The organism is Micromonospora sp. URMC 107, from assembly GCF_051386315.1.
GTDB lineage: Bacteria > Actinomycetota > Actinomycetes > Mycobacteriales > Micromonosporaceae > Micromonospora.
Genome location: NZ_JBPQTK010000040.1, coordinates 1 through 43,293 on the forward strand (window position 1 = coordinate 1; position 43,293 = coordinate 43,293).

Sequence of the window (43,293 nt, forward strand, 5' to 3'; positions counted from 1 at the left end):
GCGTGGCCGCGCACCTGCCGCCCGCCGTGGCCCGCGCCTGGCGTGGCCGCGCACCTGCCGCCCGCCGTGGCCCGCGCGGTGCCCGCCCGGTCGGCCGCGGTGGCCCCGCACCACCCCGAGCCCCGTCCGCGACGACCCCTGTCCGGGACGCGGGCCGACCGCCGGTGTTCCCTTCGGACGCGACGCCCGGCAGAATCCTCGCATGGGGGAGAACGGATGGCGCTGGAGCGATGCCTGGATCTTCGTCTCGGTGGTGATCGCCAGCGGTGCGGGACGGCACCGCCGCGCGGCGTCCAGCCGCCGCCCCGAGGGGGTCCGCCTCGCCGACGTGCTCTCCACCGCCGACCACCTCAACCAGGCGATCCCCGAACGGCACGAGGTGGAGGCCGCGGTCCGTCGCCTCGTCGGGGCCGGGCTGGTCAGCGTCAGCGACGGCTGGTTCCGGATCACCGCCGACGGTGAGCGCCTCTGGCGCACGCGCCCGAGCGCCGGGCTGGCCACCACGGTCGACACCGTGCAGGGCGTACTGGCCCGGCGGCACGCCCCGGTCAGCGCGGAGTGGCACCTGGACGAGGCCGACCACGCCGCCGCCGTCCAGGAGTACGTGGTGCGGTCGATCCCGGCGCCCCGGCGTTCCCCCGAGAACCGGTCCCGCCGGGACTGACCGGCCGCCGGCGCGGCGGGCGGATCACGCGGGCGCTCAGCGGACCGGGTGGCCCGCCCCGCGCAGCGCGTCCTTGACCTCGGCGACGGTCAGCTCGCCGAAGTGGAAGACGCTGGCGGCGAGCACCGCGTCCGCGCCGGCACCGATCGCCGGCGGGAAGTGTGCCACCTGGCCCGCGCCGCCGCTGGCCACCACCGGCACGTCGACCACCCGGCGCACGGCGCCGATGAGTTCGAGGTCGAAACCGGCCTTGGTGCCGTCGGCGTCCATCGAGTTCAGCAGGATCTCCCCCGCGCCCAGCTCGGCGCCGCGGCGGGCCCACTCGACCGCGTCCAGCCCGGTGCCGCGCCGGCCGCCGTGGGTGGTCACCTCGAACCCGCTGGGCGTGCCGCCGCCGGGCGCGCGCCGCACGTCCAGCGAGAGCACCAGCACCTGCCGGCCGAACCGGTCGGCGATCTCGGCGATCAGCTCCGGACGGGCGATCGCGGCGGTGTTCACCCCGACCTTGTCCGCGCCGGCGCGCAGCAGGGTGTCGACGTCGGCGACCTGCCGGACGCCACCGCCGACGGTCAGCGGGATGAAGACCGACTCCGCCGTGCGGCGGACCACGTCGAGCATGGTGCCCCGGTCGCTGGAGGAGGCGGTGACGTCGAGGAAGGTCAGCTCGTCCGCGCCGGCCCGGTCGTACGCCGCCGCCAGCTCCACCGGGTCGCCGGCGTCGCGCAGGTCGAGGAAGTTGACCCCCTTGACCACCCGACCGGCGTCCACGTCGAGACACGGGATGACCCGCACCGCCACCGTCATGCCGCGAGCCTATCCTTCCCGGCGCCGGCGGTGACCGGCCGGTGAGGCCGGCCACCGCGTCGAGGGGCCATGACGCCGGCAACGGCGCCCTCGCTCAGACCCGGACGAGCATCTTGCCCAGGTTCTCGCCGCGCAGCAGGCCGAGGAACGCCTCCGGGGCGTTCTCGATGCCGTCGACGACGGTCTCGTCGTACGAGACCTTCCCGTCGCGCAGCCAGCCGGCCATCTCGCGCACGAACTCGTCGCGCAGGTGGTTGTGGTCGCCGACCAGGAAACCGCGCAGGGTGAGCCGCTTGCCGATGAGCAGCGCCAGGTTGCGCGGCGCGGCCGGCGGCTCGGTGGCGTTGTACTGCGCGATCATGCCGCAGATCGCGGCCCGGCCGTGCACCTTCATCGCGGAGATCGCCGCCTCCAGGTGGTCGCCGCCGACGTTGTCGAAGTAGACGTCGACGCCGCCGGGGGCGGCGGCCTTCAGCGAGTCGCGCACCGGGCCGTCGTGGTAGTCGAACGCGGCGTCGAAGCCGAGCGCCCGCAGCCGCTCGACCTTGGCCGCCGAGCCCGCGCTGCCGACCACGTGCGCCGCGCCCCGGAGCTTGGCGATCTGGCCGACCAGGCTGCCCACCGCGCCGGCGGCGGCGGAGACGAAGACGGTCTCCCCCGGCTGCATCCCGGCGACCTCCAGCAGCCCGGCGTACGCGGTCAGCCCGGTCATGCCGAGCACGCTCAGGTAGGCGGTGACCGGGGCGAGGTCGGGATCGACCTTCCGGACGGCCTTCGCGTCCAGCAGCGCGTACTCGCGCCAGCCGAGGCCGTGCAGCACGGTGTCGCCGGGCCGGACGCCCTCGGCCTCGCTGGCCACGACCTCACCGACCGCCCCGCCGTCCAGCGGCGCGTCGAGCGCGAACGGCGGCACGTACGACTTGACGTCGTTCATCCGCCCCCGCATGTACGGGTCGACCGACACGTACCGGTTGCGGACCACGACCTGACCCGGACCCGGGGTGGGCACCTCGGTCTCCACCAGCCGGAAGTTCTCGGCGGTCGGCCAGCCCTCCGGGCGGGAGGCGAGGTGGACCTCCCGGCTGCGGGTGCTCACAGCGCCTCGCGGACGGTCAGCGCCACCTCGACGTTGCCGCGCGTCGCGTTCGAGTAGGGGCAGACCTGGTGCGCCTGCGCGACCAGGTCCTCGGCGGCGGCGCGCGCGACGGCCGGCAGGTCGACCACCAGGGCGACGGTCAGCCCGAAACCGCCGCCGCCGTTGGCGCCGATGCCCACCTCGGCCTCCACGACCGAGCCGGAGACATCGGCCTTCGCCTTGCGGGCGACCAGGCGCAGCGCCGAGTGGAAGCAGGCGGCGTAGCCGGCCGCGAAGAGCTGCTCGGGGTTGGCGGCGCCGCCGGCGCCACCCATCTCCTTCGGCACGGCGAGCCCCAGGTCGACGGTGCCGTCGGAGGTGCGGACGTGGCCGTCCCGACCGTCCCCGGTGGCCCGGGCGGACGCGGTGTAGAGCACCTGCATGGTGGTCACTGCTCCTTCTGTCGGTGGATCGTCTCGGTGACCCGGGTGAGGGTGTCGCGCAGGGCGACCAGCTCCGCCTCGGTGAGGCCCGTGGCGCGGGCGACCCGCAGCGGCACCTCGCCCATCCGGTCGCGCAGGGCCCGCCCGTCGCCGGTCAGGCCCACCTCCACCCGCCGCTCGTCGCGCGCCGACCGGGTCCGGACGACCAGCCCCGCCCCCTCCAGCCGCTTGAGCAGCGGGGAGAGCGTGCCGGAGTCCAGCCGCAGGGCGGCGCCGAGCTCGGAGACCGTGGGGGCGTCGTCGTCGCGCTCCCAGAGCACCATCAGCACCAGGTACTGCGGATAGGTCAGGCCGAACTCGTCGAGCACGGGCCGGTAGACGTCGGTGAGGGCGCGCGACGCGGCGTAGAGCGCGAAGCACACCTGCCGGCGCAGCACCAGGTCGTCGGTCACCGGGGAACCGTAACGCGCAATTAGATTGTGCACAACCCATCGGGGCGCGCGGTGACCGGCGCCACCCGCCGCGCGGGCTCAGCGGTCGCCGAGATACGCCTCCAGCTCCACCTCGACCAGGTGCTCCGGGTCGAGCAGGCCGGCCACCACCACCATGGTGGCCGCCGGGCGGACCGCGCCGAAGACCACGTTGTGCGCCCGGCCCACCTCGTCGGCGTACGTCCGGTCGGTGACGTACATCCGGGTCCGCACCACGTCCCCGGGCTCCGCGCCCACCTCGGCGAGCGCGTCCAGCCCGATCCGCAGGGCCTGGGCGGTCTGCGCCGCGGCGTCGCCGACGTGGGTGACCACGCCGTCGACGGTGGAGGTGCAGCCGGCCGTCCAGGCCAGGTCACCGGCCCGCACGACCCGGCAGTAGCCGTACAGCGACTCCCACGGGCCGCCCGAGCCGAGCCGCGTGACGGTCACGCCGCGGCCAGGGTTTCCAGCGCCTGCGCCACGGTGAAGGCGCCCGCGTAGAGCGCCTTGCCGGCGATCACGCCCTCCACCCCGATCGGCTCTAGGGTGGCCAGCGCCCGCAGGTCGTCCAGGGTGGAGACCCCACCGGAGGCGATCACCGGGGCGTCGGTGCGGGCGCAGACCTCGCGCAGCAGGTCCAGGTTCGGCCCGCGCATGGTGCCGTCCTTGGTGATGTCGGTGACGACGTAGCGCGCCGCGCCCGCCTTGTCCAGCCGCTCCAGTACCTCGAAGAGGTCGCCGCCGTCGCGCGTCCAGCCCCGGGCCGAGAGGGTACGGCCCCGCACGTCCAGCCCGATCGCCACCCGGTCGCCGAACTCGCCGCACACCCGGTCGCACCAGACGGGATCCTCCAGGGCGGCGGTGCCGATGTTCACCCGGGCGGCCCCGGTGCCGAGCGCCGCCCGCAACGACTCGTCGTCGCGGATGCCGCCGGACAGCTCCACCTTCACGTCGAGCTGCCGCACCACCTCGGCGAGCAGGTGCGCGTTGGAACCGCGGCCGAACGCGGCGTCGAGGTCGACCAGGTGGATCCACTCGGCGCCGTCCCGCTGCCAGGCCAGCGCGGCCTCCAACGGGTCGCCGTACGTCGTCTCGCTGCCGGCGGCGCCCTGCACGAGTCGGACGGCCTGGCCGTCGGCGACGTCCACGGCGGGCAACAGGGTGAGGCTCACGGTATTTCTCCTCGAAGTCAGGTGCGACGGTCCAGGGCGATCACCACGATCGCCGGCAGTACGAGCAGCAACAGCACGACCAGCGCGATCCGCAGCGCGAGATCGTCGACGAACGACCAGATCAGGACCATCGCCACCAGGGTCAGCAGCACGATGGCGGCCCGCTCGCCGCGGCTGTGCCGGGGCAGCCGGCCCGTCCGCCCCCGGCGCAGCGACGGCGTCATCCGGCGGACCAGCGCCCGCCGCCGCGCCCGCCGGGCCGCCCGCCGCTCGCGGACGACCCGCTCCCGGGCCGCCTCGGCCTCCCGGGCCGCCCGGCGCCGGGCCCGCTCCTTGCTCACGACGTGCCCCGCCGACGGGGCGGCCGGCCGAGCGACCGTGGGCGGGCGGACGGGCGGTTGGCGGGCCGGAGCGGACCCGCCCCGCCGGACAGGCGCTCAGTCACCGGTGGGGAGCGTGGCGAGCCAGTTGCGCAGCAGCGCGGCACCGGTGTCGGCGGACTTCTCCGGGTGGAACTGCGCGGCGCAGAGCGAACCCCGCTCCACGGCCGCCACGAAGTCCGTCTCGTGGTGGGCGGTGGTGACCGTGGCGCCTACCTCCGCCAGCGCGCCCGGCTCCCCGACCCCGTACGAGTGCACGAAGTAGAACCGGCTGTCGGTGGGAAGGCCGGCGAAGAGCACCGACCCCGCCGGCGCCGCGACCGTGTTCCAGCCCATGTGCGGCAGCCGGGCGGCGGCCAGCCTGGTCACCCCGCCGGGGAGCAGCCCGAGCCCCTTGGTCACCACGCCGTGCTCGTCGCCGTGCTCGAAGAGGACCTGCATGCCCACGCAGATGCCCAGCACCGGGCGGCCGGCCTCGACGCGCTCGGCGATCACCGGGCCGGCGCCGAGGGCCTCGATCCCGGCCATGCAGGCGGCGAACGCGCCCACGCCCGGCACCACCAGGCCGTCGGCCTCGGCGGCGGCGGTCAGGTCGTCGGTCACCGTCACGTCCGCGCCCGCGCGGGCCAGGGCCCGCTCGGCCGAGCGAAGGTTGCCCGACCCGTAGTCGAGCACCACCACGCGGCTCATGCCGTCACCACCCTCCGGTCGGCGGCGGCGCGACGCCGCCGCGCGCTCCGCCCGCTCACGCGCTCTCCCCCGGCAGCAGCCAGAGCACCCCGGCGGCCGTGGCCAGGGCGGCGAGCAGCGCGGTGACGACCACCGCGCCGCGCGGGGCGCCCTGCCTGTGCAGCGACCACGCCCCGCCGACCAGCACGCCGGCCAGGATCAGCAGCAACGACGGCAGCACCCCACCCATCAGATTCGCCTTCCGTTCGCGACCGCGGGACTCCGCTGCGCTGCGTTCCTCACGCTCACAGAGCCCTTCCCGTTCGCGACCGCGGGACTCCGCTGCGCTGCGTTCCTCACGCTCACAGAGCCCTTCTCGTTCGCGACTGCGGGACTCCGCTGCGCTGCGTTCCTCGCGCTCACAGAGCCCTTCTCGTTCGCGACTGCGGGACTCCGCTCCGCTGCGTTCCTCACGCTCACAGGGCCCCCTTCGTGCTGGGGATGGCGCCCGCCGCGCGGGGGTCGATCGCCGTGGCCTCGCGCAGCGCGCGGGACACCGCCTTGAACTGGGCCTCCACCACGTGGTGCGCGTCCGGGTGGCCGCCGGGTCGGGCCGCCCGCAGCACGTCCACGTGCAGGGTGATCCGGGCCGCCTGGCCGAAGGACTCCCAGATGTGCCGGGTCATGCTGGTCGGGTAGACCGGCCCGATGTACGGCGCCAGCGCCGGCTCGTCGTGCACCACGTACGGGCGGCCGGAGAGGTCGACGGCGGCCCGGACGAGGACCTCGTCCATCGGGACGGTGGCCGAGCCGTACCGCCGGATGCCGGCCTTGTCCCCCAGCGCCTGGTCGAACGCGGCGCCCAGGGCGAGCGCGGTGTCCTCCATCGTGTGGTGGGCGTCGATCTCCAGGTCGCCCACGGTGCGCACGGTCAGGTCGAAGCCGCCGTGCCGGGCGATCTGGTGCAGCATGTGGTCGTAGAAGCCGACCCCGGTGCCGATCTCGGCCCGGCCGGCACCGTCGAGGTCGATCTCGACGAGGACCTTGGTCTCCTTGGTGATCCGCTCCACCCGGGCGGTCCGGCTCATTGCTTGCCTTTCGGTCGCGACTGCGGGGCTCGCAAGCTCACTCCTCGCGCTCCCACTAGATCTTCTCCATGGCGGCGAGGAAGGCGTCGGTCTCGGCGGGGGTGCCGGCGGTGACCCGCAGCCAGCCCGGCAGGCCGACGTCGCGCACCAGCACGCCGGCGTCGAGCAGGGTGCGCCAGGCGACGGCCTGGTCGTCCCCGACCTCGAACAGCACGAAGTTGGCGTCGCTGTCGGCCACCCGCAGCCCCCGGTCGCGCAGCCGCGCCACGATGCGGTCGCGCTGCTCGGAGATCGCCGCCACCGTGCCGAGCAGGGCGTCGCGGTGCGCCAGCGCCGCCCGGGCCGCGGCCTGGGTGAGCGCCGAGAGGTGGTACGGCAGCCGGACCAGCTGCACCGCCGCCACCACCGCCGGGTCGGCGGCCAGGTAGCCGAGCCGGCCACCGGCGAAGCCGAACGCCTTGCTCATCGTCCGGGTCACCACCAGCCGCGGATGCCCGGGCAGCACCGCCAGCGCGCTGACCGTGCCGGGGCGGGCGAACTCGGCGTACGCCTCGTCGACGACCACCATGCCCGGCGCGACGTCCAGCACCGCGGCGACCACCGCCGGGTCGAGGGCGGTGCCGGTGGGGTTGTTCGGTGAGCAGAGGAAGACCACGTCCGGGGCGTGCTCGCGCACCTGCGCGACCGCCTCGTCGGCGGTCAGCCCGTAGTCGACGCCGCGGCGGGCCGGCACCCACCGGGTGCCGGTGCCGAGCGCCAGGAGCGGGTGCATCGAGTACGCGGGGGTGAAGCCGAGCGCGCTGCGCCCCGGCCCGCCGAACGCCTGGAGCAGCTGCTGCTGGATCTCGTTGGAGCCGTTCGCCGCCCACACGTGGTCGACGGTGAGCCCGTGGCCGAGATAGCCGGCCAGGTCGGCGCGCAGCGCCACGGCGTCGCGGTCCGGGTAGCGGTTGAGGTCGCGCAGCTCCGCCGCGAGGGCCTTGCCGATCGCGTCCACCACCGGCTCGGGCACCGGGTAGGAGTTCTCGTTGGTGTTCAGCCGCACGGGCACGTCGAGCTGCGGCGCCCCGTACGGCGACAGCCCGCGCAGGTCGTCGCGGATCGGCAGGTCGTCGAGCCCGCTCACGCCGCCACCCCGTTCCGCCCGGTGACGGCCCCAGGCCGTCGAGGGTCGGGTCTGCCGCCGCGCCCGCTCACCCCAGCTCCCCCGGGAAGCGCACCTGGACCGCCCGGCCGTGCGCCGGCAGGTCCTCCACGGTGGCCAGGGTGACCACGTGCGGGGCCACCTCGCGCAGCGCCTGCTGGGAGTAGTCGACCAGGTGGATGCCGCGCAGGAAGGACTGCACCGACAGCCCGGACGAGTGCCGGGCGCAGCCACCGGTGGGCAGTACGTGGTTGGAGCCGGCGCAGTAGTCGCCCAGCGACACCGGCGACCAGGCGCCGACGAAGATCGCCCCGGCGTTGCGCACCCGCATCGCCCACTCGCGCGCGTCGCGGGTCTGGATCTCCAGGTGCTCGGCCGCGTACGCGTCGACCACCCGCAGCCCGGCGTCGAGGTCGTCGACCAGGACGACGCCGCTCTGCTCGCCGGTGAGCGCGGTGGTGACCCGCTCGGCGTGCTTGGTGGCCGGCACCTGCCGGGCCAGCTCCCGCTCGACGGCCTCGACCAGCTCGACCGAGGGGGTCACCAGCACGCTGGCCGCGAGGGGGTCGTGCTCGGCCTGGCTGACCAGGTCGGCCGCGACGTGCGCCGGGTCGGCGGTGTCGTCGGCCAGGATCGCGATCTCGGTCGGGCCGGCCTCGGCGTCGATGCCGACGACGCCGCGCAGCAGCCGCTTGGCGGCGGTGACCCAGATGTTGCCCGGGCCGGTGATCATGTCGACCGGGTCGCAGTGGGCGGCGCCCTCGGCGTCGACCGCCGCGCCGTACGCCAGCATCGCCACGGCCTGGGCGCCGCCGACGGCGTAGACCTCGTCGACGCCGAGCAGGGCGCAGGCGGCGAGCACCCGGGGGTCGGGCAGCCCGCCGTTGTCCTTCTGCGGCGGGCTCGTTACGACCAGCGAGCGCACCCCGGCCGCCTGGGCCGGCACCACGTTCATCACCACGGTCGACGGGTACATCGCCAGGCCGCCGGGGACGTAGAGGCCGACCCGGTCGACCGGCACCCAGCGCTCGGTCACCGTGCCGCCCGGCACCACCTGGGTGGTGTGGTCGGTGCGGCGCTGGTCGGCGTGCACCTTCCGGGCCCGGGTGATCGACTCCAGCAGCGCGGCGCGCACCCCGGGGTCGAGGGTGCCCTCCGCCTCGGCGATCGCCTCGGCGGGCACCCGCAGCACCTCGGGCGAGACCCCGTCGAACCGTTCGCTGGCCTCCCGGATCGCCGCGTAACCATGCTCCCGGACCGCCTCCACGAGAGGGCGAATCCGCTCGACGGCCACGGAGACGTCGAGTTGGGCACGGGGCAGCAGGCGGCGCGGGTCACGGACGCCGCCGCGCAGGTCGATCCGGTTCAACACCCTTGCGAGTCTAGGCGGCCCGGCCGGACGGCGACCGGCGCCGCCCGTACGCCGGGACGGTGAGCCGGGACACGCCGCCGCGCCGGGATCGGGCTACGCTCGACGCGTGACTGCGCGGCTGCCGGTGTTTCCGCTCGGAACGGTCCTCTTTCCCGGTCTGGTGCTGCCGCTGCACATATTCGAGGAGCGCTACCGCGCCCTGGTCCGCCACCTGGTCGCGCTGCCCGAGGAGGCCCCGCGCGAGTTCGGCGTGGTGGCCATCCGGGCCGGCTGGGAGGTCGCCCCCACCGGGCCGGACGGCCGGCCGCTGCCCGGCGGCGACGTCACCCTGCACGAGGTGGGCTGCACCGCCGAGCTGCGGCAGGTCACCGAGCGCCCCGACGGTGGCTTCGACATCGTCACGGTGGGAAAGCGCAGGTTCCGCATCGCCGACGTCGACCGCGACGCCGAGCCCTACCTCACCGCCGACGTGGAGTGGCTGCCCGAGCCGGGCGGGCCCGACGAGGTCGCCGACCTGCTCGCCGCCCGGGTGATCTCGGTCTTCCGGCAGTACCTGGGCCTGGTCCGCGCCGACCCGGAGCAGCTCTCCGAGCAGCTGCCGGAGGACCCGACGGTGCTGTCGCACCTGGTGGCGGCCACGGCCGTGCTGACGGTGGCCGACCGGCAGCGGCTGCTCGCCATCGACGACACCGCCGCCCGGCTCCGCGCCGAGCTGCGCCTGCTCAACCGCGAGGCGGCGCTGCTGCGCCAGGTGCGGGCGGTTCCGGTGCCGCTGGCGGAGCTGGCGTCCCCGCCGACTCCCAACTGAGCCCGGGTGCGCCGGGCTCGCGCTCCGGGCGCAGCGAGGGCCAGCGCGACCAGCCGGCCAGCAGGGTGTACGTCACGGCCGCGCCGAACGCGGGCAGCAGCAGGTTGCCGTGCGGCACCGGCAGCACGCCGAGCAGCCACTCGATTCCGCCGGCCCGCAGGTCGGCCGGCTTGTCGAAGGCCTGGCCGACCGGCGCGTCCTCCAGCAGTCGCTCGTAGCCGGCCAGTCCCATCCGCCGGCCGACCTGCCAGGCGACCAGCGCCGCGCCGAAGGCGCCGAACACGGCGGCGAGCAGGCCGACCGGCCCCCGTACCCGGCGCAACAGGAACCACAGCGCGAGCGCGGCGAGCACCCCGAAGCCCAACCCCAGCAGGCTGAACCAGCCGTCGGCGGCGATCGGCTGCTCCGGCTGCGGCTCGGCGTAGATCGCCCCGTCGGCGACCTTGAGCACCGGCGTGTCCGGAGCGAGCGCGGCCCAGAGCAGCCCGAGCGGCACCCCGAGCACGCTCGACGCGAGCACCGCCAGCAGGGCGAGCCGCACCGCCCGCCCGCGCGACAGGTCCGGCTCCGCCGGCGGCGCGAGCGGGTAGCCGGCGGCGTACTCCAGGCCGCTCCCGCCGGGGACGTACTCCACCGCCGCGCCGTACGGCGGGACGCCGGTCGTGGCGTCGTACGGCGGGACGGGCTCCCGGGCGCGGTGCGGGTCGGCGGGGCCGACGCGGGCCGGCGGGCCGGGTTCCGCCCAGGCGGCCGGCGCCCCCGGCTCGTCGGGCCGGCGGCCGGGCCGGTCGGGTTCGGGGGTGTCCGCACTCACCCGGTGATCCTCTCAGGCCCGCGGGCGGCGTGGGTGGCCGGTGGCGGCACGCCCGCTCACCGGGCGAACGGCTCCAGCATCACCGCGGCGGCCTTCAGCCACGCCTGCCGGGTCTCCTGCTGGAGCTGGTGGTACTCGATCGAGGAGCCGGTCTCCAGCGCCGGGTCGTACGGCACCACGGCGACGGCCCGGGTGCGGGTGGCGAAGTGCCGCTCCAGATCGTCCTGCAAGGGCGAGCGGCCCGGCGTGGGGCAGGAGATCAGGGTGACCGCGTTGTCGGCCAGCTCCCCCATCCCCACCTCGTGCAGCAGGTCGAGCATCCAGTCTGCGCTGAACGCGGCGTCCTCACGCGGCACGGTGGTCACCACGAGCTGGTCCGCCGCCTGCATGACGGTGCGCCAGTTGGCGCTCTCCACGTTGTTGCCGGTGTCCACGCAGACCACGTCGTGGGTGCGCCGCAGCAGCTCCAGCACCCGCCGGACGGTGAACTGGTCGAGCCGCTGGGCGAACCGCGGGCTCTCCTCGCCGGCCAGCACGTCGTACGAGCCGTCGGAGGCGTGCCGCAGGTAGTCGTCCAGGTGCTCCAGCAGCTCGGGCCCCTCCTTGATCTCGACGTGGGCGAGATCGCTGACCAGGTGCCGGATGGTCCGGGCGTGCCGGGCGCTGCCGGCGCGCAGCCCCAGCGTGCCGCGCAGCTCGTTGTCGTCCCAGGCCAGCACGCCCCGCCCGCGTACGCTGCCGACGGTCGCCGCGGCCAGCACGGTGGCGGTGGTCTTGTGCACCCCGCCCTTCGGGTTGGCGAACGCGAGCACCCGGGGGGTGCCAAGGTCGCGGCGGAGCACCCCGACGGCGCGCTCCAGCTCGTTCTCCGCGCCGCGTGGGCGCCACTCGACGCGCGCCGGATAGCCCCGATCGGCGGCCACCGGCGCGGCGGGCGGCGGCACGGCGGCCACCGCCGCGGCGGTCGGTGGTGGCGCGGCGGGCGGGGGCGGCGTCTGGTGGGCGCGCCGGGAGCGGTAGCCGTTGTCGAGCACCGCGTAGCGGGACTCGACCGGGGGCGGCTCGTGCCGGTAGCCGTTGTCCAGCACCGCGTAGCGCGACTCGACCGGCCCCGGGCCGCGGCGCGGCTCGGACTCGATGCGGGGCGGCGGGGGCTGGGCCGGCACCCGGTACGCCGGCTCGGCGGGATATTCCGGATCGGCCCGGTAGGTGGGCTCGACGGGATCAGACCGGTAGGTGGGCTCGACGGGATCAGACCGGTAGGTGGGCTCGATCGGGGCGGCGCGGTAGGCGGGCTCGGGTGGGTACTCCGGCTCCGCGCGGTAGGCGGGCTCGGGTGGGTACTCCGGCTCCACCCGGTAGGCGGGCTCGGCCGGTTCCATCCGGTAGGCCGGCTCCACCCGGTAGGTGGCCTCGGCCCGGTAGCCGGCGTCGACCGGGCGACCGTACTCCGCGCCGTACGGCGGCGGGCCGGGCTCCGGCACGTACGGCTCGGGGGCCCGCCCGATGGCCGGCACCCGCGCGGCGTAGCCGTTGCCCGACGAGCGGCGGGGCAGCGGCTCCGGTGGGAGGGGCGGCGGATCGGCGTGCCGGTCGGCTTCGGCCTGCTCGGCCGTGCGGCTGCCGTGCCGGGCCCGGTCGAGCAGCGCCCGCCACCGCGGTGCTGGTTCGGCCGGCCGCCCCCAGCCGGTCTCGCTGCCCTCCACGGCTCGCCCTCCCAGCGCCATCGATGCCCGTCTGACAGGCTACGAACGAAACCCTATTCGGACCACACCCGTCTACGCACCTTCGGTTCTTCCTCCCGTCACGGCACGGAGCCCGGTGTGCCGCCGCCGTTGGCGTCTGCCGAGGTCGACAGGGCCAGCGGACGCGGCCCGCCGGGCGGTGACCCGACCGAGGCGGGTGACGCGTCCGTCACGCCCGGTGCGGGTTCCGACGTTTCGCCCACCGCCGGGATCGGCGACGGGTCCCGGCCGGCCGCCGGGGCCGGTCCCGGAGAGCGGCCCCGTCGGGCGGTGGGCGGGGATGTCCCTCGTCGGATCGTCACGGGCGGGACGACGCTCAGTCGCGGAGGATCTCGAGCGCGCGGTCCAGGTCGTCAGGGTAGTCGCTGACGAAGCGCACCTCGTCCCCCGTGCGGGGGTGCAGGAAGCTCAACGACCGGGCGTGCAGCCACTGCCGGGCCAGGCCCAGCCGGGCGGAGAGCGTCGGGTCTGCGCCGTAGGTGAGGTCACCCACGCACGGGTGCCGCAGCGTGGAGAAGTGCACCCGGATCTGGTGGGTCCGCCCGGTCTCCAGCCGGACGTCGACCAGGCTCGCGGCCGGGAACGCCTCCACCGTGTCGTAGTGGGTGATGCTCGGCTTGCCGCCGGAGACCACCGCCCAGCGGTAGTCGTGGGTGGGGTGCCGGTCGATCGGGGCGTCGATGGTGCCGCGCAGCGGGTCGAGGTGCCCCTGCACCACCGCGTGGTAGCGCTTCTCCACCTCGCGGTACTTGAACGCCCGCTTCAACGCGGTGTAGGCCTGCTCGCTCTTGGCGACCACCATGATGCCCGTGGTGCCCACGTCGAGCCGGTGCACCACGCCCTGCCGCTCGGCGGCGCCGCTGGTCGAGATGCGGTGCCCGATGGCGGCCAGCGCGCCGATCACCGTCGGGCCGGTCCAGCCGGGGCTCGGGTGGGCCGCGACGCCGACCGGCTTGTCCACCACCACGATGTCGTCGTCGGCGTACACCACCCGCAGCCCGGGCACCGCCTGCGGCACCACGGTGGGCGGGGCGACCGGCGCGGGCAGGGTCACCTCCAGCCACGAGCCGGCCTTCACCCGGTGGGAGTTGGGTCGGGCGACCCCGTCGACCAGCGCGTCGCCGGCGTCGACCAGGGCCGCGGCGGCGGTGCGGGACAGCCCGAACAGCCGCGACACGGCCTGGTCGAGCCGCATGCCGTCGAGGCCGTCGGGAACGGGCAGGGAACGGTGGTCGCCGCCAGCGGCGAAGGCGGCGGTCATGCCCGCTCCCGCTGCCCGGCGTCGGCCCGCGCCGGCTCGTCGGTGGCCGCGCCGTGGCCGATCCGGCTGCCGTCGCGCTGCCGGCCGGTCAGCTCCAGCAGGAGGGCGAGCAGCACGCCGCAGACCAGGGCGCTGTCGGCCAGGTTGAACACCGGAAAGACCCGGCCGTACGGTGCGAAGACGCTGACCATGTCCACCACGTGCCCCACGAACCAGCCCGGGGCGCGGAAGACCCGGTCGACGAAGTTGCCCAGGGCCCCGCCCAGCACCAGGCCCAGCGAGATCCCCCACGGCAGCGAGCGCAGGCGCAGCGCCATCCAGACGATCCAACCGACCACCCCGACGGTGATCAGCGGGAAGACCCAGGTGTAGTCGGCGCCGATGCTCCACGCCGCGCCGCTGTTGCGGGTGAGGCTGAGGTAGACCGCGCCGCCGAGCAACCGGACCGGCTCCCGGTTTTCCAGGGCCCCCAGGGCGAGGTGCTTGGTGGCCGCGTCGGCGGCGAGCACGGTCAGCGCGATGCCGAACAGGGTGACGACGGCCCGGCGGTGGGGCGTGCCGGCCCTCGGCTCGGCGCTGCCGGCACCCGGCTCAGCGCTGCCGGGCCCTGCGGGCGGTGCTTCGGACATCTGCTCCCCATCGACGCTCGCGGCGACGCTCGCGCGCCGCCTCCCATGGCCGCCGGGGAGCGGGCCTCAGCGCCGCTCCTCCAGCTGCTTGCACGTCACGCAGAGGGTGGCCGACGGGAACGCGGCGAGCCGCTCCACCGGGATGGGGTTGCCGCACCGCTCGCACCAGCCGTAGCCACCCTCGTCGAGCCGCTCCAGCGCGCGCTCGACCTGCGTGATCCGTTCCAGGATGCTGTTGGCGAGAGAGATCTCCTGCTCACGCTCGAACGTCTTGGTCCCGGTGTCGGCCTGGTCGTCCCCGGCCGAGTCGGTCAGCCGGTCGCGCTGCAGCTCGGTGATCTCGCTCAGCGTCCGATCGTACTCGGCGCGCAACTCGTCGCGCCGCGCCGCCAGGGCCGCCCGGATCTTCTCGGTCTCCGCAGCGCTGCGGGTGGCCTTCGCCACCGGCTTCCGGCCGGCGGTCCTGGTGTCGGCTGGCTTCGCCATCGTCGCTCCCTCGGCCGCGGAACCGCGGCGGTCCGCGGCACCTGGACAGGGGCCGCCGGCATCGGCGCCCCCAGGTACAAAAGGGGCGCGCGGCGACGGCGCCGCGCACTCCGGAGGTTCGCAAGAATACGGAACGTACAGGCGCACGACAACGTGCCGCACCGACGCACCGACGTTCGGCCCCTAGTCATCCCTAACCGGGGCAAAAGGAACGCTAGCAGATCACGCGTCCGGGCCCCGGCCGTACTCGCCAAACCAGCGGGCCAGCCGGCCCCGCCGACTGACCGCCCGCAGCCGCCGCTCCGTCTCGTCGCGGACCCCGGCGGTGGCCACGATCAACATGCTGTCGCCGGTCTTGAGCCGGAAGTCCGGGCCGGGCACGACACCCGCCCCGTCGCGCAGCACCAGCGTCACCGAGGCGCCCAGCGGCAGCCGCAACTCGTCGACGTGCACCCCCGCCAGCCGCGAGCCGGGCGGCACCTCCAACTGGAGCAGGTCCGCGCCCATCCGCTCCAGCGGTGCCGTCTCCACCCGGATCTCGGTCGGCTCGGCCGGCGCGGTCACCCGCAGCCGGCGGGCCACCGGACCCAGCGTCCCGGTCTGCAGCAGCGTGAAGATCACCACCAGTACGAAGACCGCGTCGAAGAGCCGGTCGGCGCCGGGCACCCGCTGCGACAGCGGGATGGTGGCGAGCACGATCGGCACCGCCCCACGCAGCCCCGCCCAGGACAGGAACGCCTGCTCGCGCAGGTCGAACCGGAACGGCAGTGCGGACGCCGCCACCGACAGCGGCCGGGCCAGCAGGACCAGTGCCAGCCCGGCGACCACCGCCGGCAGCACCGCCGAGCCCAGCCGGCCCGGCGAGACGAGCAGCCCGAGCAGTACGAAGAGCCCGATCTGGGCCAGCCACGCGAGGCCGTCGGCGAAGCCGAGGATCGCCTGCCGGTGCGGCAGCCGGGCGTTGCCGAGGATCACCCCCGCCACGTAGACGGCGAGGAAGCCCGAGGCGTGCAGCACCGCGCCGGCCGCGTAGGCGAACACCGTCAACCCGACCGCCGCGATCGGGTAGAGCCCCGCCGACGGCAGCGCCGCCCGGCGCAGCGCCCACCGCCCGCCCACGCCGGCCGCGAAGCCGACCGCCGCGCCGGCGCCCAGCTCGTAGCTCACCAGGGAGACCTCGTACCACCACGGGTGGGTGATCCCCTCCCGGGACAGCAGCACCACCAGCAGCACGACCGGGGCGTCGTTCATCCCCGACTCCGCCTCCAGGGTGGCCACCAGGCGCGGCGGCAGCCGCAGCCGGCGCAGCGTGGCGAAGACCGCCGCCGCGTCGGTGGAGGAGAGCACCGCGCCGTAGAGCAGGGCCAGCCGCCAGTCCAGGCCCAGCAGCAGGTGCACCACGAGGCCGACGACCAGGATGCTGACCACCACGCCGACCGTGGAGAGCAGGGCGGCCAGCCCGAGCACCGGCCGCAGGGTGCTCCACCGGGCGGTCAGCCCGCCCTCGGCGATGATCACGATGAGCGCGCAGAAGCCCAGGGTCCGGGTCAGCTCGGCGTCGTCGAAGCGGATGCCCAGCCCCGCCTCCCCGATCGCCACCCCGAGGGCCAGGTAGACCAGGAGGCTCGGCACGCCGAGCCGGGTGGAGAGACGGACGGCGCCGACCGCGACCAGCAGGACACCCGCGCCGAGCAGGAGCGCGAGATCCAGCCCCGGCGTCACCGCCGCCCGGCCCCGGCGTCGGTCACCCGGCGGCCCCGTCGCGCAGCCGGCGCAGTGCCTCCGCCAGCTCGGGGGCGGGGCCCTCGACCAGGAAGAGCTTGTCGCGGCTGGCGGCGCCGGCCCGCAACGACACCACGCCCGGCCGTACGCCCAGCGCACCGGCCAGCGCCCGCCGGGCCGCCTCGGTGGCCCGCCCGTCCACGGCCGGGGCGTTCACCGCGATCACGAGGGCGGGCCCGTGCGGCCCGTCGAAGCGGCCGCCGACGCGGGCCCGGGCGGAGCCGGGCTTCACCCGGACCGCGACGGTCAGCGTGGCGTCCATCAGGGAACCGTCCCGCCGCTCAAATCCGACCGGCGTCGGCGGCGAGGGCGGTGTCGGGCGCGCAGCGGGCGCACGGGGTGAAGCCGAGGTCGACGGCCTCGGCGACCGGCAGCGGCTCGTGCTCCCGGCCCGCGAGGTAGGCGCAGTCGGCCAGGTGGTAGCGGGGCCGCCCGTCGACCACCCGCACCTCGGCGTCGAGGCGGGCCACCCGGGCGGCCTCGACCGGCGTGACGTTCTGCGCGGGCGGCTCGTCGTCGTACGGCACGGCGGGGCCGGCGCCGGGCGTGGCCGCCGGGACATCATCGTCGGTCGCCGACGGCTCGGGTGGTTGCCGCCACCCGGTGCCGTCGGCGTCGACCGTGGGAGGAACGTGCTGGACGGCGATCTCCGGCTCCACCGGCGGCCCGCCGGCGAAGGCCGGCCCGGCCGGGCGGGTCGCCCGGCGAGGCCGCCACCCCGGCCGGCCCGGATCCGCCGTCGCCCGGTCCGCGGCCGCCTGGCGGGCGCCCGCGACCAGCGCGACGGCGGCCAACAGGCTGGCCGCGATGGAGATGGTCAGGAGAACGCTGGAGCCACCGGCCAGGCCGAGCACCAGCAGCACCACCGCGACGAGGATGAGCAGGAGACTGGCGACTATCACGGCTCACCCCCGCCGCGTCGTGCTGATGAGGCGAGGTCGGCGACCGTCATGGTGGCGACGGTCGCCGACCGATGGTTCAGCGACCGGCTTCGAGAGCGCCGGAACGACCGCCGCCGTAGGAGCCGGCGAGACCGGCCGTGGCCAGCCCGTTGCCGCCGCTGGCGGCTCGGGTGCCCTCGACACCCCGGGTCATCTCGGCCTCCAGGCCCTGGCCGCGACCGTCGAGGTCACGCAGCTGGCTCTCCAGGTAGGCCTTGAGCCGGGTGCGGTACTCGCGCTCGAACTGCTTGAGCTCCTCGATGTGCTTCTGCAGGGCGGTGCGCTTGGCGTCCAGGCCGCCCATGGCCTCCTGGTGCCGCTGGCGGGCGTCGCGCTCCAGGGCGTCTGCCTTGGCGCGGGCCTCGCGGGTGACCTCCTCGGCCTTGGAACGGGCCTCGGAGAGCAGTTGGTCGGCCTCGCGACGGGCGTCGGAGACGTGGTCGTCGGCCGTCCGCTGGGCCATCATCAGCACCCGCAGCGCCTGCTGCTCGCCGTCACCGCCGACCGCCGGGCCACCGGCGGTACGGACCTGCTCCAGCTCGGCCTGCATCGCGCGGGCAGCCTGCTCGGCCGCCGCCTTGTCGCGCTGCACCCGGTCGAGCTGGGCCTTGACGTCGTTGAGCTCCGCCGCGAGACGGGCGTCGCCGCCGGGGCCGGCGGGGGCGCCACCACGGCCGCCGCGCTCCACCTGGGCGCGCAGCTCGTTGTTCTCCTCGATGAGACGGGCAAGCTCGCGCTCGACCTCGTCCAGGAAAGCGTCGACCTCCTCCTCGTCGTAGCCCCGCTTGCCGATCGGCGGCTTTTTGAAGGCGACGTTGTGGACGTCGGCCGGGGTCAGCGGCATCGAAACTCCTCGGGTCAGTTGCGGCCGCGAAAGCGCGTCGGTCATCAGACGGTGCCGATGATCGACCGCCTCAACACGAACTCCATCAGCACGAACAGGATAACCAGGAGCACAAGTGAGGCCAGGTCGATGCTCACGGTACCAATTCGCAACGGAGGGATCACACGCCTCAACGCGTTGAGAGGGGGATCAGTGACGCTCCACACGATTTCCAGCCCTACCGATGCCCCGCGCCCCGGCTGCCAGCGGCGGCCGTACTGCAGGACGGCGCTCAGGACGAACCGGGCCAGCAGGACGAGCAGGAAGAAGTACAGCACCAGATACAGCACTTGCAGCACGATCGACAACACGGCAGGTGACGTCCCTCGGGTCGGGCGGGGCTAGCTCAGGCTGAAGAAGCCGCCCTCGGCGATCTTGGCCTTGTCCTCCGCGGTGACCTGGACGTTGGCCGGTGAGAGCAGGAACACCCGATTGGTCACGCGCTCGATCGTACCCCGCAGCCCGAACGCGAGGCCGGCGGCGAAGTCGACAAGTCGACGCGCGTCCGCCTCGTCCATCTCGGTGAGGTTGATGATCACCGGAACGCCGTCCCGGAAGTGCTCACCGATGGTGCGCGCCTCGCGGTACGTGGTGGGGTGCAGCGTGGTGATCTGGTAACGCTGCTCCTCCTCGGCCATCACCGCACGCTCCCGGGGTTGTGCCTGCGGCGCCAGGGCCAGGTTGTCGCGGGTGTGGTAGGTCAACGCGCCCGAGGTGTCCCCGGCCGACGGCCGGGTGATCGAGCGGACGCTGGACCGCTCGGCCCGCTCCGGCCGGTCGGTGTCGCCCCGCTCGGCGTCGGCCGCCCGGGCGGCGGCGCGCTCGGAGAGCCGGCCACGGTCACCGATCCGGGACCGGGGCGCCGGAGGCTCCTCGGAGTCGTCCTCGTCCTCGTCGGCGAACTCCTCCGAGTACCGGCTCTGCCGGTAGCGCGAATCGCGGTAGCCACCCTTGTCGTAGCCACCGTCGTCGTAGGCCCGCTCGTCGTCCTCTTCGACCAGACCGAGCCAGACCCCCGCCTTGCGCAGTGCACCCATCCCGCGCCCTTCCCGTCCGCCGTGCGGCACGCGCCCCCGTACCGTGTCGCTTGTCGCGAGTGGACCACTCTTGCCCACCGGAGCGGATCGGCAATCCCCTGACACGCGATTCGCGTCGCGTGCCACGACCCCCGACAACGGGACGCCGCTCCCTCAAACAACACAGCTGTAATTTGCTTCCCGCGGTCAGGCTACCGCAGCGTGGGACGCATTCCGAGCAACGCGCTGCCGACGCGGACATGTGTCGCGCCGTACCGGATCGCGATCTCCAGGTCGCCGCTCATCCCGGCGGAGAGCGCGGTGGCTTCCGGGTGGACCGTCCGGAACGCGGCGGCCACCTCGGCCAGCCGGGCGAACGCCCGCTCCGGCTCCCAGCCCAGCGGCGCGACCGCCATCAGGCCGGTCAGCCGCAGCGCCTCCGCGCCGGCCACCGCCTCGGCGACCGCGTCGAGCCCGGCACCCGGGTCGGCCGAGTCCGGCAGCGCCCCGCCCCGGGCCGCGTCACCGTCGATGCTGACCTGGACCAGCACCTCCAGCGGCCGGTCCCGCACCGCCGACGACGCCGCGTCCAGCGCCCGCGCCAGCCGGACACTGTCGACCGAGTGCACGACGTCGGCGTAGCGGACCACCGAACGGGCCTTGTTGCGCTGCAACTGCCCGATGAAGTGCCACCGGGCAGTCACCCCGGCCGCGGCCACCTCGGCGGCCTTGGCGGCCGCCTCCTGGTCGCGGTTCTCCCCCACGTCGACGACGCCGAGCCCGGCCAGGGCCACCACGTCCCCGGCCGGGTAGGTCTTGGTCACCGCGATCATGGTGACCTCGGACTCGTCCCGCCCCGCGGCGGCACAGGCGTCCGCGATCCGGGAGCGTACGCGGCCCAGGCCGGCCGCGATCTCGGCGCGCCGGTCCGAACGCACCGTGGCTTGGCTGTCGGTCATCGCGGTGCTCAGGAACCGTTCTTGAGGAAGTCGGGCACGTCGACGTCGTCGAAGAGGACCCGGCGGGGCGACTGCTGCGGGGCCGGCATGGTGGCCGGCGGGGCGACCGGTGCGCTCGGCTGCGCCGGCTGGTTCTGGTTGCTCTTGCGGGGCGGCTCGGCCGCCTTGTAGGCCGGGGCGCCCCCGTCGAAGCCCGCCGCGATGACGGTGACCCGCACCTCGTCGCCGAGCGCGTCGTCGATGACGGCACCGAAGATGATGTTCGCGTCCGGGTGGGCCGCGTCGGTGACGAGCTGGGCCGCGTCGTTGATCTCGAACAGGCCGAGGTCCGACCCGCCGGCGATGGAGAGCAGCACGCCGCGCGCGCCGTCCATGCTCTGCTCCAGCAGCGGGCTGGAGATGGCCGCCTCGGCCGCCTCGACGGCGCGGTTCTCGCCGCGCGCGCTGCCGATGCCCATGAGCGCGCTGCCCGCGCCGCTCATCACGCTCTTGACGTCCGCGAAGTCCAGGTTGATCAGACCCGGCGTGGTGATCAGGTCGGTGATGCCCTGGACACCGGAGAGCAGCACCTGGTCGGCGGTGCGGAACGCGTCCATCATGCTGATGTTGCGGTCGCCGAGCGCCAGCAGCCGGTCGTTGGGGATGACGATCAGCGTGTCGCACTGGTTGCGCAGCTCGTCTATTCCGGACTCCGCCTGCACCTGGCGGCGCTTGCCCTCGAACGAGAACGGCCGGGTGACCACGCCGATGGTCAGCGCGCCGAGCTTGCGGGCGATGTTCGCCACCACGGGCGCGCCGCCGGTACCGGTGCCGCCGCCCTCGCCGCAGGTCACGAAGACCATGTCGGCGCCCTTGAGCACCTCCTCGATCTCGTCGCGGTGGTCCTCGGCGGCGTTCTTGCCGACGTCGGGGTTGGCGCCGGCGCCGAGCCCACGGGTCAGCTCGCGGCCGACGTCGAGCTTGACGTCGGCGTCGCTCATGAGCAGCGCCTGCGCGTCGGTGTTGATCGCGATGAACTCGACGCCCTTGAGCCCAACCTCGATCATCCGGTTGACGGCGTTGACGCCGCCGCCACCGATGCCGACGACCTTGATGACCGCCAGGTAGTTGTGCGGAGGTGTCATCTCCGGTCCTTTCCCTTCGAGATTGGCATGGGCCGACCGGGTAAGGCCTGGCCAAACCAGCGGCCGACGACAGCTGTCACCAGTGAGCGTGAGGATCAAACCCTCACCCTCTACTAGAGGCTTACACTTATGTCAACCACTGATCCCCTTCGGGGCAACGTAAGCGCCCTCACGCGATGAGCCAAGGACCCGCTCGGCGTGTCGCCGCCGGAGCGGGGCGGGTCACGTCGCGACTGAGCCACCGGTCACCGCAGGGTCACCACGTCCGGCGCGCTGACGTCGATGGTGTCGGCCTTCCGATCGAGCAGGGCGCTGGCCACCCGGGCCTTGTCCGCGCCCCGGGTCGCGTCCCCCCAGACCACCACCCGGTCGCCGCGCAGCCGCAGCGTGATGCGGGCCAGCCCTTCGACGGTCACGTCCACCAGCTCGGCCCGCAGCTGCGGGGTGAGCGCGCCGAGCACCTCCAGCGCCGCCCGGGTCGGCCCGTCGCCCGGGCCCGGCTCGGCGAGCCGGACCAACGGCAGGCCGTCCGGCTGCCGGGGCACGGTGCGGAAGACCACGCCCGCGCGGTCGATCACCACGAACTGCTCCCCGCGCGGCACCACCGCCACGCCGGTGCGCTCGGTCACCCGCACCACCAGCGTGTCCGGCCAGTCCCGGGTCACCACCGCCCGTTCCACCGCCGGCAGCCCGCCGACCCGCCGCGCGGTGGCGGCCAGGTCCACCCGGGCCAGCGGGGCGTCGTCGGGCACCGCGGCCGCGTCGCGGACCTGCACCGTGGTCACCAGCTCGGCGCCCTCGACCCGGACCTCACGCACCCCGAACAGCCCCGTGCCGAGCAGGGTCCAGGCGACCAGCGCGGCCACCCCGAGCACGCCCGCGGCGACCGCCCACGGCAGCGCCGCGCGCATCCGGCGCTGCCGGGCCCGGGCCATGAACCGGCGGGTCGAGGCGGGCACCGCGTCGCTGCCGGCCCGCACCAGCTGCCACCGGCGCACCGGCCCGCGCCGGCCGCCGCCGTCCGCGCCGGTGGTGCGCCCCCGCGCCGGGCCGGGACTCATCCGGCCGCGGGCGCCGCGCCGTCCGGGACCGCGCTGCCGGCGCCGGGGACGGTGCCGCCGATGGTCGTCGTCCCGCCCGCCTCGCCGCCGGGGGTCGTGCCCGCCGGCGCCGCCGGATCGGCGGCACGCGCCGTCAGCGCGGCCAGCAGCTGGTCGCCCATCAGCGAGATCGGCGGGGCGCCCATGGTCACCACGACGTCGCCGGGGCGGGCCCGCCGGGCCACCTCCACCGGCGCGGCATCCCAGGAGTCCACGAAGACCTTCCGCTCCGCCGGCAGCGACACCGCCTCGATCAGCGCCGCCGACCCCTCCCCCGGCTCGCGCAGCTCGCCCGGCCCGAAGACCTCCAGCAGCACCAGCTCGTCGGCGATGGACAGCGACTCGGCGATCTCCGCCTGCAGGTCGCGGGTGCGGTAGAGCCGGTAGGGCTGGAAGACCACGATCAGCCGGCCGTCCCCGGCCACCTCGCGCAGCGTCTGCAACGCCAGCGTCATCGAGGTCGGGTGGTAGGCGTACTCGTCGTAGACCAGCACGTCGTCCGCGACGCCCTTGCGCTCGAAGCGCCGCCGCACGCCGGGGAACGCCGCGAGCGCGGCCTCCGCCGCCTCCAGCGGCAGGCCCAGCAGGTACGCGGTCAGCACGGCCGAGGCGCTGTTGAGCCCCATGTGCCGCCCCGGCACCGGCAGCCGGAACTCGCCGAGCGACCGCCCGTCGATGCCCGCCAGGTAGCGCACCCCCCGGGCCGACGAGGCGACGTCGGTCAGCCGCAGGTCGGCGTCCGCCGCCTCGCCGTAGGTGTGCACCCGGCGGCCCTCCGCGCGCAGCGTCTCGGCCAGCCGCCGCCCGCCCGGGTCGTCGGCGCAGGTGATGATGAAGCCGTCCGGGTCGGTGAGCCGGGCGAACTCGGCGAAGGCCGCCTCCAGCGTGGCGAGGTCGCCGTAGGTGTTCAGGTGGTCGGCCTCGACGTTCGTGACGATCGACACGTACGGGCGGTAGATGAGGAAGGAGCGGTCGCTCTCGTCCGCCTCGACCACGAAGTGCTCGCCCGTGCCGTGGTGGGCGCCCGAGCCGACCTCGGAGATCTCCCCACCGATCACGAAGGACGGATCCTGCCCGGCCTGCTGGAGCACCATGGTGACCATCGAGGTGGTGGTGGTCTTGCCGTGGGTGCCCGCGACCGCCACCGTCCGGCGGCCCGTCATCGCGGCGGCCAGCGCCTCGGAGCGGTGCAGCACGCGCAGGCCGCGCCGACGCGCCTCCACCATCTCCAGGTGGTCCTGCGGGATCGCCGAGGAGTAGACGACCGTGTCGACGCCGTCGAGGTTGGACGCCTCGTGGCTCATGTGGATGGTGCCGCCGAGGGCCCGCATGCCGGCCAGGGAGGGCCACTCCCGCAGCTCGCTGCCGGAGACCCGGATGCCCCGGGTGAGGAAGAGCCGGGCCAGCCCGCTCATGCCGACCCCGCCGACACCGATCAGGTGGATCGTGCCCAGGTCCTCGGCGGTGAGCGTGCCGGCCGGGGTGAACTGTGCGGTGTTCATGCCGAGTACCTTCCCGTCGCGGTGGCCAGACTCACCGGGCCACCGCCTCGTAGACGAAGTTGAGCAGCGCCTCGTCGCCGTCGCGGCGCCCGTACGCGGCGGCGGCGGCGCCCATCGCGTGCAGCCGGTGCGGATCGCGGATCAGCGGGACGATCGTCCGCTCGACCCAGTCCGGGGTCAGCTCGGCGTCGTCGACGAGCAGCCCGCCGCCGGCCTCCACGACGGGCAGCGCGTTGCGCTTCTGCTCCTGGTTGCTGTGCGGGTACGGCACGTAGATGGTGGGCAGCCCGATCGCGGCCACCTCCGCGCAGGTCATCGCCCCGCCCCGGCCGAGCATCAGGTCCGCCGCGGCGTAGCCGGCCTCCATCTCGGACAGGTAGGGCAGCGTCACGTACGGGACCGGCAGGTCGGTGGGGACCGGCACCGGCTCGTTGCGGGCGCCGATCACGTGCAGCACCTGCACCCCGTTGCGGGCGAGTTCCTTGGCCGCGCCGGCGACGGCGAGGTTGATCGAGCGGGCGCCCTGCGAGCCGCCGGCGACGAAGAGCACCGGCAGGTCGGGACGGAGCCCGAAGTGGGCCCTGGCCGCGTTGCGCATGGCGAACCGGTCCAGCCCGGCGATGCCCCGACGCAGCGGCACGCCGACCACCCGGGCGTCGCGCAGGGCCTCGGCCTGGGCGGGCTGGTGCGGGAAGCCGACCGCCACGTGGTCGGTGAACCGCATCCCCAGCCGGTTGGCCACCCCCGGCGGCACGTTCACCTCGTGGATCACGATCGGCAGCTCGCGCCGCCAGGCGGCCAGGTAGGCCGGCACGGAGACGTACCCGCCGAAGCCGACCACCACGTCGGCGCGCACCTCGTCGATGACCTTGCCCGCGGCGCGCGCCGCGGTCCACATCCGGCCGGGGGTCTTGACCAGGTTCATGTTCACCGACCGGGGCAGCTGGTAGGCCGGGATCTGCCGCAGGTCGTAGCCCTGCGGCGGGATCAGCTCGTTCTCCAGGCCCTTCGGTGTGCCCAGACAGGTGATCCGGACGCCGGGGTCGTGTCGGCGCAGGCAGTCGGCGAAGGCGAGCAGCGGGTAGATGTGCCCCCCGGTGCCACCTCCCGCGAGCACCACCGAACGCAGCGGACCCATCAACGTCTCCTCTCGTCCGCCGATCCGCGGCGGGTCCGGGCCACCCGGACACCGCGCGGTGCGGCCTGGTCGTCTTCTCGCCGCTCCCGCGACCGGGGCACGGACCCTCGGGCAGCCGGGGGCGCCGCCGGACGGCGGCGCCGCCCGGGAAGCGGCGGCAACGGGGCCCAGAGTAGTCGGACCCATCGGGCCGGCGGACGGGCATGCAGGGCTCTGGCGGCGTCGGGTTCGGCGCGGGCGAAGGAGGCGAGCATCCCGATGGCGGCGAGGGTGACGACCAGCGCGCTCCCGCCGTCGGAGATGAACGGCAGCGGCACGCCGGTCAGCGGCAGCAGGCCGACCACCCCGCCGATGTTGATCACCGCCTGGCCGACCAGCCAGGTGGTCGCCGCCGCGGCGGCGAGCCGGCGGAACGGGTCCTCGACCCGGCGGGCGATCCGCAGCCCGGTGTACGCCAGCACGGCGAAGAGCGCCACCACCACGCCGCACCCGACGACGCCCAGTTCCTCGGCGACCACGGCGAAGATGAAGTCGTTCTCCGCCGCCGGCAGCCACTGCCACTTGGCGATGCTCTTGCCGAGGCCGACGCCGAACCACCCGCCGTTCTCGATCGCGTAGCGGGCCTGGGCGATCTGGTAGCAGCCCGCGTCCTTGCACACGTCCAGTGGAGGCGGGTCGATGAAGGCGGTCAGCCGGGCCAGCCGGTAGTTCTCCGCGCCCGTCTCGCCCGAGCCGGCGCCCAGCGAGGCCACCGCGACCAGCAGGCCGATGCCGAGCAGGCCGACCGCGGAGAGCGCGGCGAAGACCCGCATCCGCACCCCGGCCGCCCAGAGCAGCCCCACGACCAGGGCGAGCAGGCAGAGCATGGTGCCCAGGTCGTTGTAGCCGACGAGGACGAAGAGCAGGCCCACCACCGGGAAGAGGGGAGTGGCCAGCTCGCGCCACCAGCCCAGCGCGGCACCCTTGCGGGCGATCACGTGGGCGCCCCAGAGCACCAGGGCGAACTTGGCGAACTCGGAGGGTTGCACCTGGATGCCGCCGACGAAGAGCCAGAGCAGCCGGGCCTCGACCGGGCCGATCCGGGCGGACTCCTGGCCGGTCAGCCGGGCGTACGCGAGCAGCAGGTTGAGCACCAGCAGCAGGCCGATGGCGGTGAACAGCAGCGGCCGGCCCAGCGCCCGGTAGGTCGTCGCCGGCAGCCGCTGGCACGCCCAGAACGCGACGATGCCGATCACCGCGAAGATCGCCTGCTTGACCAGGGACGTCGAGGCGTTGCCGTTCTCCGCGTAGTCCCGGACGCTGGTGGCCGAGAAGACCATGGTGAGGCCGATCAGCAGCAGCAGCCCGGCGCTGGACAGCAGCAGGTAGTAGGAGGCCAACGGCCGCTCCAGCAGCCCGCGCAGCGCGGCCAGGCCGCCCGCGGCGTCCAGCCCACGCGGCAGCTGGGGACCGGGCTCGTCCGGCCCGCGCGTCGCGGCGGGCGCGTCGCGCGTACGCCTGCCCCCCGGTGACCGCCCGGGTGTCCCTTCTGCCGTGACCTCGATGTTTCGTCCCTCCCCCACGGGAACATCATGGCGGTTTCCCGGGTCCGCCACCGGCGCAACCGACCGGTCGGCGTGTCGGGCTTGCGCCGGGCCGCGCGGGCCGTCCCGCCGGGCGGACGCGGCGCGGGGCCCGGGCGGCACGCGCCCGGGCCCCGCGGCGGGACCTGCCGGCCCACTCAGGTCATGTTGGCGAGGAACTCGCTGTAGAACAGGCCCAGCGCGATGGCCACGCCGATGCCGGCGATGATCCAGAACCGGACCACGATGTTGACCTCGCTCCACCCGGCGAGCTCGAAGTGGTGCTGCAACGGCGACATCCGGAAGACGCGCTTGCCGGTGGTGCGGAACGAGATGATCTGGATCACCACGGACATCGTGATGATCACGAAGAGGCCGCCGATGATCGGCAGCAGCAGGATCGTCCGGGTGGACATCGCCATGCCGGCGATCAGGCCGCCGAGGCCCAGCGCGCCGGTGTCGCCCATGAAGATCCGCGCCGGCGAGGTGTTCCACCACAGGAAGCCCACGCAGGCCCCGGCCGCCGCGCCGGCGATCAGCGCGATCTCCAGCGGGTCCCGGACGGCGTAGCAGTAGTCCTGGGTGTAGTTCGGGTCGGCGCACCAGTGCCGGTACTGCCAGAAGGCGATCAGCGCGTACGCCGCGAGGACCATCACCGAGGCGCCGGTGGCCAGGCCGTCGAGGCCGTCGGTGAGGTTGACGCCGTTGGTCGCGGCCATCACCACGAAGATGAAGATGACCACCGCGCCGATCTTGGTGACGTCCAGCGCCGGGATGTCCCGGATGAAGCTGAGCGTCGTGCTGCCCACGGTCTCCGTGTTGGTCTCCGCCCCCGAGGCGTCGGTCATGGTGCTCGGAAAGTAGAGCGCCACCACACCGAAGACCGCCCCGACCAGGATCTGGCCGAGCAGCTTGCCGCGCTTGTTGAGCCCGCCGCTGTGCCGCTTGCGCACCTTGAGGAAGTCGTCGATGAAGCCGACGGCGCCGGAGAAGACCATCAGCCCCAGCAGCACCAGCGCGGTGATCGTCGGCTCGACCTGGGCGATCTGCGCGTCCGGCAGGGTCGTCAGCGCCAGGTGGCCGGCCACGTACGCGATGACCGTGGCCAGGATGAACACCACGCCGCCCATCGTCGGCGTGCCCTTCTTGCCCTCGTTGCTGGCGAGCCCGAGGTTCGATCGGATCGGCTGGCCGGCCTTCAGCCGGGCGAACACCTTGATCGCGATCGGGGTGCAGAGCAGCGAGACCAGGAAGGCCACCCCGATGGCGACGATGACCGCCCTCATGCGGCGCCGCCCTCCGTCGCCTGCTCGTTCGCCCCGCCACCGGCGGCCTCCGCGCGCAGCGCGTCGGCCACCTCCCAGGTGCGGTACCGCGAGCCCTTCACCAGGACGACGTCGCCCGGCCGTAACTCGCTGCGCAGCACCTCGACGGCCGCCGCCTGATCGGTGAGCAGCACCGACTCTCCTCCCCAGTCACCTACCGATGTCGCGCCTTCGTGGATCGGCGCGGCCGGCTCGCCCACCACGAGCAGCCGGTCTACGCCCAGCTCGGCCGCGAGCCGGCCGACCTCGGCGTGCCCGTCGCGTTCGAACGGACCCAGCTCCGCCATGTAGCCGAGCACCGCGACGGTGCGCCGCTCCCGCCCGATGCCGGCCAGCGCACGCAGCGCGACCGCCATCGAGGCGGGGTTGGCGTTGTACGAGTCGTCGATCACGGTCACCCCGTCGGCGCGTTCGAAGACGTCCATCCGGCGGGTGGAGACCAGCCCCAGGGCGCCCAGCGCGGTGGCCAGCTCGGCCAGCGGCATGCCCAGCTCGCGGGCCACCGCGGCGGCGGCGAGCGAGTTGGACACCTGGTGCCGGCCGGTCAGCCCGAGCCGCACCGGCGCGGTCCCCTCCGGGGTGACCAGGGTGTACGCGGGCCGCCCCCGGTCGTCCAGCGTCACGTCCTCGGCCCGCACGTCGGCGTGCGCCGCCTCGCCGTAGCGGACCACCCGGGCGACCGTACGCGAGGCCATCGCGTCGACCAGCGGGTCGTCGGCGTTCAGCACGGCCAGGCCGTCGGCGGGCAGCGCCTCGACCAACTCGCCCTTGGCCAGCGCGATCGTCTCCACCGAGCCGAACTCGCCGATGTGCGCCACCCCGACGTTGAGCACCACGGAGATCCGGGGCGGCACCACGTCGCAGAGGTAGCGCACGTGCCCCACTCCGCGGGCGCCCTTCTCCATGACCAGGTAGCGGGTCTCGGGCCCGGCCTGCAACGCCGTGTACGGGTGCCCCAGCTCGTTGTTGAACGACCCGGGCGGGGCGACGGTCGGGCCGAGCCGCGCGGCGAGCTGGGCGATCAGGTCCTTGGTGGTGGTCTTGCCCGACGAGCCGGTCAAGCCGACGACGGTGAGCCCGGGCAGCCGGTCGACCACCGCGCGGGCCAGCCGGCCCATGGCGGCCAGCGCGTCGTCGACCAGCACCATCGGCACGCCGGGCACCGCGCGGGTGCCGAGCACGGCCACCGCGCCGGCGGCCACCGCGCCGGCGGCGTAGTCGTGCCCGTCCACCTTCTCGCCCGGGAAGGCGACGAAGAGCGCGCCCGGGCGCACCTTGCGCGAGTCGAACTCGACCGGACCGGTGACCCGGGCCTGCGGGTCGGCGCCGGCCAGCCGCCCGTCGACCGCCGAGGCGACCTCGGCCAGGCTGAGCGGGATCACCGCTGACCCGCCGGGTCGGCGAAGCGGGCGCGCAGCGCGTCGGCCAGCTCGGTGCGGTCGTCGAACGGGTGCACCTCGCCGCCGATCTCCTGCCCGCGCTCGTGGCCCTTGCCGAGCACCGCGATCACGTCGCCCGGCTCGGCCAGCCGGACCGCCGCGTCGATCGCCGTCCGGCGGTCGGCCACCTCCTCGATCCGGGCCGTCGTGCCGGCGTGCCGGGCGCCGGCGAGCACCTCGGCCCGGATGGCCGCCGGATCCTCGGTACGCGGGTTGTCGTCCGTCACCAGCACCACGTCGGCTCCCTCCGCCGCGGCGGCGCCCATCACCGGCCGCTTGCCCCGGTCCCGGTCCCCGCCGGCACCGATCACGCAGATCAACCGGCCGGCGCCGAACTCCCGCAGCGCCGCCAGCGCGGCGACGATCGCGTCCGCCTTGTGCGCGTAGTCGACCACGCCCCGGACCGGGCCGGGGGCGCTCACCAGCTCCAGCCGGCCGGGTACCCCACCGCACGCGGCGACCCCGGCGGCGGCCGTGCCCGGGTCCACGCCGGCCCCGACCAGCGCGGCGATGGCCAGCAGGGCGTTGGCCACGTTGTGCCGGCCCGGCAGCGCCACGCCGGCCGGCAGGACCAGCCCGTCCGGGCCGTGCGCGGTGAACCGCTGCGCGTACCCCTCGCCGCCGATCTCGTCGGCCCACCAGGTGGCAGTCGGGTCGCCGGCCGCCGAGTACGTGACCGTCGCCGGGCCGTACAGCGACTTCAGCGCCGGGTCGTCGTGGTTGAGCACCTCCACGGCGCAGCGCCCGTCGAACAGCTGCGCCTTGGCGGCGAAGTAGTCCGCCGAGTCGGCGTGGAAGTCCAGGTGGTCGGAGCCGAAGTTGGTGTAGCCGCCGACGGTGAACCGGACCCCGCCGACCCGGCCCATCGCCAGGGCGTGGCTGGAGACCTCCATGACCACGGCGGTGACGCCGCGCTCCCGGGCGGCGGCCAGCATGGCGTGCAGGTCGGTCGCCTCGGGCGTGGTGCGCACGCTGTCGATCGCCAGGTCGCCGAGACGGGTCTCGACGGTGCCGATCAGGCCGGTGGTGTGGCCGGCGGCGCGCAGGCCGGACTCGACCAGGTAGGCCGTCGAGGTCTTGCCGGCCGTGCCGGTCACCCCGATCACCGTCAGGTGCTCGGTGGGGTCGCCGTAGACGGCCGCGGCGAGGGTGCCCAGCACCGCGCGCGGGTCGGACACCACCAGCGCCGGCAGGCCCGCCTCGGCCACCGCCCGGGCGCCCGCCGGATCGGTCAGCGCGGCCACCGCGCCGGCGGCCGCCGCGCCGGCGGCGAACTCCGCCCCGTGCCGGCGGGCACCCGGCAGGGCCGCGTACAGGTCGCCGGGGCGAACCTCCTGGCTGGCGTGGGTCACCCCGGTCACCACCAGCTCGGGGGCGCCCTCCGGGGGCTCGACGGCGAGGCGGGCGGCGAGGTCGCCGAGCCGGACACCGATCACGGTACGGGGACGAGGATTGCCGGGCACGGCGTCAGACCCTACCCGGTCGTCCGGTTCCGGCCGCACAGCCGCCCCGGTGGTTCGTCCGCACTCACCGATGATGTCGCGGCGTGGCCGCTCAACGTGGATAGACCGTGAACTTCGGGGCCTTCTGCCCACTCGGCGGCACGCCGTAGTGACGCAGCGTGAACTGCATCATGTCCCGGAACGCGGGGGCCGCGATGTCCCCGCCCCCGCCGGCCGGGGTGTGCGCGAAGACCGCGATCACGTAACGCGGGTTCTCGGCCGGGGCCATCCCGATGAACGAGGCCACCTCGCCGGGCTGCTTGCGCCCGTCGACCAGCCGCCAGCCGGTGCCGGTCTTGCCGGCGACCCGCCACTCGGGGATCGCCGCGGCTCTGCCGGTGGCGTCCTCGACCGTGGTGACCGCCTCCAGGATGGTCCGCAGCGCGGCGGCGTTCTCCGGGCTGAGCACCGAGCGGGTGACCGGGGGCTCGGTCGGCGTACGCTTCCCGTCCGGCTCGATCACCTCCCGGACCAGGCGCGGCTGGACGTACGTGCCGTTGTTGGCGATCGTCGCGTAGACGGCGGCCATCTGCAGCGGGGTGGCGTCCACGCTGTGCCCGATCGGCACCGACCCGGCCGACGACCCGCTCCACTCGTCGGCCGGCAGCAGTCGTCCGCTGGCCTCGCCGGGCATGCCGACCCCGGTGGGCTCCCCGAGGCCGAACCGCTTCTGGTAGTCGATCAGGCGTTCCGGGCCGAGCTTGTCGGCGATCTGGATGGTGCCGACGTTGGACGAGTACGCCATCATGCCGGGCAGGCTCATCCGCCGCCCGTCGGCCCGGTGGGTGTCGGTGAACCAGGTGTCGCCCTTCTTGATGCCGTTGGCGATCGGCAGCGTGGTGTCCGGGGTGATCACCCGCTCCTGGAGCGCGGCGCCGAAGGTGATGGCCTTGTGCACCGAGCCGGGGTCGACCACGAAGCTGGTGGCCGCGTCCTCCCGGTCGGTCGGGTCGCTCGGCACGGGCTTCGCCGCGTTGTAGGTGGGGTGGCTGGCCTGGGCCAGCACCTCGCCCGAGGGAATCTCGATCACCACCGCGGCGCCGGTGCTGCCCTTGCTCTGCGCCATGTGCCGGCTGAGCATCCGCTGCGTCATGAACTGCAGGTCGCGGTCGATGGTGAGCTGGAGCGAGCTGCCCGGCTTGGCCTTCGTCGTCTCGCTGTAGCCGCCGGGGATCGGGGCCGCCAGGTCGCCGAGGCCGACCTCGTAGACCCGCTTGCCGTCCTTGCCGCGCAGCACGTCGTCGTAGCGGGCCTCCAGCCCCTCCAGCCCGACCATGTCCTGGCTGGTGAAGCCGAGCAGGTTGGCCGCGAGGTCGCCGCCGGGCACCTCGCGCCGCTCGTCGCGGTGGGTGTAGATGCCGGGCAGCTCCAGCGCCGTGATCTGCCGGGCCCGGTCGATGTCCACCCCCCGGGCCAGGTACTCGAACTGCGAGTCGACGCCGTTGACCCGCTTGCGCGGCTTCATCTTCTCGGCCAGTTCGGAGGCCGGCATGGCCAGCAACGGGGACAGCGCCCTGGCGGTGGCCTGCTGGTCCTTGATCTGGGTGGGGTCGGCGTAGACGTAGCGGGCCTCGACGCTGTGCGCCAGCGGGGCGCCGGACCGGTCGTAGATGGCGCCGCGTGCCGCCGGCAGCGTGACGGTGCGCAGCCGGTCGGCGACGCCGCCGCCGGCGTACGCCGGGGTCTCCACGGTCTGGAGGACGACCAGCCGGATGCCGATGACGGCGAAGAGCGTCAGGGTGAGCACGGTGCCCAGCCGCAGCCGGCGCCGGGGATCGGCCAGCCGGGGCGGCTTGCGCGACGGCCGCCGGGCGGCCGGGCGGTCCGGGCGGCGGGCGGGGCGCGCGGCGGCGCGGCGGCGCGGCGGCGGCGGGTCGTCGTCGTCGTGACGCGGGGCGCGGGGCGTGACCGTGCGGACGACGCCCGAGCGGCCCGGCGCCTCCCGCCGGCCGGCCCGGCCGGCACCCGCGCGCCCGCCGTCGAGCACCTGGAGGGCGGGGCGGAACGGGTCGCCGGAGCGGGTGCTGCGCGGCGTCCGGCGCTGCTCGGCGGGGCCGGCGTCGGCGTCCCGCTCGGCGCGGCCGCCGGCGCGCTGCTCGCGCACGGTGCGCCCGCGCGGGGTGTACGCCCGGGCGTCGGAGATGCCACCGACCCCCGGCTCGCCGGAGCGCGGTTCGGCGCCCCGGCCACCGGTGTTGCGGGACGAACCGCGCCGGGAGCCTGTGGCGTCCCGGCGCGGTTCCTCCGATCTCGGCGGCACGGTCGTCAGCCTCCCGCGCCCTGCTGGCTGGTGATCGAGGGCTGGCCCTCGGCCGGCTGCGGCACGCCGATCACCTTGCCGTCGGGCAGCCGGATGTAGGCCGGCTCGCCGGCCTCCACCAGACCGAGCCGGCGGGCCTGGGCCTCCAGGTTGCCCGGAGCCTCGGCGTCGGCGATCTCCTTGGTCAGCTGCTGCTGCTCCACGTCGAGCTTGGCCTGCTGCTCCTGGAGCTTCTCCAGCCGGAAGGCGTTCTCGTTGATCTTCGTGTTGACCAGCAGGATGCCGAGCACCCCGCCGACCACCAGCACCAGCACCAGCGCGGCGAACGGCGCCCGCGGCACCTTCACCGGCGGCGGCGGCGCCACCCGCAGCCGGGGCGGACGCGCCGTGGCGACGCTCTCCCGCTCGGCCGGCCGCAGCGCGGCGCTGCCCTGGGTCGGGAACTCGCGCGCCCCCCGGGCGCGAGTCTCCCCCTGCCGGCTCGCGCGGTCCGCCCGCGGCGTGCCGGTCCCGATGCGCGTGGCCCGCTCCGCCGCGGTCCGGCCCCCCGACCGCGGTGCGCGCTGCCCGCCGCCGGTGACGTCCCGGCGGTCGCGCTTGTCAATCGTCATGTCCCTCCCCCTCTTCGTCCGTCCCTGTCCCGTCCCCCGGGGTCCGTCGGATCCGTGTCGGACCCGGGGGACCCCGCCCCTGGTTGGTGCATCGCCTTCACCCGCCGGCGGTACCGTTCGCGGTCGGTACGCCCCTGCTGCGCCGCGTCCGGGTCGAGTCGCTCCGCGGCCCGCAGCCGCACCGAGGCGGCCCGCGGGTTCGCGGCGACCTCCACCTCCCCGGGCAGTTCGGCGCCCCGGCTGAGCAGCCGGAACGTCGGACCGGACCCGGGCAGTTCGACCGGGAGGTCGACCGGGCCCTTGCTGCGGACCCGGTCGCTGAGCGCCGCCTTGGTGAGCCGGTCCTCCAGCGAGTGGTAGGACAGGACCACCATGCGGCCGCCCACGTTGAGCTTGTCGAGCGCGGCTGGCAGCGCCGTCTCCAGCGCTGCCAGCTCCTTGTTTACCTCGATCCGTAAAGCCTGAAACGTTCTCTTGGCCGGGTGTCCCCCGGTTCGTCGCGCGGGTGCCGGAATGGACTCCCTGACCAGTTCGGCCAGCCGCGCCGACGAGGTGATCCGGGCCCGCTCGCGCTCGCGGATGATCGCCGAGGCGATCCGGCCCGCGAACTTCTCCTCGCCGTAGACCCGCAGCACGCGGGCCAGGTCCGGATGGGCGTAGGTGTTGACCACCTCCTCGGCGGTCGTCCCCCGGGTCTGGTCCATCCGCATGTCCAGCGGGGCGTCCTGCGCGTAGGCGAACCCGCGGTCGGGTGCGTCGAGTTGCAGGGAGGAGACCCCCAGGTCGAACAGGATGCCGTCGATCGCCGGATAGCCCAGCCGGTCGAGCACCTCCGGGAGCTCGTCGTAGACGGCGTGCTCCAGGTGGACGCGGTCGGCGAAGCGGGCCAACCGGACGCGCGCGTGGGCGAGCGCCTCGGTGTCCCGGTCCAGCCCGATCAGCACCGTCTCCGGATGCGCCTCGAGCACCGCCTCGGCGTGCCCGGCCAGCCCCAGCGTCGCGTCGACGTGGACCGTCCGCCCGCCCCGGCCCAGCGCGGGGGCCAGCAACTCGAGACACCGCTCGAGCAGCACCGGCACGTGCGTGCCGCGTAGCTCCCCCATGTCGACCCCCACTGGTGTGAAACCTTCGTCCTTCACGCGTCCGTCGTCGGACGACGCCGTGCCGTCGTACCGCCAGATCCCCATCCGCTCCCGCCCGTCGGAGGCCGCGGCCCTCCGATCGGATCGTGCGCCTGGCACCGGGGAAGGGGTGCCAGGAACTCGAAAGCGGGTGGAGATCTCGCAGTACGTCGGGCGTCGTCACGCCCTACAGACCGCCGGGCAGCACCCCCTCCTCGATGTCGGCGAAGTCGTCTTCGCTCTCCGCGAGGTAGGTCTCCCAGGCAGCCTTGTCCCAGATCTCCACCCGGCTGCTCGCGCCGATCACGACCAAATCCCGGTCGAGGGCGGCGTAGGCCCGCAGGTGGGCCGGGATCGTCACCCGGCCCTGCTTGTCGGGCACCTCGTCGTGCGCGCTGGCGAAGAAGACCCGGCTGTAGGCCCGGGCCGCCTTGTTGGTCACCGGCTGCGCGCGCAACTGCTCCGCGATCCGCTGGAACTCGGGCATCGGGAAGGCGTAGAGGCAACGGTCCTGCCCTTTGGTGATCACGACACCCCCCGCCAACTCGTCCCGGAACTTCGCCGGGAGGATCAACCGGCCTTTGTCGTCCAGGCGTGGGGTGTGGGTGCCGAGGAACATCGGCCCAACCCCCTCGCCCTTGAGCGGCGTTCGCGGCGCCGCTGACCCCCCGGGCCGGTGGGCCCTCCCGGCCTCACCATTGGGCCCCACTCTACTCCACTTCCCTCCACCTGCAACCAGAATCGCCCGCGTGGCGCGGCCTTTCGGCGCGCAAAACAGCACGTCAACGGGGGTGGAGCGGAGTGGAGGGCTCCGGCGCCCGCCAGGCCCGTCCGCTTTCCGACATAGATCGACTCCGTCCGGCTGAGCGCGGTCCGACCGCCCCGCCGGGTCACCCCGGCCGAACGGTTCGCCGTCGGCGGCGATCTGGCGGGGTCGCCGGTCCGGTAACCTCGCTCGGGTGACGGACGCGAAGATGCCCCTGCGGGCAAAGGTGGCCAGCTCGGTGTCGCGGACCGCCGCGGCGCTGTCGCGGGCCGCGGGGCGCGGTGACGGCTCGGTGATCGGCGGCTGGATCGGCCTGAAGATCGACCCGGACCTGCTGGCCCACCTGTCGGCCGGGCGCGCCATCGCCCTGGTCTCGGGCACCAACGGCAAGACCACCACCACCCGGCTCACCGCGGCGGCGGTCGGGGTGCTCGGCCGCGTCGCCACCAACTCCTTCGGCGCCAACATGCCGACCGGCCACACCTCGGCGCTCGCCAAGGCCGGCAGCACGCCCTACGCGGTGCTGGAGGTGGACGAGCACTACCTCGCCCAGGTGCTGGACGCCACCGAACCGCACGTGGTGGCGCTGCTCAACCTCTCCCGCGACCAGCTCGACCGGGCCAAGGAGGTCGCCATGATGGCGCAGCTCTGGCGCGCCGCGCTGGTCCGGCACACCAACGTCCGCATCGTCGCCAACGCCGACGACCCGATGGTGGTGTGGGCCGCCACCCCGCCGCCCAACCACGACCACCGCATCGCCCCGCCGCACGTCACCTGGTTCAGCGCCGGGCAACGCTGGCACGATGACTCCTGGGTCTGCCCCGAGTGCGGCTCCACCATCCAGCGCTCCGGCGACCAGTGGTGGTGCAGCGGCTGTCCCCTGCGCCGGCCCGAGCCGCAGTGGATCGTGGAGGACGACGGCGTGGTCGACCCGACCGGCGCCTGGCACAAGGTCAAGCTCCAGCTCCCCGGCAAGGTCAACGTCGGCAACGCCGCGACCGCGCTGGCCGTCGCCGCCGAGTTCGGCGTCCGGCCCGTCGACGCGGTGCTCCAGCTCGGCACCGTCACCTCCGTCGCGGGCCGCTACGCCCAGGTCGACCGGGACGGGCGCAACATCCGGCTGCTGCTGGCGAAGAACCCGGCCAGCTGGCTGGAGGCGTTCGACATGGCCGACGAGGCGCCGACGCTGCTCTCCATCAACGCCCGGGATCCCGACGGGCTGGACACCTCGTGGCTCTTCGACGTCGACTTCGCCCCGCTACGGGGCCGGCAGGTGCTGATCACCGGCGACCGCGCGTACGACCTCGCGGTCCGGCTGGAGGTCAACGACGTGCCCTTCCAGCACGTGCGGACGTTCGACGACGCCGTCCGGTCGGTGCCCCCGGGCCGCCTGGAGGTCATCGCGAACTACACCGCGTTCCAGGACATCCGAGCGGAGTTGGACCGTGTCAACTGAGAGCCTGCGCATCGTCTGGATCTACCCCGACCTGCTCTCCACCTACGGCGACCGCGGCAACGCGCTGATCCTCGCCCGCCGGGCGCGCCAGCGCGGCTTCCCGGTCGAGGTGCTGGAGGTGCGCTCCGACCAGCGCCTCCCCTCCACCGCCGACATCTACCTGATCGGCGGCGGCGAGGACGGCCCGCAGGCGCTCGGCGCGCAGCGGCTGCTGGCCGACGGCGGCCTGCACCGGGCGGTCGCCCAGGGCTCGGTCGTGTTCGGGGTCTGCGCCGGCTACCAGCTCCTCGGCACCTCCTTCTTCGCCAAGGGCACCCTCTGCGCCGGGCTGGAACTGCTCGACCTCTCCTCCGACCGGGGGCCGACCCGCGCGGTCGGCGAGCTGGCCGGCGAGATCGACCCGCGGCTGGGCGTGCCGGCGCTGACCGGGTTCGAGAACCACGGCGGGCGCACCCACCTCGGCCCGGGGGTCTCCCCGCTGGCCCGGGTCACCGCCGGGGTCGGCAACGACGGCGCCACCGAGGGGGCGTGGCGGGGCAAGCTGCTCGGCACGTATTCGCACGGCCCGGCCCTGGCCCGCAATCCCGCCCTGGCGGACCTGCTGCTGCGCTGGGCCACCGGCGTGCACCAACTCCCGCCGCTCGACGACACCTGGTCCGACCGGCTGCGCGCCGAGCGCCGCGCCGCGGTGGCCGCCGCCGCCCGGGCATGATCCCGGCCGTCCGGCGGCTGCTGCGGCAGCCGTCGGCCGTCCGGTTCGCCCTGCTGCTGCTCCTGCTCGCCGCCTTCGGGGCGACGCTGCTCGTCGTCGACCTGCCCGAGGCGCACCAGCTGCCCCGGATGGCCGACCGGCTGGGCGGTCTCGCCCCCGTGGCGGCGGTGCTCGGCGGGGCGATGCTGCTGGTCGCGCTGGTGCCCCGCACCTTCGTCACGCTCGCCTCGGGCGCGATCTTCGGCGCGCTGGAGGGCGCCGCGTACGCGCTGGGCGCCGCGCTGCTCGCGGCGGCGCTGGGCTTCACGGTCGGCCGCCTCCTCGGGCGGGAGTTCGTCGCCGACCGGGTGCGCGGCCGGCTGGCCCGGCTGGACGGCTGGTTCGCCCGGCAGAGCGTCCTCGGCGTGATCACCGTACGGCTGCTGCCGATCGCCGGCTTCGGGCTGGTCAGCTACGGCTACGGCACCACCGGCGCCCGGGTGCTGCCGTTCCTCGCCGGCAGCGTGATCGCCTCCGCCCCCACCGCCTTCGGCTACGCGGCGGTGGGCGCGGCGGTCACCTCCCCGGGCGACATGAACTGGTTCGGCGCCGCTCCGGCCGCGCTCGGCCTGATCGCCAGCGTCGTGCTGATCCGCCGCTGGTGGCGCGCGGAGCGACAGCGCCGGCTCGGGCCGAGCTGAGGCCGGCGGTGCGCAGCGGGCCGCCCGGAGCGGGCGGGGACAGCGGGCCGGGACGCGAGCGGCGGCAGCCGACCGGTGCCACCGGCCGCGCGGACGGGGCCGCCGAGGAGCGGCTGGGCGGCGGCCGCGCGGACGGGGCCGCCGAGGAGCGGCTGGGCGGCGGCTTCATTGCCGAGGTCGTCCGGGTCGGCGACACCGTCCGGCGTACGGCGCCGGCGAACGCCGACTTCGTCGCCGCGCTGCTGCGGCACCTGGAGCGGACGGGTGCGGACGTCGCGCCCCGCCACCTCGGTACGGACGAGCGGGGCCGGCAGGTGCTCAGCCACGTCGACGGCCGGGTGCCGTGGCGGGACCGGGAGGACCCGGCGTACTTCGCCGACCCGGCGCTGACCCGGCTGGCCGAGCTGCTCCGGCGGCTGCACGACGCCTGTGCGGGCAGCCCGCTGGCCGGCGACGCCGAGACGGTCTGCCACCGCGACCTGTCCCCGAAGAACACGGTGTACCGGGACTCCCCCGCCGGCCCGCTGCCCGTGGCGCTGATCGACTGGGACCTGGCCGCGCCCGGCCGGCGGGTCGAGGACGTCGCCTTCGCCGCCTGGCACTGGGCGGCGCTGGGGCCGGACGCCGACCCGGCGGAGCTCAGCCGGCGCGCCCGGCTGCTCTGCGACGCCTACGAGGCGGCCGGCCCGGAGCCGCTCGCGCTGCCCCGCGCCGAACTGGTCGACGTGATGCTCGCCCAACTCGACGGCACCTGGCGGGGCATCGTGGCCGGCGCGGACCGGGGCGAGGAGAGCATGCGCCGGCTGCGCGACGCCGGAGTGCCACCGATGATCCGCGGCTGGCACGACTGGCTCACCGACCACCGCGCCGCGGTGGCGGCCGCCCTGCGCTGACCGCCCGGGGCCGCGCCCGACAGCGGCCCGCGCCCGTCGCGACGACGCGTCACCGCGACGGGGAGACCAGCCCCGCCTCGTAGGCGGCGATGACGAGGTGCACGCGGTCGCGGGCGCCCAGCTTGCCGAACAGCCGGGCCACGTGCGCCTTGGCGGTGGCCGCGCTGATCACCAGCTCGGCGGCGATCTCGCCGTTGGACAGGCCCCGGCCGACGAGGGTCAGCACCTCGCGCTCCCGGTCGGTGACGCCGTCGAGGGTCCGGGGCGGGGCGGTGGAGGTCGGCCGGCGGGCGAACTCGGCGATGAGCCGGCGGGTGACCCCAGGGGCGATCAGCGCGTCCCCGGCGGCGACCACCCGGACCGCGTGGAGGATGTCGTCCAGCGCCATGTCCTTGACCAGGAACCCGCTCGCGCCGGCGCGCAGCGCGGCGTGCACGTGCTCGTCGTCGTCGAAGGTGGTGAGCACGAGGACGCGGGTGACGCCGCCGTGCGCGGTGATCGCGCGGGTGGCCCGGATGCCGTCCATGCCGGGCATCCGCAGGTCCATCAGCACCACGTCCGGCACGACCTCGTGGGCCAGCCGCACCGCGTCGGCCCCCGTGCCCGCCTCGCCGACGACGTCGATGTCGGGGGCGTCGGCGATGAGCACCCGCAGGCCGGCGCGGACCAGTGGCTGGTCGTCGACGAGCAGCACCCGGACGGTCACCGCTCCCCCGCCCCGGACCGCGATCCGACCGGCTCCTCCGCCGCCGGTGGCGCCGGCAGCCAGGCCGCCACCCGGAAGCCGCCCTCCGGACGCGGCCCGGCGTGGAACCGGCCGCCGGCCAGGGCGACCCGTTCCCGCATGCCGACGATGCCGTGCCCCTCGCCGCCGACCGTGCCGCCCCGACCGTCGTTGACGACCTCCACCACGACCTCGTCGGGGCCGTGCGTGACGGTGACCCGGCAGCGGTCGCTGCCCGCGTGTCGTACCACGTTGGTCAGCGCCTCCTGCACGATCCGGAACGCGGCGAGGTCGACCTCGGCCGGGACCGGCCGCCGCTCGCCGCCGCGCCGCAGGTCCACCCGAACCCCGGCGTCGGCGGCGGCCGCGACGAGCCGGTCCAGGTCGTCCAGCCCGGGCATCGGATCCAGCGACGCCGACTCCGACTGCGGGCGGCGCAGCGCGCCGAGCGTATGCCGCAGGCCGGCCAGGGTGTCGCGGCTGGTCGCCTCGATGGTGGCCAGCGCGGCGCGGGCCTGCGCCGGTTGGGTGTCGATGACCCGGGCCCCCACGCCGGCCTGGATGGCGATCACCCCGATGCTGTGGGCGACCATGTCGTGCAGCTCGCGGGCGATGCGCAGCCGCTCGGCGGTGACCGCCTCGGCGGCGGCGTGCGACCGGAGCGCCTCGGCGTAGCCGCGCCGGGCCCGCACGGAGTTGCCGACCGTCCACGCGGTGACGACCGCCAGCACGGAGATCATGGCCCGGCTCACCGGGTCGGTGGAGGGGTTCACGAAGCTCGCGGCGATCTGCACGGCGAGCGCCACGACGGCCACCGGCACCGAGACGCGACGGGACCTCCCCGCCGCGATCAGCCCCACCACCAGGTCCACCGCCAGGAACTGCGCGTACCAGATGTCGGCCAGGTAGCCGTCCTCCGGCACGTTGACGACCACGGTGACCACGCACGCCGCGACGAGCATCAGCGCCAGGGCCAGCACCGGCCGGCGCCGCAGCAGGCCGGCGGGCGGGGCCACGGCCAGCAGCGGCACCAGGTAACGCTCGGAGAGCCACCAGTCGCCGAACCCCACGCCGTCGCGGCTCGACGCCACGACCGGGGCCATGAGCACGGCGACCGGCAGCACCGCGACGCCGACCCAGGGCAGCACCGTCCGCGCCAGCGACGAGGCGCGGCGCGGCGGCGACGCGGTCGCATCCATGGGCACACGGTAGCCAGCCGGCCCCCGCCCGGGCATCGGCCCAGGGGCGTACGCCCCGGGGCTGATCGCCGCCCGCCGGATGTGGCCGGCGGGGCGACGCCTCGCCGGCCGCCGCCGGGCAGCGTGGGGCGGGTGATCGAACTCAACGCCCTGACGAGACGGTACGGCCGCACGACGGCCGTCGACGACCTCACCCTGAGTGTGCGCCCCGGTTACGTGACCGGGTTCCTTGGCCCGAACGGGGCCGGCAAGTCCACCACCCTGCGGATGATCATCGGCCTCACCGCGCCGACCAGCGGCACCGTCACCGTGGACGGGGTCCGGTTCGCCGACCGGCCGCGCGGGCTGCACCACGCCGGGGCGCTGCTCGACGCGGGGGACGTGCACGGCGGACGCAGCGCCGTGGCCCATCTGTCGGCCCTGGCACGCAGCAACGGCATCGGGCGCGACCGGGTCGACGAGGTGCTGCGGGAGGTGGGGCTGTCGGCCGTCGCACGGCGGCGGATCGGCGGCTTCTCCCTGGGCATGCGGCAGCGGCTCGGGATCGCCGCGGCGCTGCTCGGGGATCCGCCCGTGCTGCTCTTCGACGAGCCGTTCAACGGCCTCGACCCGGAGGGGGTGCGGTGGGTGCGGGACCTGTTCCGGCGGTTGGCGGCCGAGGGGCGCACGGTCTTCGTCTCCAGCCACCTGATGAGCGAGATGCAGAACTGCGTCGACCGGCTCGTGGTGATCGGCCGGGGCCGGCTGATCGCCGAACAGAGCCTCGCCGAGTTCGCCGCCCGGAGCACCCGGGCCAGCGTGTCGGTCCGTACGCCCGACCCGGCGACGCTGGCCGCCGTGCTGGCGGCCGAGGGCGCCGACGTGCGACCGGCCGACGCGGGGGCGCTCGTGGTGACCGGCCTGCCGGCCGTCCGGATCGGCGACCTCGCCCTCGCCCACGGCGTCGGGCTGCACGAACTGACCACCCGCACCGCATCGCTGGAGGAGGCGTTCATGGAACTCACCGCCGCCAGCGTCGAATACCTCGCCGGGGAGGGAACCCGATGACCGTCGTGACCGCGCCGACCCGCCGACCGACCGTGACCGGGGCGCCGGTCCGGTTCCGGGACCTGCTGGCCGCCGAGTGGATCAAGCTGTGGTCGCTGCGCTCGACCCGCTGGACGCTGCCGCTGGTCTTCCTGTTCGTGGTCGGCACGAGCGTCAACGCCAGCCTCGCCGACCACCGGAACTGGCCGGCCTACCCCGAGGGGCGCCGGGAGCTGTTCCGCCTGTACGGGCCGGTGCGCGACGCCTTCCCCGAGGCCGGCTACCTGCTGCTGATCCTCGCCTCGGCCACCGTCGGCGCCCTGACGATCGTCGGCGAACACCAGAGCGGGCTGATCCGCGCCACGTTCGCCGCCGTGCCCGCCCGCCGGGCGGTGGTCGCCGCGAAGGCCGCCGTGCTGACCGCCGTCATGCTCGTCCTCGGCACGGTCACCGCGGCGACCGCGTTCTGGGTGTCCCAGGCGATCCTCGCCGACCGGGACGCCGGCTGGTCGATCGGCGAGCCGGGGGTGCTGCGCGCGGTCGCGGCG

At 74.9% G+C, this 43,293-nt stretch carries 44 protein-coding genes and 2 pseudogenes; 8 read left to right on the forward strand and 38 right to left on the reverse strand.

The window, feature by feature from the left end; all coding sequences use genetic code 11:
• The first annotated feature begins 202 nt into the window (after positions 1 to 202).
• Positions 203 to 664 carry a hypothetical protein gene (locus tag ACSNN9_RS12130; protein WP_436673153.1) on the forward strand — a complete coding sequence of 154 codons (462 nt, stop codon included), beginning with the start codon at positions 203 to 205 and terminating at the stop codon, positions 662 to 664.
• A gap of 36 nt (positions 665 to 700) precedes the next feature.
• On the opposite strand, the gene hisF is transcribed toward ACSNN9_RS12130, so the two are convergent.
• The 12 genes from hisF to hisD form a co-directional block, all read right to left on the reverse strand.
• Complete coding sequence (hisF, locus tag ACSNN9_RS12135; protein ID WP_357876562.1) at positions 701 to 1,468, reverse strand: imidazole glycerol phosphate synthase subunit HisF; 768 nt, start codon at positions 1,466 to 1,468, stop codon at positions 701 to 703.
• Positions 1,469 to 1,562: 94 nt separating this feature from the next.
• The gene (locus ACSNN9_RS12140; RefSeq protein WP_436673154.1) at positions 1,563 to 2,564 is read right to left on the reverse strand and encodes an NADP-dependent oxidoreductase; all 1,002 of its coding nucleotides are present in this window, start codon (positions 2,562 to 2,564) and stop codon (positions 1,563 to 1,565) included.
• On the reverse strand, positions 2,561 to 2,986 hold the full coding sequence (locus ACSNN9_RS12145) for an organic hydroperoxide resistance protein (protein ID WP_436673185.1): 426 nt from the start codon (positions 2,984 to 2,986) through the stop codon (positions 2,561 to 2,563). Before ACSNN9_RS12145 ends, ACSNN9_RS12140 begins: the two co-directional genes overlap by 4 nt.
• A gap of 5 nt (positions 2,987 to 2,991) precedes the next feature.
• Positions 2,992 to 3,438, reverse strand: a complete 447-nt coding sequence (locus tag ACSNN9_RS12150; RefSeq protein WP_358091237.1) for a MarR family winged helix-turn-helix transcriptional regulator — start codon at positions 3,436 to 3,438, stop codon at positions 2,992 to 2,994.
• Between the two features lie 78 nt (positions 3,439 to 3,516).
• On the reverse strand, positions 3,517 to 3,906 hold the full coding sequence (locus ACSNN9_RS12155; protein ID WP_436673155.1) for a RidA family protein: 390 nt from the start codon (positions 3,904 to 3,906) through the stop codon (positions 3,517 to 3,519).
• Complete coding sequence (gene priA / locus ACSNN9_RS12160) at positions 3,903 to 4,628, reverse strand: bifunctional 1-(5-phosphoribosyl)-5-((5-phosphoribosylamino)methylideneamino)imidazole-4-carboxamide isomerase/phosphoribosylanthranilate isomerase PriA (protein ID WP_358091239.1); 726 nt, start codon at positions 4,626 to 4,628, stop codon at positions 3,903 to 3,905. Before priA ends, ACSNN9_RS12155 begins: the two co-directional genes overlap by 4 nt.
• A gap of 17 nt (positions 4,629 to 4,645) precedes the next feature.
• The gene (locus ACSNN9_RS12165) at positions 4,646 to 4,969 is read right to left on the reverse strand and encodes a hypothetical protein (protein WP_436673156.1); all 324 of its coding nucleotides are present in this window, start codon (positions 4,967 to 4,969) and stop codon (positions 4,646 to 4,648) included.
• A 96-nt stretch (positions 4,970 to 5,065) separates the two neighbouring features.
• Complete coding sequence (gene hisH / locus ACSNN9_RS12170) at positions 5,066 to 5,698, reverse strand: imidazole glycerol phosphate synthase subunit HisH (RefSeq protein ID WP_436673157.1); 633 nt, start codon at positions 5,696 to 5,698, stop codon at positions 5,066 to 5,068.
• A gap of 55 nt (positions 5,699 to 5,753) precedes the next feature.
• Entirely contained in the window at positions 5,754 to 5,927 is a 174-nt protein-coding gene (locus ACSNN9_RS12175; RefSeq protein ID WP_436673158.1) for a hypothetical protein, read from the reverse strand.
• 226 nt (positions 5,928 to 6,153) lie between these two features.
• On the reverse strand, positions 6,154 to 6,765 hold the full coding sequence (gene hisB / locus ACSNN9_RS12180; protein WP_357876546.1) for an imidazoleglycerol-phosphate dehydratase HisB: 612 nt from the start codon (positions 6,763 to 6,765) through the stop codon (positions 6,154 to 6,156).
• A 55-nt stretch (positions 6,766 to 6,820) separates the two neighbouring features.
• Positions 6,821 to 7,891 (reverse strand): histidinol-phosphate transaminase, encoded by a 1,071-nt coding sequence (locus ACSNN9_RS12185; protein WP_436673159.1) that lies wholly within the window; start codon positions 7,889 to 7,891, stop codon positions 6,821 to 6,823.
• Between the two features lie 67 nt (positions 7,892 to 7,958).
• Positions 7,959 to 9,281 carry a histidinol dehydrogenase gene (gene hisD / locus ACSNN9_RS12190; protein WP_436673160.1) on the reverse strand — a complete coding sequence of 441 codons (1,323 nt, stop codon included), beginning with the start codon at positions 9,279 to 9,281 and terminating at the stop codon, positions 7,959 to 7,961.
• A gap of 106 nt (positions 9,282 to 9,387) precedes the next feature.
• Between hisD and ACSNN9_RS12195 the strand changes: the two genes are divergently transcribed.
• Complete coding sequence (locus tag ACSNN9_RS12195; RefSeq protein WP_436673161.1) at positions 9,388 to 10,089, forward strand: LON peptidase substrate-binding domain-containing protein; 702 nt, start codon at positions 9,388 to 9,390, stop codon at positions 10,087 to 10,089.
• On the opposite strand, the gene ACSNN9_RS12200 is transcribed toward ACSNN9_RS12195, so the two are convergent.
• The 24 genes and pseudogenes from ACSNN9_RS12200 to mraZ form a co-directional block, all read right to left on the reverse strand.
• Complete coding sequence (locus ACSNN9_RS12200) at positions 10,004 to 10,903, reverse strand: DUF2567 domain-containing protein (RefSeq protein ID WP_436673162.1); 900 nt, start codon at positions 10,901 to 10,903, stop codon at positions 10,004 to 10,006. The genes ACSNN9_RS12195 and ACSNN9_RS12200 overlap by 86 nt on opposite strands.
• A 56-nt stretch (positions 10,904 to 10,959) precedes the next feature.
• Positions 10,960 to 12,609, reverse strand: coding sequence for an AAA family ATPase (locus ACSNN9_RS12205; protein WP_436673163.1), 1,650 nt, complete (start codon positions 12,607 to 12,609; stop codon positions 10,960 to 10,962).
• Positions 12,610 to 12,964: 355 nt separating this feature from the next.
• Positions 12,965 to 13,909 carry an RluA family pseudouridine synthase gene (locus tag ACSNN9_RS12210; RefSeq protein WP_436673164.1) on the reverse strand — a complete coding sequence of 315 codons (945 nt, stop codon included), beginning with the start codon at positions 13,907 to 13,909 and terminating at the stop codon, positions 12,965 to 12,967.
• Entirely contained in the window at positions 13,906 to 14,538 is a 633-nt protein-coding gene (gene lspA, locus ACSNN9_RS12215; protein ID WP_436673165.1) for a signal peptidase II, read from the reverse strand. The genes ACSNN9_RS12210 and lspA overlap by 4 nt, the downstream gene beginning before the upstream one ends.
• A gap of 66 nt (positions 14,539 to 14,604) precedes the next feature.
• Entirely contained in the window at positions 14,605 to 15,024 is a 420-nt protein-coding gene (locus ACSNN9_RS12220; RefSeq protein WP_121400566.1) for a TraR/DksA family transcriptional regulator, read from the reverse strand.
• 222 nt (positions 15,025 to 15,246) lie between these two features.
• A complete protein-coding gene (locus ACSNN9_RS12225) occupies positions 15,247 to 16,746 on the reverse strand; it encodes a potassium/proton antiporter (RefSeq protein WP_436673166.1) in 1,500 nt (499 codons plus the stop codon).
• Between the two features lie 22 nt (positions 16,747 to 16,768).
• On the reverse strand, positions 16,769 to 17,068 hold the full coding sequence (locus ACSNN9_RS12230; RefSeq protein ID WP_436673167.1) for a DUF167 domain-containing protein: 300 nt from the start codon (positions 17,066 to 17,068) through the stop codon (positions 16,769 to 16,771).
• A 19-nt stretch (positions 17,069 to 17,087) separates the two neighbouring features.
• Entirely contained in the window at positions 17,088 to 17,708 is a 621-nt protein-coding gene (locus ACSNN9_RS12235; protein ID WP_436673168.1) for a hypothetical protein, read from the reverse strand.
• A gap of 76 nt (positions 17,709 to 17,784) precedes the next feature.
• The gene (locus ACSNN9_RS12240; RefSeq protein ID WP_436673169.1) at positions 17,785 to 18,591 is read right to left on the reverse strand and encodes a DivIVA domain-containing protein; all 807 of its coding nucleotides are present in this window, start codon (positions 18,589 to 18,591) and stop codon (positions 17,785 to 17,787) included.
• Positions 18,592 to 18,635: 44 nt separating this feature from the next.
• Positions 18,636 to 18,941, reverse strand: a complete 306-nt coding sequence (locus ACSNN9_RS12245) for a YggT family protein (protein WP_088999245.1) — start codon at positions 18,939 to 18,941, stop codon at positions 18,636 to 18,638.
• Between the two features lie 30 nt (positions 18,942 to 18,971).
• Complete coding sequence (locus ACSNN9_RS12250; RefSeq protein ID WP_436673170.1) at positions 18,972 to 19,667, reverse strand: cell division protein SepF; 696 nt, start codon at positions 19,665 to 19,667, stop codon at positions 18,972 to 18,974.
• Between the two features lie 191 nt (positions 19,668 to 19,858).
• Positions 19,859 to 20,605: a YggS family pyridoxal phosphate-dependent enzyme gene (locus ACSNN9_RS12255; protein WP_436673171.1), complete on the reverse strand. Its 747-nt coding sequence runs from the start codon at positions 20,603 to 20,605 to the stop codon at positions 19,859 to 19,861.
• Between the two features lie 8 nt (positions 20,606 to 20,613).
• Positions 20,614 to 21,729 carry a cell division protein FtsZ gene (gene ftsZ / locus ACSNN9_RS12260; RefSeq protein ID WP_357883525.1) on the reverse strand — a complete coding sequence of 372 codons (1,116 nt, stop codon included), beginning with the start codon at positions 21,727 to 21,729 and terminating at the stop codon, positions 20,614 to 20,616.
• 245 nt (positions 21,730 to 21,974) lie between these two features.
• On the reverse strand, positions 21,975 to 22,790 hold the full coding sequence (locus tag ACSNN9_RS12265; protein ID WP_436673172.1) for a cell division protein FtsQ/DivIB: 816 nt from the start codon (positions 22,788 to 22,790) through the stop codon (positions 21,975 to 21,977).
• Complete coding sequence (gene murC / locus ACSNN9_RS12270; RefSeq protein ID WP_436673173.1) at positions 22,787 to 24,331, reverse strand: UDP-N-acetylmuramate--L-alanine ligase; 1,545 nt, start codon at positions 24,329 to 24,331, stop codon at positions 22,787 to 22,789. The genes ACSNN9_RS12265 and murC overlap by 4 nt, the downstream gene beginning before the upstream one ends.
• Before the next feature lie 31 nt (positions 24,332 to 24,362).
• Positions 24,363 to 25,469, reverse strand: a complete 1,107-nt coding sequence (murG, locus tag ACSNN9_RS12275) for an undecaprenyldiphospho-muramoylpentapeptide beta-N-acetylglucosaminyltransferase (protein WP_436673174.1) — start codon at positions 25,467 to 25,469, stop codon at positions 24,363 to 24,365.
• Positions 25,469 to 26,881: an FtsW/RodA/SpoVE family cell cycle protein gene (locus ACSNN9_RS12280; RefSeq protein WP_436673186.1), complete on the reverse strand. Its 1,413-nt coding sequence runs from the start codon at positions 26,879 to 26,881 to the stop codon at positions 25,469 to 25,471. Before ACSNN9_RS12280 ends, murG begins: the two co-directional genes overlap by 1 nt.
• 308 nt (positions 26,882 to 27,189) lie before the next feature.
• Complete coding sequence (mraY, locus tag ACSNN9_RS12285) at positions 27,190 to 28,317, reverse strand: phospho-N-acetylmuramoyl-pentapeptide-transferase (RefSeq protein WP_436673175.1); 1,128 nt, start codon at positions 28,315 to 28,317, stop codon at positions 27,190 to 27,192.
• Positions 28,314 to 29,738 carry a UDP-N-acetylmuramoyl-tripeptide--D-alanyl-D-alanine ligase gene (locus ACSNN9_RS12290; RefSeq protein WP_436673176.1) on the reverse strand — a complete coding sequence of 475 codons (1,425 nt, stop codon included), beginning with the start codon at positions 29,736 to 29,738 and terminating at the stop codon, positions 28,314 to 28,316. Before ACSNN9_RS12290 ends, mraY begins: the two co-directional genes overlap by 4 nt.
• Positions 29,735 to 31,297, reverse strand: coding sequence for a UDP-N-acetylmuramoyl-L-alanyl-D-glutamate--2,6-diaminopimelate ligase (locus ACSNN9_RS12295; RefSeq protein ID WP_436673177.1), 1,563 nt, complete (start codon positions 31,295 to 31,297; stop codon positions 29,735 to 29,737). Before ACSNN9_RS12295 ends, ACSNN9_RS12290 begins: the two co-directional genes overlap by 4 nt.
• Before the next feature lie 52 nt (positions 31,298 to 31,349).
• On the reverse strand, positions 31,350 to 33,557 hold the full coding sequence (locus tag ACSNN9_RS12300; RefSeq protein ID WP_436673178.1) for a peptidoglycan D,D-transpeptidase FtsI family protein: 2,208 nt from the start codon (positions 33,555 to 33,557) through the stop codon (positions 31,350 to 31,352).
• Positions 33,558 to 33,562: 5 nt separating this feature from the next.
• The gene (locus ACSNN9_RS12305; protein ID WP_436673179.1) at positions 33,563 to 34,168 is read right to left on the reverse strand and encodes a septum formation initiator family protein; all 606 of its coding nucleotides are present in this window, start codon (positions 34,166 to 34,168) and stop codon (positions 33,563 to 33,565) included.
• A pseudogene (rsmH, locus tag ACSNN9_RS12310) lies at positions 34,158 to 35,271 on the reverse strand (16S rRNA (cytosine(1402)-N(4))-methyltransferase RsmH). The gene ACSNN9_RS12305 and the pseudogene rsmH overlap by 11 nt, the downstream one beginning before the upstream one ends.
• A 205-nt stretch (positions 35,272 to 35,476) precedes the next feature.
• Positions 35,477 to 35,908 (reverse strand): division/cell wall cluster transcriptional repressor MraZ, encoded by a 432-nt coding sequence (gene mraZ, locus ACSNN9_RS12315; RefSeq protein WP_436673180.1) that lies wholly within the window; start codon positions 35,906 to 35,908, stop codon positions 35,477 to 35,479.
• 355 nt (positions 35,909 to 36,263) lie between these two features.
• Here mraZ and ACSNN9_RS12320 point away from each other — a divergent pair, with 355 nt between their 5' ends.
• From ACSNN9_RS12320 to ACSNN9_RS12335, 4 genes are read left to right on the forward strand one after another with little or no spacing between them, the layout of a single operon-like run.
• Positions 36,264 to 37,511, forward strand: a complete 1,248-nt coding sequence (locus tag ACSNN9_RS12320; protein WP_436673187.1) for a MurT ligase domain-containing protein — start codon at positions 36,264 to 36,266, stop codon at positions 37,509 to 37,511.
• Positions 37,501 to 38,223: a type 1 glutamine amidotransferase gene (locus tag ACSNN9_RS12325; RefSeq protein ID WP_101411882.1), complete on the forward strand. Its 723-nt coding sequence runs from the start codon at positions 37,501 to 37,503 to the stop codon at positions 38,221 to 38,223. The genes ACSNN9_RS12320 and ACSNN9_RS12325 overlap by 11 nt, the downstream gene beginning before the upstream one ends.
• Entirely contained in the window at positions 38,163 to 38,903 is a 741-nt protein-coding gene (locus tag ACSNN9_RS12330) for a TVP38/TMEM64 family protein (RefSeq protein WP_436673188.1), read from the forward strand. Before ACSNN9_RS12325 ends, ACSNN9_RS12330 begins: the two co-directional genes overlap by 61 nt.
• An 8-nt stretch (positions 38,904 to 38,911) precedes the next feature.
• Complete coding sequence (locus ACSNN9_RS12335; protein ID WP_436673181.1) at positions 38,912 to 39,796, forward strand: phosphotransferase; 885 nt, start codon at positions 38,912 to 38,914, stop codon at positions 39,794 to 39,796.
• Positions 39,797 to 39,845: 49 nt separating this feature from the next.
• On the opposite strand, the gene ACSNN9_RS12340 is transcribed toward ACSNN9_RS12335, so the two are convergent.
• Both ACSNN9_RS12340 and ACSNN9_RS12345 read right to left on the reverse strand, forming a co-directional pair.
• Positions 39,846 to 40,502, reverse strand: a complete 657-nt coding sequence (locus tag ACSNN9_RS12340) for a response regulator (RefSeq protein WP_436673182.1) — start codon at positions 40,500 to 40,502, stop codon at positions 39,846 to 39,848.
• Positions 40,499 to 41,719 carry a sensor histidine kinase gene (locus ACSNN9_RS12345; protein ID WP_436673183.1) on the reverse strand — a complete coding sequence of 407 codons (1,221 nt, stop codon included), beginning with the start codon at positions 41,717 to 41,719 and terminating at the stop codon, positions 40,499 to 40,501. Before ACSNN9_RS12345 ends, ACSNN9_RS12340 begins: the two co-directional genes overlap by 4 nt.
• A gap of 132 nt (positions 41,720 to 41,851) precedes the next feature.
• Between ACSNN9_RS12345 and ACSNN9_RS12350 the strand changes: the two genes are divergently transcribed.
• Both ACSNN9_RS12350 and ACSNN9_RS12355 read left to right on the forward strand, forming a co-directional pair.
• Entirely contained in the window at positions 41,852 to 42,766 is a 915-nt protein-coding gene (locus ACSNN9_RS12350) for an ATP-binding cassette domain-containing protein (RefSeq protein ID WP_436673184.1), read from the forward strand.
• Positions 42,763 to 43,293, forward strand: a pseudogene (locus tag ACSNN9_RS12355) (hypothetical protein); the annotation flags it as partial. The gene ACSNN9_RS12350 and the pseudogene ACSNN9_RS12355, both read left to right, overlap by 4 nt.

Coding starts and splice junctions, on each gene's coding strand:
- ACSNN9_RS12130 (WP_436673153.1), top strand. CDS start 203: ATGGGGGAGAACGGATGGCGCTGGAGCGATGCCTGGATCTTCGTCTCG.
- hisF (WP_357876562.1), bottom strand. CDS start 1,468: ATGACGGTGGCGGTGCGGGTCATCCCGTGTCTCGACGTGGACGCCGGT.
- ACSNN9_RS12145 (WP_436673185.1), bottom strand. CDS start 2,986: ATGCAGGTGCTCTACACCGCGTCCGCCCGGGCCACCGGGGACGGTCGG.
- hisH (WP_436673157.1), bottom strand. CDS start 5,698: ATGAGCCGCGTGGTGGTGCTCGACTACGGGTCGGGCAACCTTCGCTCG.
- ACSNN9_RS12175 (WP_436673158.1), bottom strand. CDS start 5,927: ATGGGTGGGGTGCTGCCGTCGTTGCTGCTGATCCTGGCCGGCGTGCTG.
- hisB (WP_357876546.1), bottom strand. CDS start 6,765: ATGAGCCGGACCGCCCGGGTGGAGCGGATCACCAAGGAGACCAAGGTC.
- ACSNN9_RS12210 (WP_436673164.1), bottom strand. CDS start 13,909: ATGACCGCCGCCTTCGCCGCTGGCGGCGACCACCGTTCCCTGCCCGTT.
- lspA (WP_436673165.1), bottom strand. CDS start 14,538: ATGTCCGAAGCACCGCCCGCAGGGCCCGGCAGCGCTGAGCCGGGTGCC.
- ACSNN9_RS12220 (WP_121400566.1), bottom strand. CDS start 15,024: ATGGCGAAGCCAGCCGACACCAGGACCGCCGGCCGGAAGCCGGTGGCG.
- ACSNN9_RS12230 (WP_436673167.1), bottom strand. CDS start 17,068: ATGGACGCCACGCTGACCGTCGCGGTCCGGGTGAAGCCCGGCTCCGCC.
- ACSNN9_RS12240 (WP_436673169.1), bottom strand. CDS start 18,591: ATGCCGCTGACCCCGGCCGACGTCCACAACGTCGCCTTCAAAAAGCCG.
- ACSNN9_RS12250 (WP_436673170.1), bottom strand. CDS start 19,667: ATGGGTGCACTGCGCAAGGCGGGGGTCTGGCTCGGTCTGGTCGAAGAG.
- ACSNN9_RS12255 (WP_436673171.1), bottom strand. CDS start 20,605: ATGACCGACAGCCAAGCCACGGTGCGTTCGGACCGGCGCGCCGAGATC.
- ftsZ (WP_357883525.1), bottom strand. CDS start 21,729: ATGACACCTCCGCACAACTACCTGGCGGTCATCAAGGTCGTCGGCATC.
- ACSNN9_RS12265 (WP_436673172.1), bottom strand. CDS start 22,790: ATGAGTCCCGGCCCGGCGCGGGGGCGCACCACCGGCGCGGACGGCGGC.
- murC (WP_436673173.1), bottom strand. CDS start 24,331: ATGAACACCGCACAGTTCACCCCGGCCGGCACGCTCACCGCCGAGGAC.
- murG (WP_436673174.1), bottom strand. CDS start 25,469: ATGGGTCCGCTGCGTTCGGTGGTGCTCGCGGGAGGTGGCACCGGGGGG.
- mraY (WP_436673175.1), bottom strand. CDS start 28,317: ATGAGGGCGGTCATCGTCGCCATCGGGGTGGCCTTCCTGGTCTCGCTG.
- ACSNN9_RS12305 (WP_436673179.1), bottom strand. CDS start 34,168: ATGACGATTGACAAGCGCGACCGCCGGGACGTCACCGGCGGCGGGCAG.
- mraZ (WP_436673180.1), bottom strand. CDS start 35,908: ATGTTCCTCGGCACCCACACCCCACGCCTGGACGACAAAGGCCGGTTG.
- ACSNN9_RS12320 (WP_436673187.1), top strand. CDS start 36,264: ATGCCCCTGCGGGCAAAGGTGGCCAGCTCGGTGTCGCGGACCGCCGCG.
- ACSNN9_RS12345 (WP_436673183.1), bottom strand. CDS start 41,719: ATGGATGCGACCGCGTCGCCGCCGCGCCGCGCCTCGTCGCTGGCGCGG.